We start from the raw sequence: 55,270 nt of genomic DNA, 5'->3' as shown, positions 1-55,270 counted from the left end.
GATGGTGAGCGCGGCCATCGCCAGCAGCACCCCGCCGGCGAGCAGCACGCACAGCAGGACGGCGACGCCGCCCTCGTCGCCCCCGCGCGGTGGGCGGGCCGACGGACTCGGGCGCGTACGGACGGCTCCGGGCACCCGTCCCGGCCGCCGCGCTGAGCGCCTGGTTCCCACTCCCGCCTCCGACCCCTTTGCGTGATTGAGTGATCACGTTAAGTCGCGGCCGGGTGCCGGACGGTTGCGGAACGGTTGCCGGCCGGGTGCGGCCGCAGGCGGTATCCGGTGGCTCGCCGGGAAAACCCCACGCCGAGCAGGGCATCCGCTCTCGCCGGAACGGCGTCCTGTCCACCGGGCGGCGTTGCGAAGCGATCCGTTCAGCCGGTCAGCGGCCGACCGGAGAGATGGACGGCGAGGGGCCGGCCCACCGCGGTGATGTCACGGATCGGGCCGCCGTCAGCACCACAGTGATCCGGGGCCGGTGGAGCCCCCGCCGGCCGCGGGGTCAGATGGCCGTCCGGCCGCCGTCGACGGTGATGGTGGCACCGTGCACGAAGGCCGCACCCGGTCCGGCGAGGTAGACCGCGGCACCGGCGATCTCCTCCGGCACGGCCGGGCGCCCGGCGGGGAATCCGCTGGTGAACTCGTCGAGCCCGGCGCCCATGGGCGCGGTGCCGGGGGTGCGGGTCGGGCCGGGGGCGATCGCGTTGACGTTGACGCCGGACGGCCCGAACTCCGCCGCCCACGACTTGGTCAGCAGTTCGAGCGCGGCCTTGGATGCGCCGTACAGCCCCATGTTGTCGGTGCCGAGGTGGGCGGCGATCGAGCTGATGTTGATGATCCGGCCGCGGCCCTGTGCCGCCATGAGCGGGGCGAGCGCGGCGGTCAGGAAGTAGGGGGCCCGCACGTTGAGGTTCATGGTGGCCTCGAACGTCGCCTCGTCGGTCTGCGCGGTGCCGCGCACCGGATAGACGCCGGCGTTGTTGACGAGCACGTCGACCGGGCCGTGCGCCTTCGCCGCCTCGACGAGCGCGGCGACCCCGCCGGGCGCACCGAGGTCCGCGATGACCGGTGAGGCGGTGCCGCCGGACGCGGCGATGCCGGCGACGACCTCGGCGGCCCGTGCCGCGTCGCGCCCGGCGACGAGCACGTGTGCGCCTTCGCGTCCGAACGCCTCGGCGATGGCGCGGCCGATGCCGGAGGTCGCTCCGGTGACGAGCGCGCGGGAACCGGTGAGTTGCATGAGGGGCCTCATTCTGAGCAATAACTGGACTGTTTAGTCCACTCTAATCACAACTGGACTGCACGGTCCAATCAGTTGGTAGGATCGGAACGTGCCGGAGGAACCCAGGACCGAGCGCGGACGGCGCACCAGGGAGCGCATCGTGGCCGCCGCCGCGGGCCTCGTCGAGCGCCAGGGGGTCGAGGCCACCAGCCTCGACCAGGTCCTGGCCGAGGCCGGGGCCAGCAAGAGCCAGCTGTACCACTACTTCGCCGACAAGCAGGCGCTGGTCCGCGCGATCATCGCCTGGCAGACCACGGCGATCGTGGACGCCATGGCCGAGCACCTGGTCGCGATCGACTCCTGGGCGGGCCTGGACGCCTGGTTCGACGCGCTCGTCGCCCACCAGCGGGCCCTGGACTGCCGCATCGGATGCCCGATCGGATCACTCGCCGCCGAACTCGCCGACACGGACGAGCCCGCCCGCCAGGACCTCGCCCGCTCGTTCGACGCCTGGGCCGCACAGCTGCGCACGGTGCTCGACCGGCTGCGCGACCGCGGCCTGATCCGGCCGGACGCCGACACGGCGACGCTGGCCCAGTCCACCCTCGCCGCGATCCAGGGAGGTCTCCTGCTGGCCAAGACGACCCGCGACCCGCAACGGCTGCGCGCCGCCCTCACCGCCGCCGGAGGCTATCTGCGCTCGCTCGCGCCGTCTCCCTGACGTCCCGGCGCTCCGGGACCACGGGCCGCGGCGGACCGGCCCACCGGCCTTCCTCCGCAGAACCCGGAGCCCTGCCCCGGGCATGACACGCCGACGCCCTGCCCCGGCCCGGCCCGCGTGGACGAAGGCATCCGTGCAGAGTCTCAATAATTGAACGATTCGTTCAAAACAAAGAGTTGACAATCATTCGTACGCTGATCATCCTGGTCGCATGTCGTCGATTCCCGAGCAGTCCGCAGATCCCTTCACGCCCCTGCACGCGGGGCAGGCGCGAGCACACCGCGAATACGCGTCGCTCCTGCGCATCGCCGAACGGCACGCGGCCACCGACGCACAACGCCGCCGCCAGGTCCATCCCTCGCTCCTCGGGCCGCACGAGGCCGTCAAGATCGTGTCGTTCCTGCTCAGCGGGGCGGCGCTGCCCGACAACGGCGAGCCGGAGGTGGACCGGGCCGACATCGTCGCCGCCCTGACCCTCGTCCCCCAGGCCCGTGCGGAGGCGGACGATCTGGAGGCCGGGCTCATCCGGATGGCGCGGGGCCGCGGCATGACGTGGCAGGAGATCGCCTTCGGGCTCGGACTCGGCACCCCGCAGGCAGCCAGGCAGCGCTACGAACGGCTGACCGGGCGGACCACCGCCTCCGGATCGCAGGACGATCGATCCTGAAGAGCGCCGGACCGGTTACCGGCGGCCGTCCGGACCGGCGACGAGCCCGCCCTCGTAGGCGGCGATGACCAGCTGGGCCCGGTCCCGGGCCTGCAGCTTGGCCAGGAGGCGGCCGATGTGGGTCTTGACCGTGCCGACGGTGAGGTGCAGGTGCTCGGCGATCTCGGAGTTGGACATGCCTCTGCCGATGAGGGCGAGCACCTCGCGCTCGCGCTGGGTGACCTCGCCGAGGTCCCGCACGACCGGAGCGGGGCGGGGGCCGTGCAGGAACTCGGTGATGAGCCGACGGGTCACGGTGGGCGCGAGCAGCGCCTCACCGGAGGCGACGATGCGGATGGCGGCCAGCAGTTCGGTCGCGGCGGCGCTCTTGAGCAGGAAGCCGCTCGCGCCGGCCTGCAGCGACGCGTAGACGTACTCGTCCAGGTCGAACGTGGTCAGGATCAGCACGCGCGCGCCAGCGCTGTCGGGGTCGGCGCAGATGCGCCGGGTCGCCTCGATGCCGTCCATGTCCGGCATGCGCACGTCCATGAGGACGACGTCGGGCCGGTGCCGGCGGGCCAGGAACACGGCCTCGGCACCGGTGCCGGCCTCGCCCACGACGGCCAGCCCCGGTGTGGCGTCGATGAGGACCTTGAAGCTGTCGCGGATCAGCACCTGGTCCTCGGCGAGCAGGACCCGGACGGGCGGGGGCGGGTCGTGCGGGGCGGCGCCGGTGCTCATGCCGTGGGTGCTCGTCTCGTCCGTGCTCGTCTCGTCGGTGCTCATGCCTTGGATGCTCATCTCGTCCGTGCTCGTCTCGTCGGTGCTCATGCCGTGGTTGCTCATGCCTGGGTGCCGTCCGGGCCGTAGGGCAGCCGGGCCGCCACGCGGAAGCCTCCTTCGGGCCGGGGCCCCGCCTCGAACGTGCCTCCGTACATCCTGGTGCGTTCACGCATGCCGATCAGACCGTGGCCACCGTGGTCCGCCCGCGGCGGGCGGCCGTGGCGGGGTCCGTCGTCGACGACCTCGATCGCGGCTTCCTGCCCGTCGACGTCGACGGTGACCGCGCAGCGGGTGGGGCCCACGTGGGTGACGACGTTGGTCAGGGCCTGCTGCACGATCCGGTACACCGACATCGCGACCGCGGCGGGCAACGCGCTCTCCCCCCGGACGGCCAGGTCCACCTCGACCCCGGCCGAGCGGGCGTGGGCGGCCAGTTCGGGCAGGTCCGCCATGCCGGGGACGGGCACGGGGTCCTGGTGGGGGTCGCCGTCGGCGCGCAGCAGGTCGAGCACCCGGTGGATCTCGGCCAGTGTGCTGCGGCTGGTCTGCTCGATGACGGCCAGCGCGGCGCGGACCTCCTGCGGGCGGGCGTCGGCGACGTGGTTGGCGACGGTGGCCTTGACGGTGATCAGGCTCATGCTGTGACCGATGATGTCGTGCAGTTCCCGGGCGATGCGTCTGCGCTCGTCGGTCACCGCGGTGTCGGCGAGGTGGCGGACGAGGCGGGCGGTCGTGTTCCGCTTCCAGCGGACGACCGCCCCGACGGCCCACGCGGCGGTCAGGAGCACACCGGTCACACCGATCTCGATCGGCCAGGCCGGCCGTATCTCGCTGGGGGTCGCCGCGGGCTCGAGGCCGGGGAACACCTGCGCGTAGAAGACCAGGATCGAGGTCACCGCGGCTGACAGGCAGGCCGCCAGAGCCGCCGCCGACCATGCGATCGAGGCGGTGGCGGCCACCAGGTACAGCACGAGCACGGTCGGTGTGAAAGTCAGCCAGATCGCGCCCACCGCGACGGCGCCGGCCATGGTCGCCATCGCGGCCGTGGCGCACGCGAGGGCGAGCACGACCCGCGGCCGGCGTCGCCGGACGGCGATCGGGAGGCTCACCAGTACCGCCGCCGGCCAGGCCGACCAGGCGGGCCACGGCGACGACGGTCCCGGCGGATCGACGAAGGCGTATCTGATGATCAGTGCCACGGCGACCGCCACCACCGTGTCGGTGACGCTCCGTCCGTCGAGCCGCCGCTCGCTCCATTGCATGGATGGGACGGTATCGCCTTACCGATCATGTGGCATCTGCCCACGGTAGGACAGCAGTGTCCGTCCGTGTTGAGCGCCCAGTTGATACCAGTGGATACGCCCGGTTGATGGGTTCTGGCCCAGTTTCTCCGCGCGCAACACGGACACCTCCGGCGTACGTCCGGGACGCAACCGGAGCGGGAAATCTCCTCGCCGGCGACGCGCGGACGGCTCGGCTCCTGCGCCGGGTGGCCTCGTTTCGGAGGTAGTCCAGGCCGCCCGGGTTAGGCATCGCCGAGGTCCGCCACGGCCTCCACGAGAGCGTTGTAGCGGCGGGCGTGGTGCCAGTGCCGGCGGCCGGGCTCGCCGTCACGCAGCTGCTCGCCGAGCGCTTCGAGATGAGCGATCCACGCGCGCGCCGCCGTCGGCACGCCCGGCATGGGGCTCGGTTCAGCGGGCCAGGTGCTCGCACGCTTCGGTGATGCGGTCGGCCGGGTCGGCCCCGGTGTCGTCGCGCAGGATGACCCGGTTCGGCAGCTCGGCGAGTTCGGCGTCCAGGTGGCGGGCCAGGGCGGCGACGCGGCAGGCGGCTTCGCCCAGCAGCCATCCGGTCTCGGTTACCGTCTGTGGTTGCGACAAACTGAGGACATGAACGAGGTGCGACCCGCTCCGAATGCCGACGCGGCTCGATGGCTGCTCCGGGCTGATGTCGAGTGGTGGGATCTTGTTCGCTACGGCCCACCGGGCTTCGACGTGTACGTGCGTATCGCCTTTGCCCATGGGGCGGAGGGGGTCTACCCGCAGGGAGAAGATCGCGCCGTTCACGTGGCACTCGCGACTCTCGCGACATGCACGACCACGCCTTTCAGCGGATACGCGGCGATCTGGGAGGGGTGGGGCGGACACCCGCCGAATCCCGAAGCGCCACGGGTGGCCATTCCGAATCGAGAGATGCTGCTCTTCACCGGCTCTGTCGAAGTACTGAGCGACGCGCCCGCCCTCGCCTGGTACGGCTCTGCGCTGGGCTATCAAGACCCGCACCTCGTGTGGCCCGAAGATCAAGCCTGGTGCCTGGCCTGCGAGGTCGACGAGGAGATCGAGTTCACCGTCGGATGTTCCGTCGACGCGTCCCAGGCTCTGGCCGAAGCCCTGCCCGGTGCCGTTCGACGGGTGCACTACGGAGAGCCGGCACCGATGTACCACGACCAGGCCTAGCACCAGCAGCACCCGCACATCGGCACGAGAGCGCGTCGATCGCGTCGATCGCGTTGATCGCGTCAGGGACGTCTGACGGACATCACGGAATGTCACCAGGCATCGTCGCCATATACGACGTGGAACTGGGCTCTGGCCCGCTCTCGATGACGCGGCAGCGGAGAGTGAGGAGAGCGGTTGGTCGGAGGGCCGAAGGCAGGCCGGCAGGACGTCGGAGTCGGCTTGGCGGTGTTCCACAGGCCGGTCGCCTCACTCGACGGGATCGTTCCGCTGGCTTTCGCCGGTCCGGTCGAGATCGCCCTATCCTGATCGCCCCTCAGCGCCGGGTGGAGGCCTGGTTCGCGTCACGCCGGTAGGCGTAGTGGATGAGCCCTTCGTGGAACTTGCCCACCTTGTCGTACAGCGCGCGAGCCGGGGCGTCTTCCAGCGTGTTCCAGTAGAGGCCTGGGAATCCGTGCTCCCTGGCGTCCCGCGCCACCCACTCGATCATTGCCGTCGCGATACCCCGCCGCCGGACTTCCGCGTTCACGAACAAGTCCGCCAGATAGCATTTCCCGGCGTACCAGACACTGGCATGGAACAGGTAGTGCGCGATGCCGACCATTTCGCCGTCCAGTCGGGCGGCGATCCCGCGTATCCGCTCGTCGTCGAGCAGGCGTCGCCAGGTCCGTTCGTAGGCGTCGTCCCCGCGTTCGACCTTGAAGTACGTGTCTTTACCACGGGCCAGAACTTCCCAGCAGGCGCGGTCGGATTCGGCCAGGAAGTTGATCTCCATCATGGCGCCCATCCTGCCGTACGGTCAGGTCTACGTTGGGCGCCCACCAGGAAGCCGGTCAGCGTCGCGTCGAACGTGGCGGCCGGCTCGGAGGTCACCTCGTCATCGAAAGTGGATCAGAGCCCAACAACCGGGCGCTCAACACACAACAAGTCCGGGATGGTGTCGGTGGCGGATGACATGATCCGTCGATGTCCGAAACCGCTGCTTCAATCGCCTCCTTCTGGGATGCCTTCGCCGCCTCCTTCGACGAGGAGGCCGACCACGGCCTTCGTGACCCCGGCGTCAGGGCCGCATGGGCGCAGCGCCTGCGCTCTTGGATGCCGGCCTCACCCGCCGACGTCCTGGACCTGGGGTGCGGCACCGGCTCGTTGTCCCTGGTGCTCGCCGAGCAGGGCCATCGGCCGGTCGGCGTGGATCTGGCCCCGCTGATGGTCGGGCAGGCCCGGCGCAAGCTCACCGCGGCCGGCTTCGATGCCCTGATGCTGGTGGGTGACGCGAGCAACCCTCCTGCCGAGGCGGGATCGTCCTTCGATGTGATCCTCTCCCGTCACCTGCTGTGGACCCTGCCCGACCCCGAGGAGGCGTTGCGCCGGTGGATCGGCCTGCTGCGCCCCGGTGGGCGCCTGGTCCTCATCGAGGGGCGCTGGGCGAGTGCCGAACCGGGAGAGGACCAGTCCTACGCGGTGGGCTCGGAGTCGCTGCCGTGGATGGGCGGGGTCGAAGCGGAGCGGCTCCTGGCGGCGCTGCGGCCGCTGGTGGAGACCGCCCGCGTCGAGCCGCTGCCCGATCCCGCGCTGTGGGGGCGAACCGTTCACGATGAGAGATACGCCGTCGTCGCCTTTGCGTAGCGGTGCGGGTGGCGATCTCGAAGGCCGGCATCCTGAAGTCGACAGTGCTGGTCCAGCGTCCTGGACACGGTGGAACGGGGTGAACCGAGGCGACGGGACTTCGCCGACATCAACCGGGCGCTCAACGCGCATCCGGGACATACCCCTAAGATCATCCGCATCGTTACACGAATCTGGGCCACCACCGGCCGATACCGCTTCGGGCGCACAGCCGCCGTCATCGTCGCGCTCTACCTGGCCGCCGCGGCCGTCACCGCCGTGCTCGCCTCCGTGTCCGGCGACCTGTCGGCGCTGTCGTCGGCCGCGATGACCACCCCCTGGGTCTTCCGCCACGCGCAGGGCGGCTGGCTCGGGCCTCTGCTCCTCGGGATCTGCGGGCTCAACGCGTGGATGCTGTGGCAGGTGCTGCGCGGTCCCGCGTTACCGCGCGCCGAGGGGCTGGCGCGCAGCGTGGTCTGGCTGCGGCGCCTGCTGTACGCGGGCGTCGCCGGCGACCTGGTGGTCTGGGAGCTCGTCGAAGAGCTGTCCGACACCGTGGAGGACGTCGGGAGCCTGCTGCTGTGGGCCGTCACGGTGGTCCTGCTGACGCGGGTCGTCGGCGGGGTCTCGGCCCGGTTCCGGGTCGTCGCTCTTGTGCTCGGTCTGACCGGCGTGCTGGCCCCGGTGCTGCTGTTTCTCCTCAGCGATCCCGACCTTTCGACGCTCAGCCTGCTGGGGCTGGCGAGTTGCGGCTGGACGGTGATGATCCTCATCGGGCAGCGCCGCGACGGGCGGTGGAGCAACGCCACGATCACCATCGGCAGGATCGCCCTCGTCGTCCTGCTGGCCTCCCCCGTGCGCAGTCTCGCCCTCCAGAGTGAGTCATTGCTGTTCAACAGCCTGGGGGTCGTGATCGGCACGCTCGGTATGTTGACCACGGTGTGGCTGGCGCGTACCGCGCACGAGCTCGCCGGACCCGGCGGCATGCCCCCCGCGGAAACCGTCGCGCCGCCCGCCGACGGCCGCGGGCGGCTGCGGTTCGTCGCGGTCGCGCTCGTGCTGCCGCTCGTCGCGGTCGGCGCCGAGGAAGGCGCCCACCTGAGCTTCACCGGCGCCGACGAGGACTGTATCGAGCAGATCGGCTCCTACGCCGACACCCGGCTGCGGGACCGGCAGCAGGCGTTCCTGTGCCTGGCCCGGGGCGGCACCCCCACCGGGACGCCGATGTTCCCCGAGGACCTGCCGGACCAGCGCATCCTGGCCCACGGCGGAAAACTGTGCGCGCTGCCCGGCGCCGAGGAGCGCCAGGCTCTGCTGCGGCAGGAGGGCGGGTCGGCCGACGCGGCCGAACTCGGCGATGCCCTGGAGTTCCTGTGCCCCGACGTCATCGCCCGGCAGCGCGCGGAAGAGGCACGCGAACACGCTCGCCGGGAACGCGAGCAGCAGCGGGAATGGGCCGCGTGGAAGGCCGAGACGAACGCCCGGTGCACCGATCCCTGGCCGGGACTGCGGGCCGCGCGGCAGGGCACCGCCGCTTACCTGCTCTTCGAGGGGGGCGGCTACGCCGTCTTCGACGACCGCGATCACGCCGAAGGCCCGGGCGGTGACATCTTCGAGGCCATCGACGACGGGTTCATCGACGCCGCCGGTAGCAGCGCCGCCATCACGACCGACGGCGAGAACGCGCCGATGTGCCTGACGGTCAAGGCCTTCGGCGCCGCCCCGCCGCTGCGGCTCAACGGCTGGGACCGGGTGGTCGAGGTGGGCCTCGTCAGCCGCACCGGCCGTCTGGTCGCCCCGCCCTACTCCGAGGGCGGCGACAGCGGAGCGCTCCGGCCGCTGCCCAGCCTGGCCGTCGACGGCCCCGGCCGCTACCGGATGCGCGTCTACGCCCGCTCGTTCGAGTGGGACGAGGACGACCCCGACGCGCCCGTCGAAGAGCACCTGATCGTCGTCTACCCCGGCCGCTCCACGAAGAAGATCGTCCACCGCCCGTGACGGGGACCGATTCGGGGCCGGGGTGTGTTCGGGAGACACCGCTGTGGCGGGCGGCGATCGGATCACGGTACGCAGCGCCCCCACCCCGCCGGACCTATCGGAAGGTCGATGAGGATCCTGAAGACCGGGTTTCACTGACAACAACCGGGCGTGCAACAGTCCGGGGTCATACCGCCGGGCGGAGGTTCCGGCCCCGGTCGGATGCGTCGGCGGAGACGGCTCCGTCACCGTGTGCGGGAGGCGGGCCAGGTCTCACCGGCATGGTCTCGGCGGACTGCGGGCCGGGACGGGCGAAGGGAGGGGGCGTCGCGCCCCCCGCCCCGCGCCGTCACCGGATCACCCGCTCGGCGCACTAATGTCCGTCGCGTCCATCGCGTCCGTCGCGCCCGTCATGTCCGTCATGTCCGTCGCGCCCGTCGTGTCCGTCGCGCCCGCCGGGGCGCCCGGACAGCCAGGTCCGCAGGTCGGCGACCTGCGCCTGCTGGGCGACGATCCCCGTGGCCGACGCCACCCGCAGCTCGGGGTGGACGGCGCGGGCCTCCGGCTCCAGGAACTCCATGATGCCCCAGAGGTGGTGCGGGATCATCATCCGCGCGAACTCGATGTCGAACCGCCTGCCCGCGGGGACCGATCGCAGTTCCGCGACCATCATCGCCAGTTCCTCGTCCAGGTCCTCGATCTCCCGGCGGGCCTCGCGGGGGAGCCGCTGCACGGCCTGCCTCGGGGTGAGCCCGTACCAGTCGCGCAGCCAGCGGGTGAACTGCCCGATCTGGAAGCCCTGGAAGGCGATGATGTTCTCGGAGTGGGTGCGGATCTGCGGGTCGACGCCGCGCCGGAGATGCAGCCGGGACATCTCCACCCCGGCCTGGTGGTGCGGGATCATCTGCGCGAAGAACGCGATCTCCAGCAGATCACCCTCCAGCTTGGCCAGGGTCTCCCCGAAGTCGTAGGCCCTCGGCGGGGTGGGATACGGCTGGATGTCGGAGTCGCGGTCGTGGTGGTCCCGGGGCGCGGCGGCGCGGGACGCGGTCGGCGCGGCGGCGACACGTGGCGTGTCCGGCGCGGCGGCGACGTTCGGAGCGTTCCATGTGACCGCGACGGAGCTGCCGGGCGAGGTGCTCCAGGCGATCGTGACGGGAACGACGACCGCCCCGACGGCGACGGCCGTGGCGACGGCGATGTTTCTGCGGAGAACGGTCAGGCGCATGCTGCGGGCACCTCTTCTGGGTCGGTTGAACGGGTCGGCTGAACGGGCGGTCGGATCGCCGGGGCCCCGGGTCACCGGAACGGCGGCCGGCCGGCCGCCGCCGTTGATCGGGCACCGTCACCGGTCGGCGTCCCCGCGGGCGTCCCTCCCGTCCGCCCGCCGGGCGGACGGGTGCCGCACCGTCAGGCGTGATCGTCGTGTAACCGCGCCGCGCGCTCAAGCGCGACACGGGGCCGCGCGGGCAGGTGGCGGAACCCTGACGTGATCACGACCGAGGGCGGTCGGGACGGACCAGGAGGACGTAAAACGCAGGGCCGCGGATGGCCCGGGCGGCCTGGAACTGGACGGCGTCGACTTCGCCTACGACGGCGAACCCGTGCTCAGGGGCGTCACCCTGCGCCTGGCCGCCGCCCGGGTGCCGCGGCGGGCCCACGGCCCCGGGAGCACCGGTCAGGCCGTGTCCGCGGGCTCGCCGAGCCCGTCCATGAGCTCGCCCGGCCGGTTTCCCGCGGGGAGGACCGCGACGGGGAGCAGGTGCGGGCGCTTGGCCGTACGGCCGTCACCGGAGGAGCGGCCCCGCAGGCGCCTGCCGAGCCAGGGGCCGAGGAAGGTCGCGGCCCAGCGCGCTTCGGCGGCCGCGGCCCGCCAGCCGGAGGGGACGGCCGCCGGGGAGGGCAGCGGGTGGGTCCAGTCGTCGCCGCTGCCGGGCAGCCCGAGCGCGTGGGCGACGGCCGCCGCGATCCGCTCGTGCCCGAGCGGGCTGGCGTGCAGCCGGTCCCGGCTCCACAGCCGCGGATCGGTGACGACCGCGTGGTGGGAGGTCTCGGCGACGACGACCCCGTGGCGCGACGCCGCGGCGCGGATGCGCTGGTTGAGCGCGGCGGCGCGCGGGGCGGCCGGCCGGGCGAGCGGGGCGATCCGCGCGATGTCGGGGAAGGTGAGGGTCGCCACGAGGGCGCCCTGGGCGGTGAGCGCGGCGAACATCGCCTCCAGGTGGCCGGCCACCTCGTCGGCGTCGAACCGGGGCCGGAGCAGGTCGTTGACCCCGGCGACGACGGTGGCCAGGTCGGGGCGGAGGGCGAGGGCGGGGCCGAGCTGCTCGGCGTGGACCTGGGAGGCGAGGCGTCCGCGCACGGCGAGGTTGGCGTACCGGAGGCCGGGGCTGGTCGCCGCGAGCCGGTCCGCCAGCCGGTCGGCCCAACCGCGCAGGCCGGCGGTCTCGTCGCCGTCGCCGAGCCCCTCGGTCTGGCTGTCGCCCAGGGCGACGTAGCGCAGGTACTCACTCCCGGGCATGGGCCGCCCGCCTCTCTTCCAGGATCGCCGCGCTCCGGCGGCACCAGTCGCGGTTGCCCTGTTCGAAGGCGAGACCGCGCAGACATGTCAGGTAGGGGCCGATCCGCTCGCCGTGGCGCAGGAACTCCTCCTCGCTCCGGCCGCCGCGCAGCTTGCGCAGCAGCCCGCCGAGCAGCCGGATCTTGGCGTCGGCGAAGGCGGCCCGCTCCGTGAGCTGCGCGATCACCTCGCCGGCGTCGACGTGGTCGGCGGCCTGGACCTTGACCAGGAGGTCGTCGCGGATGAAGGAGGGTCTGCCGTCGGCCGCCGCGAACCGCTCCAGCTCGGCCAGCCCGGCGTCGGTGACGGTGAACACCCGCTTGTTGGGCCGGGTGTCCTGCACGATCTCGCGACCGCTGACGAGGCCGTCCCGCTCCAGCCTGGCGAGTTCGGCGTAGAGCTGCTGGGGAAGGGCGTGCCAGAAGTTGGCCACCCCCAGGTCGAACGCCTTGGCCAGCTGGTAGCCGCTGAGCTCCTCGTCCAGCAGGGCCGCCAGCACGGCGTGCCGCAGGGCCATCGGCACCGCCTCTCATCCCGTCCGGACAGACCCGTACATCCTAGTCAAATATAAGACTAATCATATTTCTGACCAGCCCTTCGGCGGATCCCTTCGGCGGCGATCCCGATCCGGCACCCCATGTAACCATCTGATTACAAGAAGTCCTCTTGGTGGGCAACGTTCCGGCGACGCGGCAAAAGTGAAGACCTCCCAGTCCCCATCGGGTCTCGAGGTGCTCATGTCAGATTCTTCAGGTGAGGGAACCGCCGCTGCCGCCCCGGCCTTCCTGCGGCCGCGGACGGGAACAGGACGAGGGGCCCACCGGCGTCCCGCCCGGGTGAGCGCCGGCACCGCGGCCGTCACCGCGCTGGCCGGGGCCGCCGTCGTCTACACGGGCCTGATCGCCCCCACCGGCGCCGAACCACCGCCACCCGCGATCTTCGCTCCCACCTCCACTCCCGCGCCCGTCCCCGCGACCGCGGCGGTGCCCTCCGCCCCGGTGTCCGCCGCCTCGACACCCCCGGCTCCCGAACCGGCGCCTCGCGAACACCGCCCCATGGTCCTGGCGAGCGCCCCGGCTCCCGCCCCCCGGGCCTTCCGCGTGCCCGAGGCCGTACCCCCGCCGAAGAGCGCCGACAGGTCCCGGCCCGCACCGCGCCCGTCACGGGCGGCCGCGGCGCCCTCGCGCCCGGCCAAGCCGTCCACCGACGCGCCGCAGCCCGCCCCCCGGCCGGTGCCGGGGCCCGGCCGCGAGCACGACCGGGAGCGGGAGTCCGGCCGCGAGCACGACCGGGAGCGGGAGTCCGGCCGCGAGCGCACACCGGAACGCGAACGCGACACGCCCGCGCGCCCGGCGACCCCGCCGTCGTCTCCCCCGTCTTCCGCACCTCCCCCGCCGGCCGCACACCCGGAGGCTCCGGCTCCGGACGATCCGATGCCCGAGCCGATGCCCGAGCGGACCTGCCGGCTCGGCGTCCAGGCGGATGCGGCACTGCTCAAGATCGGTGTGTGCCTCTGACGGAGCGGACGCGGAGTCCCGCCCCCTCCCGGCCCGCCACGCCCGGGACATCGCCGAGCCCCGGCACCGCCGGTCAGACGGCGCCGAGCGGGCGGAGCCATCGGACGGGGACCCGGACCGTCACCGCCAGCGGCATCTCCACCGCCCGGCCGGCGTCGTCGCACAGTTCGCCGCGCACCCGGTAGGAGACACCCGGCTGCAGGCCGAACGCGCCGACCTGCTCCGGTGTGAGTTCGAGGTCGACGCCGCCGGACTCCACCACGCGCACCCCCTCGGCCAGGTGCGGGCCGCAGGCGGTGACCGTCATCGTGAAGGTGCCGCCGCGCAGCGGGCCGTACTCCCGGTGGAGCGCCGCGCCCAGGTCGCCGTGCGGGTCGTCGGCGGGCGACAGCTCGTCGGGCACGCGCACCAGGTAGGCGGCCCCGGCCACGATGCCACCGGTGAGCCCGACCGCGCCGCCGCCCTCCTCCCCCGCGCCGTCCTTCCCGGTGAGGACCGGCCCCGCCGCGGCGGGCGGCCGGAGCGCGGTGTCCGCCGCGGCGGCGCGGCCGGGCGGCCAGACGTGCCGGGCCCGTACGGCGGGCTCGCCGGGGGCCGGGGCCCAGGCGGTGGCCTCCAGCCGGTCCAGCCGCCTGCGCACGGCGGCCAGTTCCCGCCCGTGACGCGCGGTCCCCCACGACTCGAAGGCCCGCCGCCCCTCCCCGCGGAACCGGAGGGAGCTGCGGCGCAGCATGGGCAGCGTGAGCACCACCCAGTAGGCCGCGGTGACGCCGGTCGCCGCCCAGCGGGTCTGCGGCGCGCTTCCGGCGGCCACCATCGTCAGGCCCGCGATCCCGTACAGCGTCCAGCCCACCCGGGCGCCCCACGACCGCCACAGCACCGCCGGCAGCCACATCGCGCAGCCGGCCACCGTCCAGGCCCATCCGATCTGCTCCACGGTGACGGCCAGCCCGCCCGCGTGCTCGGTCAGGTAGGAGTGGACGGGCCGGGTGAAGACCTGCGTCCAGGCGGCGTCGCGCAGGAGCCGCAGGCCGTCCGCGAGCAGCGGCGGGAGCACCGCCGCCGACCAGACCAGAGCCGGCACGGCCAGCAGCGCGGCCGCCGCCCCGGCGGCGGTGACGCCCCGGGTGCGGGGCGCGCCGCCCCGGGAACGGCCGTGCGCCCGGCTCCGCAGCCGTTCACAACGGCTGCGGACACGGTCGAGCGGGCGTGGCGGCATCAGCGGCCTCCCTCCGGGATCACGGTCTGCCGTCTGCGCCTGCGCGGCGATCCCGGGACGCTCTCCGGCGCCCCGGGATCGCCTCAGCCGGCGCGGACGGCGGTGCCGCCGGTACGGCGGTGCACGGCCCACCGCGACGACAGACCATTGAAGTCGTTTTAGTTAATATACGTCCCCTTTAGGAATTATCTACCGGTTTGGGGCCGTCGCTGATTCGTCCTTCTTCCAGGCGGGGGCGGGCTCCGTGGTCGGAGGTGCGGCGCAGGGGTGGGCGGCGGGCCCGGGTGGCCCACCGCCAGAGCCGTTCCAGTGGGCCCTGGCGGTGGCGGCGGAGCCAGAGCGTGGACACCGGCCACTGGGGGACGAGGACGGCTCCTGCGACCAGGAGCACCATCGCCGACGGCCGGCCGTCCGGTGAGCCGCCGATGACGTGCGCGGCCGCCAGGACGAGGAGTGTTCCCGATCGGGTCTCGGTGTGGCGCGCCCGGTCGTCGGTGGAGCCGTGGGTGCGGGGCTCGTTCGCCGGTGTCGGCGGAGGCTCACCGCTGCCCGGAGCGGCGCACCCCCTCCCCGCCACTTTCAAGCTATAGCGGACAGGGGGGCTTGCGGCAAGACCCCGGTGCCGGGCCAGAATCCAAGGCCTTGGGCCGGACCGGTGCACGCCGTACGGAGGCGGACGCGCGTGCGGGCTGCACATCGAGCCCCGCACCGGCCGGCCGTGACCTTGACGCGAAGGGGGAGTTTTCCATGCGTGTTCTGCTGTCGGCGATAGGGTCGCGCGGCGACGTCCAGCCGGTGGTGGCGCTGGCGGTGCGGCTGAGGGCCCTCGGCGAGGAGGCCCGCGTGTGCGCGCCGCCCGACTTCGGCGAGTGGATCGGGGGCCTGGGCGTCCCGTTCACGCCGCTGGGCCCCGAGCTGCGCCCGACCGGGAAGGCCGACCCCGCGGCGCCCCCGCCCTCGCCCGAGCAGCGGCGCCGGATGGCGGAGGGCACGATCGCCGCCCAGTTCGCGACGCTGCCGGCGGCCGCCGAGGGCTGCGACGTCATCGTGGCGGGCGGCTACCTGGTGCCGGCCGCCCGCTCGGTGGCCGAGCGGATGGAGATCGGCTACGTCTTCGCCGGCTACTGCCCGATCGCCCTGCCCTCCCCGCACCACGCGCCGCCCCCGCTGCCGATGCAGGGGGACGCGCCGGCGGACGGCGCGGCCGACAACCGCACCCTCTGGGAGGAGGACGCCCGACGCTGGAACGACCTCTTCGGCGCCGCGCTCAACACGGTGCGGGCGTCGGCCGGCCTGGCGCCGGTCGGTGACGTGCGGAGCCACATGCTCACCGACCGGCCCTGGCTGGCCGCCGACCCGGCCCTGGCGCCCTGGCCCGGCTCCGGGGATCCGGACGTCGTCCAGACCGGCGCCTGGATCCTGCCGGACGAACGCCCGCTCCCCGCGGAGCTGGAGGCGTTCCTCGACGCCGGGGAACCCCCCGTCTACTTCGGTTTCGGCAGCGTCCGCGCTCCGCGGGACCTCGGCCGGAACATGGTCCGGGCGGCCCGCGCGGTCGGCCGCCGCGCGGTCGTGCTCCGCGGGTGGGCCGACCTGGAGCCGCCGGACGACGGGCCCGACTGCCTGTCCATCGGTGAGGTCAACCAGCAGGCGCTCTTCCGGCGGGTCGCCGCCGCCGTGCACCACGGCGGCGCGGGCACCACCACCGCGGCCGCACGGGCCGGAACGCCCCAGGTCGTCGTCCCCCAGCAGTTCGACCAGCACTACTGGGCGCAGCGGATCGTCGGCCTCGGCGCAGGGACCGCGCACGCGCCCGGCGCGCCGACCGCCGGCTCGCTGGCCGAGGCCCTGGACCGCGTCCTCCGGCCGGAGGTGGCCGCCCGCGCCCGATCCGTCGCCGCCGCGGTGCGCACCGACGGCGCGGAGACCGCCGCACGGCTGCTGGCGGACGCCGGCGCCCGAAGCCCGTCCTGAAACGGCCGCCGGGACCTCGCCCGAAGCTCCGGCGCGGGTTCCGGCGTCCCGGCGGACCTCCCGGGCGGCCCCCGTGCGGGTCTGGCGGAGCCCGCCGCGACGGGGCACCATGGCGGAATGGCCGAATCTTCACGAGTCGCGGCGGCGCTCCTGCTCACCACCGCGCTGCTCGCCGGTTGCGCGACCGGAACGGCCGCGCAACCGGCGGAGAGACGCTCCACGCAGGACCCGCGCGCGTCCGCGAGCGGCCCGGCGGCCCCGTCCGCCGACCACGCCGCCACGCTGGCGAGCCTGCGCAAGGTCGACGACCACCCCCTGTGGACCATGCGCTACCGGGGCGGCTACGACCGCTTCGCGGAGATCGCCCCCGAACTGACGCCGACCGGTTTCGGATGTTCGCTGTTCTCCGCGCACGGAGATCCCGCCGCCCCGGTGTTCGGCCGCAACTTCGACTACGACCACCAGCCCGCGCTGCTGCTGTTCACCACGCCGCCGGACGGCCACGCGTCGGTGTCGATGGTGGACGTCTCCTACCTCGGCCTGAAGTCCGAGGCCGACTTCACCACCGCCGCCGGCCGCAAGGCGCTGCTGCAGGCCCCGCTGCTGCCGTTCGACGGCATGAACTCCAAGGGCCTGGTCGTGGGCATGGCCACCGTCCCGGCGTGGCAGCCGGGCTCCGACCCCGCACGGCGCACGGTGGGCAGCGTCCGCATCATGCGGCTGGTGCTGGACGGGGCCGCGACGGTGGACGAGGCCCTCGCGGTGTTCGGGCGCCACAACATCGACCCCTCCGACAGCCCGCCGCTGCACTACATGGTCGCCGACGCCGCGGGCCGGTCGGCGATCGTCGAGTTCGTCGACGGCGAGATGGTGGTGCACCGAGGGCGGGGACCGTGGCAGGCCATGGTGAACTTCGCCGTCACGGGCTCCACCGAGCAGAGCCGGCAGGCCGACCACCGCCACCGCACGGCCACCGCGGAGCTGGAGGCCGCCGGGGGCCGGCTGTCGGCGGCCCGGGCCATGGACCTGCTCGCCCGCCTCAGGCAGGGCCACACCCAGTGGTCGATCGTCTACGGCGGGAAGAGCGGCGAGGTACGGCTGGCCACCGGCCGCAGGTACGGCACCGTGCACGAGTTCCGGCTGCCGATGGACTGAGGACGGCACCGTGCACGAGTTCCGGCTGCCGATGGACTGAGGACGGCACCGCCCGCCGCGGGCCGGTCCGCAGGGTCACGTGGAAGACCCGGCCCAGGACGGCACCGCCCGCGGGACGGCGGGCCGGTCGGGCAGACTGGCCCGATGGCATACGGCGAAGACGCGGCGACCGTCCACGCGTGGGCCGCTCTCGGCGGCCGGGACGGGCTGGCCGAGGCGGTCTCCTACGAGGAGGCGGGCGGCGTGCTGCCGGCCCGCCTCCCGGTCCGCGAACTGGCGCGGGCGAGCGTGGGCGTGTGCTCGCTGGCCGCCGCGGAGCTGCTGGCGCGGCGCAACGCCGTACCGGTCCCCGCGGTGCGGGTGCGGGAGGCGGCGGTGGCCACGGCCTTCACCAGCGAGCGGCACCTGCGGATCGACGGGCGGGCTACGACGCCCTTCGCCCCGCTCTCCGGCTTCTGGCGCGCGTCCGACGGCTGGGTGCGCACCCACGCCAACTACCCGCACCACCGCTCCCGGCTGCTGGACGCCGTGGGCGTCGGCGACACCGGGGACGACCGGGCGCTGGCCGAGGCCTTCGCCGCGGGGGTCGCGGCGCGGCCGGCCCGGTGGATCCAGGAGACCGTCTACGCGGCCGGCGGCCTGGCCGTGGCCGTGGCCGACCCCTCCCCGGCCGCGCACCCGCTCGTCGAGACCCGGCTCGCCGCCGGGAGCGGGCCGCGGGTTCTCCCGCCCGCGTCGCTGCCGGCCGGCGGGACGCGGGTGCTGGACCTGACCAGGGTCATCGCCGGTCCCGTCGCGACGCGTACGCTCGCCCTGCTGGGAGCCGACGTGCTGCGCCTCGATCCGCCCGGCATCCGGGAGGACGCCGACTCCCACGCCGACACCGGCATGGGCAAACGCTCGGCGCTGCTGGACCTGTCCGCCCCCGAGGGCCGGCGCACCCTCGAAGGCCTCCTCGGCTCGGCCGACGTCGTGGTCACCGGCTACCGGCCCGGCAGCCTCGACCGGTACGGCCTGGCTCCCGACGCGCTGCTCGCGCGGCGCCCCGACCTGGTCGTCGCCCAGCTCTGCGCCTGGGGGTGGTCGGGCCCCTGGGCCGGACGGCGCGGCTTCGACAGCCTCGTCCAGGCGGCGAGCGGCATCGCCGTCGTCGAGTCCGACGGCGACGGCCGTCCCGGTGCGCTGCCCGCGCAGGCCCTGGACCACGCGACCGGCTACCTGCTCGCGGCCGCGGTCCTGCGGGCGCTGAGCGACCGGCAGCTCACCGGCGGCGGGCGGCTGCTGCGGCTCTCCCTGGCGGGCACCGCCTCCTGGCTCCTGCACGGCATCCGCCCCGCGCCCGCCGGGGGCGGGACCTACGACCCGCGGCCCTGGCTGGCCGAGACCGCCTCGCCGTACGGAGCACTCCGCCACGCCCTTCCCCCGGTCGCCTACGACGGCGCGCCCGGAACGTGGAGCCGCCCGCCGACCCGGTGGGGAGGCGACCCTCCCGCCTGGGCCGGCTGACCGGCCGGGCCCTACCGGTCCGCGAAGCCGTCCAGAGCGGCCAGGACCTCCTCGCGCATCGTGCCGCTGCCGGTGTGGCCGGAGTCCTCCACGACGACGAGCCGCGCGTCGGGCCAGGCCCGGGCCAGCTGCCAGGCGGTGTCCAGCGGCGAGCCCAGGTCGAAGCGGCCGTGGATGAGCACGCCGGGGATGCCGGCCAGCCGGTGCGCCTCGCGCAGCAGCACCCCCTCCTCCAGCCAGGCGGCGTTGGAGAAGTAGTGGCTGCAGATGCGGACCATGGCCAGCAGGTCGGCGGGCGGCCGGTCGCTGTAGGCGTTGGGCTTGCCGTTGACCTCCAGGGAGATGACCGTGTCCTCCCACGCCGTCCAGTCGTGGGCGGCCTTGGTCCGCACCGCGGGGTCGGGGTCGGACGCCAGGCGTGCGTAGGCGGCCAGCAGGCCGGGCAGGTCGTCCGGACCGCCGCCGCGGACGGCCTCGGGGACCCCGTCGCGGAAGCGCTCCCACTGCTCGGGGAAGAACCGCCCGACACCGCGGTAGAGCCAGTCGATCTCGGAGCGGCGGGTCATGGTGACGCCGCAGACGACCATCTCCGACACCCGCTCGGGATGGGCTTCGGCGTAGGCGAGCATCAGCGTGGAACCCCAGGACCCGCCGTACAGCAGCCACCGGTCGACGCCCAGGTGCTCGCGCAGCCGCTCCATGTCGGCGACCAGGTGGCCGGTGGTGTTGGTCGTCAGGTCGGTGGCCGGGTCGGCGGCGTGCGGCAGGCTCCGGCCGCAGTTGCGCTGGTCGAACTGGATGATGCGGTAGCGCTCGGGATCGAAGCCGCGGCGCTGGCCCGGCGTGCAGCCCGAGCCGGGGCCGCCGTGGACGACGAGTGCGGGTTTGCCCGCGGGGTTGCCGCAGACCTCCCAATGGACGAGGTGGCCGTCGCCGGTGTCGAGGTGGCCGTGGTCGTGGGGCTCGATCGTTGGGTACACCACCCCAAAATACAACAGCGCTGTTACATTTATGAAGCCCGGCCGGCCACCCGGTCCGGGCGGCGTCCGGCGCACCCTGGCGGGGTTGTACGGCGTCGCCGGTGGCGTTGCGGCCCTCCGGCGGTGCCGAGCGCGCCCGGAGCGGGTGGCCGGCCGGGCCGGCGTCGACGGCATCGCCCCGCATTGTCGGTGACGGTCAGTAACATCAGCCTCCTGACGACGAGGAGGCCGCCATGACCCATCTTCTGAGCGTTCCCGTGCTGGTCACCACGGACCTGCCGCCGCAGACGGACCTGGCCGCCTTCGGGCGCGTGCTGGCCGGCGCGGTCGCCGCCCTGCCCTCGCGCGACGGCGCACCCTATCCCGGTCACCTGCACGGCCGCGTGTTCTGGCTGGACCGGCCGGCGCCCCCGGCCGAGCCCGGGGCACCGGGCCCGGTCCCCGCCGACCTGCGTTTCGCCGCGCTGCTCGGGTTCCTGTCGGCCGCGCCCGAAACATCGCGCCTGTCGGCCAGGGACGTGCTCGCCGACGCCCGCGCGGCGATCATCGCGGCCGTCACCGCCGCCTACGGCGATCTGGGCAGCGCGCCCGCGGTGCTGGCCATCCGCGCCCAGGACGTGCGCGAGCGCACCCCCGAGGCGGCCCTCACCGTGGCGACCCCCGACGCCGACTCGTCCCTGATCCGGGCCGCCCGCACGCAACTGGCGGGCTGAGCCGCCCGCCCCCGCGTGCGGCGGGACGGACGGCGGGCCGAACAGCAGGACGGACGGCGAAGCGGGCGGCGGGGCCGGGAGCGGACCGGCGGGTGCGCACCGGGCGCGACCGGGTCAGTCGTCGTCCTGCTCGCCGTTCTCCTGCTCGTCGCTCTCCTGGCCGTCGTCCTCGGTGTCGGCCGCCACCGGGACGATCTTTCCGGTGGCGGCGTCGACGGCGATCGTCCGCTCGGCGCCCTTGCCGTCGGCGACCTCGACCTCCCAGGTCGCGGCGGCGCCCTCGCTCTCCAGCTCCGAGGAGACGATCCAGCCCCCGCTCACCTGGGACAGCGCGGTCTTCTGGGCCTGCTCCGCCAGGACGGCTGGCTTGACCGCAGGGGCCGCGTCGTCGTCGCCCTGCGGTGCGGGAGAGGCCGTGGCGGCCGGTGCCGGGGAGGCCGGAGCGGCCTCGTGCTGCTCGGCGAAGGCGACGCCGCCGCCGACCGCGAGGACGGCGAGGGCGAGTCCGGAAAAGACGATCACTGGCTTGCGCATCGGGGTTTCTCCGTATCCGTGAGAAGAGTCCGTGGGGAGGGCCCGCCGGAGCGGGCCGGATGAAGAACCCGCCGCGGGACCGCGACCGCCCGGTGGGCCCCGCCGCGGCCCGCGGCGACTCTCCGAGACTGCCCCAGCGGGCGATAGCGGGATGCTGCGGAGTTCCTAAGGAATCGTTAAGCCGTCCCCGGACCGAGTTCGAGGGTGACCTCCGCTCCCCCCGAAGGCGAGGAGCCGGCCCGCAGCCACCCGCCCGAGTCCTCCGCCGTCCGGCGCGCGATGTCCAGCCCCAGGCCGGTGGACGAGCCCCCGCTCACCCCGCGGCCGAGCGGGGCCGGGTGGGGGAAACCCGGCCCCCGGTCGGCGATCACCAGCCGGGCCCCGCCCTCCGGCCGGGCCGTCAGCGTGACGGTGAACGGCGTGCCGTCGGGGGTGTGGGCGAACACGTTCTCCAGCAGCAGATCGACGCAGGCCGCCAGCTCCGGGCCGCTGACCCCCACGGTGACCGGCCCGTCGGCGAGGTCGAGGCCGAGCGGCCGCTCCTGGTCCTCCGCCAGCGCCGACCAGAAGGCGACCCGCTCGGCGACCACCCGGGCCGCGTCACAGCCGCGCACCCCGTCCCGGTCGAACCGGCGGGCCTCCCGGATGACCTGGTCGACCATGCGCTCGACGCCCGCCACCGCCTGCCCCACCCGGGCGGCCTCCTCCGCGTCGCACATCGTGTCGACCTCCAGCCGCAGCGCCGCGACCGGCGTGCGCAACCGGTGGGACAGGTCGGCCACCGCCTCACGCTCGTGGGCGAGCAGCTCCCGGATCCGGGCGGCCAGGTGGTTGAGGGCGGCGCCGACCTCACGGACCTCCGGCGGGCCCGCCGGGTCCACCCGCGCGGCCAGGTCACCGCGGGCCAGCCGCCTGGAGACCTCCGCGACCTGCCCGACCGGCCCGGTCAGCGAGCGCGCGAGCCGGTCGGCGACGGCGATGCCGACGGCCAGCAGCGCCAGCCCGATCAGGCCGAGTACCAGCCACGCCCACCCGACGCCCTGCCGCAGCCGGTCGGCGCCGACGAACGCGCGCACCACCGTGGGACCGCTCGCCCCGCCCTGCACCGCCACCAGGATCTCCCGGCCCTGCGGGGTGTCCACGGTGATGCTGCGCCCGCGCGCGGCCAGCTCCACCCCGGGCCCGCGGGGCGCGGCGGCGCCGAGGAAGCCGTGCCCGGGCAGGAAGACCGTGATCGGCACGCCGCCGGAGCCCTGCGCCTGCCGTACGGTGGCCTCCAGCGTGTCGCGGTCGCCCAGGGCCGCCGCGGTGGCCACCGACTGCGCCCAGGTGGTCGCGGCGGCCGTGGCCCGCTCGGCCGCCAGCGTCCGCACCAGCACGGCCAGCGGGACCAGGAAGGCGATCAGGACCAGCGAGGTGGTCGCCACCGCGAGCAGGGCCAGGCGTCGTCTCATCGCGGGGCCCTCACGCCCCCGGGTCGACGAGTTTGACGCCGACCCCGTGCACGGTCTGCAGGTAGCGGGGCCGGTGGGCGCTCTCCCCGAGTTTGCGGCGCAGCCACGACAGGTGGACGTCGACGGTCTTGTCCCCGCCGCCGTAGGCCATCCGCCACACCTCGGCCAGCAGTTCCCGTTTGGAGACGACCTGCCCGGGCCGGGCCGCCAGGTAGTGCAGCAGGTCGAACTCCTTGGGCGTCAGCTCCAGGCGCACCCCGTCGAGGAACGCCTCCCTGCCCGCCTCCTCGATGAGCAGCCCGCCCACCCGCACCGGCGCCGTCTCGGCCCCGTCGGTGCGGCCGCGGCGCAGCACCGCCCGGATCCGCGCGTCCAGCTGGGCCGCGCTGAACGGCTTGACGACGTAGTCGTCGGCGCCGGCGTCCAGCGCCCGGACGATCTCCGGCTCGGCGTCGCGCGCGGTCGCCACGATGACCGGGACGGCGCTGACGGCCCGGAGCATGCGCAGGACCTCGCAGCCGTCGAGGTCGGGAAGGCCCAGGTCGAGCACGACCAGGTCGGGCCGGTCCTCCAGCGCCCGGGTCAGCCCCGGCATGCCCGCGCCCGCCGAGGTCACGGCATGGCCGTGACCGGTCAGCGCGCGGGTCAGCGCCGAACGGACCCGGGCGTCGTCCTCGACGAGCAGCAGGTGGGCCACGGCAACACGCCTGCCTCTCCTGGGAAGCGATGATTCCGACGAGGAGGGGAAGTTCCCCGTGGGACGCGGAAGACACCGGAGGGCGGCCGATCCATGCGAACGGGCAGGCGGGACACGGCACCGGGCGGGACCGCCGGAGCGGCGCGCCGCCGCACGGGGCGCGGCGGCGCACCGCTGGGCCGGCGCGCGCTGCTGGCCGCCGGCGGCTGGCTCGCGGCGGCCGGCGCCACCACCGTCGCCGGACTGTGGGCGCTGTCCCTGGCCGGCGACGACCTCACCGGCCAGGCCGTCCGCTCGATGACCCTGGAGGAGGTCGAGCAGGCCCTGTCCACCGCCTCCGCGGCCCCGGCCGTCCCGCCTGCCGCTCCGACCGGGCCGTCCGCGGCCACCGGCGGCTTCTCCTACGCCGAGGGATCGGTGACCGCCGCGTGCGACGCGGGCCGGGCCCTGCTGCTGTCGTGGACGCCCGCCCCCGGCCACGGCGTCGACGAGGTCGAGCGCGGCCCGGCCCCGGCCGTGTCGGTGGTCTTCGAGTCCGACGACCGCACGACCACGGTGACCGTGACGTGCCCCTCCGGGGCGCCCGCCGCCGAGGTCCGCTCCGCCGCCGAGCACGACGACTGACTCCGCCGGAGCGGACCGGGGGCAGGGCCGGAGCGGACCGGGGCAGGCCCAGGACGGGCCGGGCCGCGCTTCAGGCGCTTCACGCTCGGGGCGTGCGGGCTCACGGAGCGGGGGTCGCCGTCGGAGTTCCGCCGGGGGCCGGCGGCGGGGTGGTGGGCGTGACGGTCGCCGTGGAGGTCGCCGTGGGCGTCGCCTCCGGAGGAACCGTCGGGGTCGCGGTCGGCATCGCCGTGGGCGTCGCGCTCGCGGTGGGAGCCGGCGTCTGCGGCGGCGTGGGGCACGGAGCGGGGGTCCGCCACTTGACCGCGCCGGGCGGCCACTGCCGCTGGTACCACCAGCCGCGCCGGTTCTTCTTGGCCGGCCGGGACAGGTCGTAGACGTAGGCGGCCGTGGCCGACTCCCCCTCGCGCGTCGCGGTCAGGACCACCCAGTCGTCCTGGCGGACCGGGCGGTCGCCGCGCCTGCCCGCGACGACGCGGGTGTCGTCGGTGAGCGCGTACACCTGCTCGAAGCCGTCCGCGCTGCGCACCGCGAGCGAATCATCGGCCACGGCGGTCACCTGCCCCGTCTGGGCGAAGACCGTCGTGAACACGCACGGGTCCTCCGTGCCCACCAGGAACTCGCCGTGCACCGCGCCGGCGAACTCCAGCGGGTGCACGGTGGGCAGTGCGGGCACGGGCGCCGGCGCGGGCGGCAGGGGGGTCCCGGGGGCGGTCGGGCTCCCGGTCGGGCCCCCGGTCGGGGACGGAGTGCCGGTCGGCACCTCGGTGGCCGTCCCCGTCGGCGCCGGGCTCTGCGGCGGCGGGGGCGCGGGCGTGGCCGCCGAGGCCGCGGCCGCGCCGAGACCGCCCGAGGCCAGCAGCGCCGCGGCGGTGGTGAGGATCAGCGGCCGCGGAAGACCGCGGCGGGCTCCGCTCGCGCCGGCCCGCTTCCGCCCGTTCCGTCTGTCGTGGTCGGTCGGTGTCACCAGGTTCTCCCGTCTGCGGTATCCGGTTGAACACCCGCCGGCCGGGACGGCGTGGGACCACCGCCCGTTCGCTCCGCCGCGGATGACGACCGCGACGGATCCGCCGTAACGGTGATCTTTCGGCGGGCACCCCGAGGCACTTCCCCCTCCCGTGCGGCCCATGCGACCGCTCCGGCGACCGACCCCGCCCGCCCGCCGCCTTCCGCCAGCTCACCCCCGAGATCCATCCGGTAGAAAAACACCGAAAAATACGGCAGGGGCGGCACGGCGCCGCCGGAACGCCCCGCCCCGCTCTCCGCCGCGGTCGCACCCGCAGCCACCGCATCAGCGTCAACTCCGGCCCCGGCCGGTTTCTCCAACCTTGACGCGCCGCGCGCCGTGCGCCCGCCCCGCCCGGGTATCCCTCCATCCGCCCGGCACGCCGCCCCGCGGCACGGCATGCCGGGACACCATCGGCGACCAGGAGAGACACCCGACATGACGCCTTCCGCGACGACCACCCGGCGGCACGCCCCCGGACGGCCGCGATGACGAGCACCCTCGCGCGCACACCCTCCTCCCCCACCCCGCCGCCGCGCCCTCCGCGCATCCCGCAGCACCCGCTGACCCGCCCCGCCGCCCTGCTCGGGCTGGTCTCCGCGCTGTACGGCACGGCCCAGCTGGCGATCGTCTCGCCCCGCATGGGCATCGGCTGGGACGAGGCGATCTACGCCAGCCAGTTCGCCGCGCACGCGCCCCCGGCCGAGTTCAGCGCGCCCCGCGCCCAGGGCGTGCCCCTGTTGGTCGCACCGGTGACCGCGCTGACCGACTCGGTGACCGCGCTGCGCCTCTACCTCACCGCCGTGTCCTCCCTCGCCCTGTACGGCGCCTTCCTGATCTGGACGCGCGTGCGCCCCGGCTACACCGCCCCGCTGGCCGCGCTGCTGTTCGCCGGCTGCTGGCTGTCGCTGTTCTACGGCAACGAGGCCATGCCCAACCTGTACGTGGCGCTGACCGCCGTCGCCGCTACCGGCCTGCTCTGCCTGCCCCGCCGCTCCCGCGCCTCGCTCGCGGGCCTGGCCGCCGCGATGGCCGCCATGGCGCTGCTGCGCCCCTCGGACGCGCTCGTCGTCGCCGCACCCCTGGCCGCCGCGGCGCTCCTGACCCGCCCGCGCCGCCCGGCGGCCCTGGCGGCCGTCGCCACCGGGCTGGCCGTGGGCTGGGGCGAATGGCTGCTGGAGGCCGAGCTGAGGTACGGCGGTGCCGCCGCGCGGATGCACGCCGCCGGGCGGGCCAACCTGACGGGCCTGACCGTCTCCGTCGCCGAGCACGCCAGTGCGCTGGACGGCCCGTCCCTGTGCCGCTGGGGCACCGACTGCGGCGACGTCTCCCCCCTGGCCCTGACCTGGTGGCTGGCGATCCCGCTGATGGCCGCGGTAGGCCTGTGGACCGCCTGGCGCGACCGCCGCCGCCCCGGCCCCCTGCTGCTGGCCGCGGCCGTCGCGGCGGTGAGCGCCGCGCCGTACCTGTTCTACGTGGGCTACGCCGCCCCCCGCTTCCTCATGCCCGTCTACGCGCTGCTGGCCCTGCCCGTCGCCGCCGGCGCCCTCGCGCTGGTCCGGCGCAGCCGCCCCCCGCTGCGCCTCCTCGCCGCCGCGTTCACCGCGGCCGGGCTGCTGGCCCACCTCGTGCTCCAGGGCGCCTACGCGCACCGCATGTCGGCCATCGCCTACGAGGGCCGCGAACGGGTCCGGCTGGCCACCGAGGAACTTCGCCGCATGGGCGTGCGGGCCCCGTGCACGGTCTACGGCCAGTCCGGCGTCCAGATCGGCTACCTGCTGGGCTGCCGCTCGCGGGGACTCGTCCGCGGCTTCCCGCGCACCCCGCCCGCCCCCGTCCGGCGGGCCCTCGACGCGGGCGACCGGCTGCTGCTGGTCCACCGCGGCACCGCTCCGCCCCGCTACGCCGCCGGCTGGCGCGCGGTGAGGCTGCCCGGCGGCTGGCGGGCTCGCTTCTCCCCCGCCTGGGACGACTGAGGACCGCCCGGCCGCCGGCTGCTGACGGCTGCTGACGGCTGCTGACGGCGACAGACGGGACCGATCGCGACCGGCGGTGACCGGCAGGGCCGATCGCGACCGGCGGTGACCGGTGCGCGCCGTACGGGCATGCGCCGGGATTCCGGTCCGCGCTCCGGTCCCGGGAGGCGTCAGGTCGCCCGCACGGCACGCAGGCAGCGCTCGGCGTGGGCCCGCAGCTCCTCGGCGAGCTCGGCGGGACCGTCGGCGAGGGTGAAGCCGACGCCGACCGAAGTGATCATCCACACCAGGTCCGCGGGGCTCTCGGCGCCGACGCGCAGCAGGCAGCTGCGCCCGTCGACCGCCTCGAGCACGCCCATGCCCGGCCAGACCCGCTCGGCTGCGGCCTCCGCCGGGACGTGCAGCAGCACGCTCGCCTGCCACGGCCAGGCCCGCCACGACAGCCGCCGCGCCAGGTAGGCCGCCACGTCGCCGTCCGGCGGGTCCCGGGGCGCGAAGCGCGGGCCGGCGGGCGTGCGGGGCACCAGCCGGTCCACCCGGAAGGTGCGCCAGTCGTCGCGGCCGGTGTCCCAGGCCACGAGATACCAGTGCCGGTCGAAACTGACCAGGCGGTACGGCTCGACGCACCGGAGCGTCTCATCGCCGTGCGGGCCGGTGTAGTCGAAGCGCAGCCGCTCGCGGCGGCGGCAGGCCTCGGCGATCGCCATCAGCGCCTCCGGACTCACCTCGGGCCCGGTGCCGCCGACCCGCACGGTCGCCGCGTTCAGCGTGTCGACCCGGTGCCGCAGCCGGGACGGCAGCACCTGCTCGAGCTTGGCCAGCGCCCGCAGCGACGTCTCCTCGATCCCGGCGACCGAACCGCCCGCCGCCGTGCGCAGCCCCACCGCCACCGCGACCGCCTCGTCGTCGTCCAGCAGCAGCGGCGGCAGCACCCCGCCCGCCCCCAGCCGGTAACCGGCGCTGCCCTGCGTGGCGTGCACCGGGTAGCCGAGCCCGCGCAGCCGTTCCACGTCCCTGCGGACCGTGCGCACGGTGACCTCCAGCCGCTCGGCGAGCTCGGCGCCCGACCACTCGCGGCGGGTCTGCAGGAGCGACAGCAGCCGGAGCAGCCGCGCGGAGGTGTCCGTCACGTCTCCGAGACTGCCAGACGCTTAGGACCGGATCCGTCCTAAGGGCCGCGTAGCTTCACCGGCATGACGAACCCGCACCACACCGTCGCCCCCGAGAGCCACGCCGGCACCCGCACCGGCACCGGCACCGGCACCGAGCCCCACACCGGGACCGGCGCCGGGACCCGGCCCGGGATCCGGCCCTTCCGCATCGACGTCCCGCAGGCGCGGCTCGACGACCTGAACGCCCGCCTGGCCGCCACCCGGTGGCCCGACGAGCTGCCCGGTGTCGGCTGGAGCCGCGGGGTACCCCTGGCGTACCTGCGGGAACTGGCCGAACACTGGCGCACCGGTTACGACTGGCGCAAGCACGAGGCCGCCCTCAACGCCCACCCGCAGTACCTGACCACCGTCGACGGGCAGAACCTCCACTTCCTGCACGTGCGCTCCCCCGAACCCGGCGCCACCCCGCTGCTGCTGCTGCACGGCTGGCCCGGCGGCTTCGTGGACTTCCTCGACGTCATCGGCCCGCTGTCGGACCCCCGCGCGCACGGCGGCGACCCCGCCGACGCCTTCCACCTGGTCGTCCCGTCCCTGCCCGGCTTCGGCTTCTCCACCCCGCTGACCGGACCCGGCATGAACGCCGCCAGGATGGCCGCGGTGCTGGTGCGGCTGATGGAACTGCTCGGCTACGACCGCTACGGTGTGCAGGGCTACGACACCGGCTCGTGGGTCGCCCCGCACCTCGGCGGGCAGGCCCCCGACCGCGTCATCGGCGTCCACCTCAACGCCCTGCTCGCCTTCCCGACCGGCGCCGAGGGCGAGACGGACGGCCTGTCGGAGACCGAGCAGCGCCGCTGGCAGGCCATGCAGGACTTCAACGACGGCTACCTGCAGTGCAACTCCAAACGCCCGCAGACCGTGGCCTACGGGCTGCACGACTCCCCCGTGGGCCAGCTCGCCTGGATCGTGGAGAAGTTCAAGGAGCTCACCCATCCCGAGGAGGGACTGCCCGAGGACAGCGTCGACCGCGACCGCATCCTGACCGACGTCTCGCTGTACTGGCTGACCGGCACCGCCGGATCGGCGGCGCAGATCTACTACGAGGAGATCTCCGCCGCCGCCTGGGACGACACCGCCTGGAACGGCGCCACCGGCACCGACGGCACCGGGGCCGCGGACGGCACGGGCCGCGGCGAGCCCTCCGCCGCCTGGGACGGGGCCTCCCGCGGGACCGTGCCCACCGGCGTGCTCGTCTCCGCCCACGACGTGACCGTCCGCCGCTGGGCCGAGCGCGACCACAACGTCGTGCGCTGGACCGAACTCGACCGCGGCGGTCACTTCCTGGCGATGGAGGAGCCGGGACTGCTCGTCGACGACGTGCGCGCCTTCTTCCGCGCGTTGCGCTGAACGGGCCCGCCGCGACCGGCCCTCACCCGTCCAGCAGGCCGAGCACCGCCCGCTCCAGCCAGGCCTCGCCCTCCGCCGCGTGGTGGCCGGCCAGCCACGACTCCCACTGCGCGGCGTCCGCGAAACGCATCATCGGCCCAGAACCTCCAGGTAGTGCTGGTTGTACATGACGCCGAGCACGTTGCCGAACGGGTCGACCACCGAGGCGGTGACGAACCCGGGGCCGTGCTCGGTGAGCGGCATGTACGGCGCGGCCCCCATGGACAGCAGCCGGTCCAGGGCCGCCTGCACGTCGTCGACGTGCCAGTGCAGCACCACGCCCCCGGGACCCGCGCCGTCCGCGCCCGCCGGGGCGTAGCGCCGGTCGATGAGCCCGACCTCGGTCAGCCGGTCGCCGATCCTGAACTCGTAGTAGGCGGCCGGCTGCCCGCCGCCGGGCCTCTCGAAGTACGGCTCGACGCCCAGAGGAAGCCGTGGCCGTGGCCGTCAGCCTGCACGCCGCGGCCGCCGGCACGGTGACCGGCCTGGAGGAGACCTCGCTGCGCGCCCTGACCAAACTCCAGCAGATGCTCCCCTCCCGGCTGCGGCACCGCATCGACGCCGTGGGCGCGGCCACCGTCTCGGTCGCCGGCCGCGGCCCCACCGTCGACGCCGCGACGCTCACCGCCGTCGCCGCCGCCATCCGCGACCACGAGCGGCTGCGCTTCGACTACCGCGACCACGGCGGCGCCACCGGCCCGCGCACCGCCGAACCCCACCGCCTCGTCTACACCGGCCGCCGCTGGTACCTGCTGGCCTGGGACACCGGCCGCGCCGACTGGCGCACCTTCCGCGCCGACCGCATGACCCTGCGCACTCCCAACGGCCCCCGCTTCACCCCCCGCACTCCCCCCGACGACGCCGCCCGGCCCTTCGACCGGCCCGCCGGCGGTGCCCGCCCCGCCCCTCAACGCGTACGGCGGGCACCGCCGGAGCCTCACCCCTCGAGACCCGCCAGCGGATAGGTCACCTCGGCCAGCAACCGCTGCCCGGCGGTGTTCGGGTGGAAGTAGTCCCAGCGGCTCATGTGCGACAACTCGAACGGGTAGCCGAACACCGCCCCGCCGTCGTACCGGCAGCCGGCCTGCTCGGCGCAGACCCTCGCCAGCACCGCGTTGAAGTCGGCCACCCGCTGGCGCACCCGCTCCCGCCGCTCCACGTCCGCCTGGTCCGTCGAGCGCGGCCGCGCCAGCATCGACTGGCAGATGTTCAGCGCCGCCCACGTCGCCCGGGCCGAGGAACTGCCCTTCCCGACCTCCCACAACCGCCTGATGTCGGGGATGCTCGCCACGAACACCGTCGCCTCCGGCAGGCCCTCCGCGAGCGTCCGCATCGCCGTACGGAACCTCGCCTCGAAGTCGGCCACCGACGTCATCCCCGCCTCCGAGGAGGTGCAGGCGTCGTTGGCCCCGATCAGGACCGTCACGTACCCGGCCCCCGCGGCGACGGCCCGCTCGGCCTGTCCCTGCAGATCGGCGACCTTGGCCCCCGAGCGGCTGACGTTGCGGGCGACGGGGTCGGCGCCCGCCTCCTGCAGCCGCCGGTAGTGGCTGTGCACCGACGAGCTCGAGCCGGTGGACCAGGACCTGGACGGGCAGTCGACGTAGAAGCCGCAGGCGTTGAACCCCTGCGTGATGGAGTCGCCCATCGAGGCCATCGAGGTGACGGCCTGCGACGCCTGCGCGGTCTCCGCGGCGACCGCCCCCGGGGCGAGCGCGGCGGCCAGCGCGGTGAGAAGGACGAGTGCCCGGCGCGGAATCTTCAATCTGGCCTCCTGGGGTCCTCCCCCGATCAGCTGGATGCTCAGAATGTCCGCCCGGACGACCGGATTTACAAGCTCACATTACAAGTTACTGACCTGTTAGTAATATCCGTTCCCGACGCCGGGCCGCCTCCGCGGGCGACCGGAGGACCCCTCACCCGGCCGCCGGGGAGCGGTCCAGCGCCAGGTGCACCGCCAGCCCGCCCAGCACGGTCCCCATCAGCCGGCGCTGCACCCGCGCCCACAGCGGCCGGGCGGCCAGGAACGCCGCCAGCGAGCCCGCCGTCAGCACGAACACCCCGTTGCCCGTCACCGCCACCGCGATCTGCGTGAGCCCCAGGACCAGGCTCTGCCCCGCCACGTCGCCCAGCGCCGGATCCACGAACTGCGGCAGCAGCGACACGTACATGACCGCGATCTTCGGGTTGAGCAGGCTGGTGACCAGTCCCATGGCGAACAGCCGCGCCGGCCGGTCCGGCGCGAGCTCCCGCGGCGCGAAGACCGACCCCCCGCCCGGCCGCACCGCGCACCAGGCCAGCCAGAGGAGGTACGCCGCCCCGGCCAGCTTGATCACCGTGTAGGCGGCCGGCACCGCGGCGAACACCGCGGTGATCCCCGCCACCGCCGCCACCAGGTAGAACACCAAACCCCCCGCCACCCCCAGCAGTGAGAGCAGCCCCGCCCGGCGCCCCTGCGCCACCGACCGCGACACCAGATAGATCATGTTGGGGCCCGGGGTCAGCACCATCCCCAGCGCCACCGCCGCCATGCCCGCCACACCGCCCGCAGAGACCATGGGCCCATCATCGACGGGCGGCACGACCCGGAGAACGGCCAATCCGTGTCAATGGCCTTGAACCCGAGGGCCGCTCCGGAGACCCGCCGCCGGGCCGGCCCCCGGCGGTCAGACGAACCGCACCCCCCGCACCTGGGCCGACGGGGCGAACAGCTCCAGCATCCGCATGCCCTCCGCCTCCAGCTCCGTCCGCTGCGCGGCCGGCACCGGCGCGAACAGCTCCACCTCCAGCACCGCCTCACCCCGGCCGGAGGCCACCCGCCACAGCCCCCGCACGAACCCGTCCACCAGCACCGTCGCCTTGATGATCCCGTTCACCGTGAACACCCGCCCCCGGTGCTCGTCCGCCATGATCCGCGTCCGCGTCCGCGCCGAGAAGGACAGCAGCATGTTGTCGAACTCCGCCAGGTAGCGCACCGGCGCGGGCACCTCCGGATCCGGCAGCACCGCCTCCGGCAGGTCGACCACCTCGGCCCCGTCCTCGGTCGCGAAGACCCGCAGGCCCATCCCCCGCACGACCTCCCCCAGCCTCGTCATCCCCGACCACTGCTGCACGTCCATCACCGACGCCGGGCCGTAGGCCGCCAGGTAGCGCCGCACCATCTCCGCCGGTCCCGCCGCCCCGTCCAGCGGGCGGCCCAGCCACGCCTCCGCGCTCGTGTGCGCCGGCTGCCCGCCCACCCCCCACACGCCCCGCGGCGGCACCTGCACCAGCGGCACCGTCTCCCGCACCGCCGCCACCAGATCGGCGGGATCACGGTCCGGCCACCGCCCGGCCAGCGCCGCCCCCAGCTCCCGGAAGGTCAGCGGACGCTCCTCCACCAGCTCCCGCCCCGCCCGCCCGACCTCCGACGGCTCCAGCCCGGCCAGGCCCTTGCGCCCGCGCAGCCCCCGCTCCAGCATCGGCTCCAGCAGGGCGCGCAGCGCCAGGCAGTCCTCCGCCGCCACCAGGTGGATGGTGGAACGCATCAGCGCCAGCCGCACCGCCCTCCGGTCGTACAGCAACCGGGACAGGTCATCGGGCGCGAACCCCTCCAGGCGGCTCCACAACCCGACGTACGGCGGGGCGGGGGCCTGCGCCTGCATGCCGTACAGGTGCCGGACGGCGTCCAGAGCGGGCAGGTCCGCCCGGGAGAGCAGCAGCTGCCGCTCCAGCGTCGCACGGTTGAGCGCCCGCCTGCTCAGCGTCTCCGGCATGGGGTTCCTCTCGATCGACTACCGGAGATCCTATCGGACCGGAATAATCTATTCCAATGCGGGCTAGACCCGGTCCAGCGGCCGGTGCGGCTGCGGCGGCAGCTCCACTCCGACCGCGTCGCCGGAGCGCACCACGCCGCCGGCCACCACCACACCCATGACCCCCGCCTTGCGCACCACCCGGCCCCGCGCGTCCCGGCCCACCACCTGCCGGAGCAGGCCCGGCCGGAACCCGTCGATCTGCGCGCAGGGATTGCGCAGGCCGGTCACCTCCACCACCGCCGCGTCCCCCAGCCTCAGCAGCGCGCCCACCGGCAGGGCGAGCAGGTCCACCCCGCGCGTCGTGACGTTCTCCCCCAGCTGCCCCGCCGCCACCGTGAACCCCGCCGCCGCCAGCTCCTCGTGGAGCTCGGCGTGGATCAGGTGCACCTGGCGCAGGTTCGGCTGCGCCGGGTCCTGCGCCACCCGGGAACGGTGCTTCACCGTCACGCCGCAGTGCGCGTCGCCCTCGACTCCGAGACCCGCCAGCAAGCGGATCGCCGCCTCGTTCGGCTTGCTGAAGAGGTGCTCGCCGCTGCGGCTCACCGCCACGACCGTTCCGTTACCCATGGGGCCGATCCTGCCCTGTCCCGTCGCTGCTGTGAAGTTCTGAAAAATCGTTTTTGCGTCTACCGAAGATCTTTACAATGTAGATCAATAGGTGGCGATAGGATCCCCCCGATGAGCCTGCCAGCCGTACCCCCCGCAGCGACCGGGCCCGCCGTCGAGCCCGCGCGCGACCCCTACCGGGTCTACCTCGACTCCCTCGCCAGCCCCGAGTCCCGCCGCGCGATGCGCGGCTGCCTGGACCGCCTGGCCGTCCTCATCTCCGGCGACGAGGCCGCCTCCGGGGCCGGCCAGCCCTGGCACCTGCTGCGCTACGAGCACACCGTGCGCCTGCGCGCCCTGATGACCGAACGCGGCTGGTCCCCCTCCTACGTCAACAAACACCTCGTCGCGCTGCGCAGGGTGCTGCGGGAGGCCTGGCGGCTCGGGCAGATGAGCGCGGAGGAGTACCAGCGCGCCGCGGACCTGCCGACCGTCGAGCACACCCGGCTGCCCACGGGTCAGCACGTCCCCGCCGAGGTCGTCGGCGCGGCCCTGGCCGCCTGCGAGGCCGACGACTCCCCCGCGGGCGTCCGCGACGCCGCCCTGCTCGCCGCGCTGTACTCCACCGGCTGCCGCCGCGCCGAGATCGCCGGGCTGACGCTGGACGACTACGACCCGGCCTCCCGCTCGCTGCGGGTGCGCGGCAAGCGCGACAAGGAACGCCTGGTCTACCTCACCCGCCAGGCCGTCGGCCGGCTGGAGCGGTGGCTGGCCGTACGGGGCCGCGCCTCCGGGGCGCTGTTCTGCCCCATCGGCAGGGCGGGTTTCCTGCGGTTCCGCGACGGCGGGCCCGCGGCCATGACGGGCCAGGCCGTCGCCGACATCCTGGCCCGGCGGCTGACCCAGGCCGGAGCCGCACCGCGCACCCCCCACGACTTCCGCCGCACCTTCATCGGCGAGCTGCTCGACGCGGGCGTGGACCTCGCCACCACCCAGGCGCTGGTCGGCCACTCCTCCCCCGCCACCACCGCCCGCTACGACCGCCGCCCCGAACGGCGCCGCCGCGAGGCGGTAGACCGGATCACCCTGCCGGCCGCCGAGCCCCTGTAGCCGCGGCCGTCCCCGCCCGACACCCGCCCGTTGCACCGCGAGACGGTTCCTGCGCATACCGTTACAACAGACAAGGGGAACATATAGGCCGCGTACGGGCGAAACCAGGGAGGGCGGAAGCCATGGGGACGGTCGGAGACCTGGGTGACGCGGAGGCGCTGCAGGCGATCCTGGAACGGGCCCGTGACGCCTTCATCTCGTTCGACGCCGCCGGGACCGTACGCGCGTGGAACGCCGCGGCCGAGCGGCTGTTCGGCTGGCCGGCCGCCGAGGCCCTGGGCCGGAGCGTGACCGCCCTGATCGCGCCGCCCTCGCTGCGCCACCGGTACGACGAGGGACTGGCCCACCTCCACGAGCACGGCGCCTCCGACCTGCCCGACCACCGCCTGGAGCTGACCGTCGTCGACCGCGCGGGCCGGGAGTTCCCCATCGAGATGGCCCTGCAGGTCGACGACCGGCGCGGCGGGCCGCTGCTGCACGCGTTCGTGCACGACATCAGCGACCGCCGCGAGGCCCGGCGCCAGCTGGAGGAGGAACGGACGTTCCTGCGGGCGCTGCTGGACAGCCTCCAGGTCGGCGTGATGGCCTGCGACGGGGACGGCCGGCTCACCTTGTTCAACCGGGCGGCGCGCGAGCTGCACCGCGTGACGGGCGACCCGCCGGGCGGAGGCGACGGCGACTGGCCGCAGGACCGGAACCTGTTCGCCCCCGACGGGCGCACCCCGCTCCGGCCCGAGCAGGCGCCGCTGGCCCGGGCCCGGGGCGGCGAGAACGTCGACGGCCAGCACCTGGTGATCCGCCCGCCGGAGGGCGAACCGCGCCGCTGCATGGTCAACGGCCGCCCCATCACCACTCCCGACGGGCGCCGCCTGGGCGCGGTCTCCGCCCTGCACGACATCACCGACCAGCACCGCGCCCAGGTGCTGCGCGACGCCCAGCACGCCGTGGCGCAGGCGCTGGCCGGAGCGGTCTGCAGCGAGCAGGCGGCCGCGCGCGTGCTCACCGCGGTCACCCGGGCGCTGGACTGGTCCTACGGGGAGTACTGGCAGATCGACGCCGACCGGAGCGTCCTGGTCCGCGTCGGTGCCTGGCACAGGCCCGGGCTGGCCTTCACCGGCGACCTCGCGGAGACGGTCCGGCGGGGGCAGGGCCTGCCCGGGCGGGTGTGGGCCACCGGCCGGACGGTCTGGATGAGCGACCTGCGGACCGAGACCCGCCCCTTCCCGCGCAGGCCGGACGCGCTGGAGGCGGGCCTGCGCTCGGCCGTCGCCCTGCCGGTCCGCAGCGGTGACCAGGTGCTCGGGGTGCTGGTCTTCTGCAGCGAAGCCGTCCAGGGACCCGACGACGACCTGGTCGCCCTGCTCGACGGCGTCTGCGCGCACGTCGGCCGCTTCATGGAGCGCCGCCGGGCCGAGGAGCTGGCCCTGGCCCTGGCCGCCAGCCGCCGCCACTTCGACCAGGTCGTCTCCCAGATCGACGACAACGTCTGGACCATCGAGATCACCCCCGACGGCCGGGCCCGCTCGGTCTACCAGAGCCAGAACGCCGCCGGGGTGTTCGGCGGCCGGGTCCCGGAAGGCGCCGACATCTCCGGTCTCCTGCTCCGCCACGTCCACCCCGAGGACCTGCCCGCCTACACCGCCTTCGACGAGAAGGTCAACGCCGGGATCCCGGCGCAGGTCGAGTGCCGCGTCATCGGCCTGGACGGCGCCGTCCGGTGGATCTGGATCCGCAGCACGCCGCGCCGGGAGGACGGCCGGCTGTTCGCCGACGGCATCTCCACCGACGTGACCGAGCGCCACCGCCTGGCCGAGGAGCACGACCGGATGAAGGACGAGCTGGTCGCCCTGGTCAGCCACGAGCTGCGCAACCCGGTCGGCGCGATCCGCGGCTACGTCGAGATGCTCGTCGACACTCCGGGGCTGACCGGCACCCAGCGCATGTTCGCCGACGTCATCGACCGGACCAGCGCCCATCTGCTGAACCTGGTCGACGACCTGCTGGATCTGGCCCGCCTGGACGCCGGCCACATCGCCATCGACCCGCGCCCGGTCTCCCTGACCCGGCTGGTGCGCCAGGCCGTCGACGACCACCGCGCCGCCGCCGCGGCCAGGCACCTGACCGTCACCACCGACCTGGCCCCGCACCCGCCCGTGCACGCCGACCCGGTACGGCTCCGCCAGGTCCTCGACAACCTGCTGTCCAACGCCGTCAAGTACACCCCCGACGGCGGCGCCGTCACCGTCGGCCTCGGCGGCGACGACGCGGACCGGGCCGCCGTCGTCACCGTGGCCGACACCGGCATCGGCGTCCCGGCGGAGGAGTATCCGCAGCTGTTCGGCCGGTTCTTCCGCGCCTCCACCGCGCAGGAGGCCGGGATCAAGGGCACCGGCCTGGGCCTCGCCGTCACCAGGGCGATCGTCGAGGCGCACGGCGGGACCGCCGCCGCGGCGCCCCGGGAGGGCGGCGGCACCGTCTTCACCGTCCGCCTGCCCGCCGCGTCCTCCCCGCCCGGACCGCGCGGGCGGCCGCATCCGGCGCACCGGTGACCGGGAAGCCGCCACATCCGGCGCACCGGTAACCGGGAAGTGGAATAACCACCCCCCTGCGTCCGTTAGAGTCATCGTGCCGATGTGGTTTGTGTCCCCCGGGCCGCAAATTACCGCCTTCACGGAATACCGTTCGGCTGGAGCCGTGTTGTGCCTCTCGCCGAGGAGGCGACCGCCACATCGGCACTAAACGTTCCGCCCCGCGGGCGCCCCGGCGCCCGCGGGGCGTTCTCCTTTGTCCCGGGCGTCCTCTCCGCGCCTTTCGGACCCTCGGCTTTGGACCAGGGCTACAAACATCAAAGCTTGGCTTGTGAGGATGTCCACACCCGCCGGTCACCAGGCCACCGCCTACTGTGGTGTTCTTCCGTACCGTGAGGAGAGTCCGTGCTCTACCGCCTGGCCAAGACCGTCAGCTCTCCCTTCCTGCACCTGCTCTGGCCGACCACGGCCACCGGGGTGGAGCACGTGCCCGCCGCCGGCCCGGCCATCCTGGCCTCCAACCACCTCTCGGTCCTCGACTCGACCTTCCTGCCGCTGGTGGTCCCCCGCCAGGTGCGTTTCGTCGCCAAGCAGGAGTACTTCACCGGCAACCCCGTCACCGCCGCGTGGATGCGGGCCACCGGTCAGATCGCCATCGACCGGCAGAGCCCCACCGCCGCGCAGGACATGCTCGACGCCGCGGCCCGGGTGCTCAAGGACGGCGGCCTGTTCGGCATCTACCCCGAGGGCACCCGCTCCCCCGACGGCCGCCTCTACCGCGGCAAGGTCGGCGTCGCCTGGCTGGCCCTGGCCACCGGGGCGCCGGTGCTCCCGGTGGCCATGTCCGGCACCGACCGGGTGCTGCCGATCGGCGCGTCGGTCCCGCGGCTGGGCCGGGTCGGGGTGCGGATCGGCGAGCCGATGACGTTCACCGGCTCGGAGAGCAGCGCCCGCGACCGCCGCAGGGTGACCGACGAGATCATGGCGGAGATCCAGCGCCTCTCCGGGCAGGAGTACGTGACCGCCTACGCCCCTCGCCGCACCCAGGACAGCTGATCATATTTCGGCATATGTCGGATTGGTCAGGCTAAGGTGGTGCGCTGAGCTTCGGCGAACGGGGGTGGCCAGATGCCGCGCGGCAGGACGATAGCGATCACGACGGTGACCACCGTCCTGGTGGCGGGCGCCGCCGGCGGCGGCGCCTGGTGGTACCTCCACACGCGCGGCACCCCGCAGGAGACCGCCCAGCGCTTCACCCAGGCCTGGCAGCGGGGCGACCAGGCCGCCATGCGGGCCGAGCTGGGCGCCCCCGATCCCGCCTTCGCCCGCGCCTACGACGACATGCGCAAGGGCTGGGCGGTGGAGAGCACCGCGATCCGGCTCGACTCGGTCCGCGAGACCGGAGACGACACCGCCCAGGCCGCCTACACCGCCACCCTCCGGCTGAAGAACGTCGGCGAGTGGAGCTACTCCGGGACCATCGACCTGGCGGTCGTCGACCGGCACTGGAGGGTCGACTGGTCCCCCAGGGCGGTCCACCCCGACCTCACGGCCGGATCCTCCTTCGCGCTGAAGACCGACTGGCCCGAACGGGCGGCCGTCACCGCCGCCGGCGGCGAGCGCATCGACGGCGGCGGCGTGGGCGGCTCGGTCCAGCAGCTCGTCGGCTTCCTCGACAAGGCCACCGACAAGGACGTCAAGAAGCTCGGCTCCTCCTACAGGACCGGCCAGGCCGTCGGACGGGGCGGCCTGCAGGAGAGGTTCCAGCAGCGCCTGGCCGGCACCCCGGGCACCCAGATCCAGATCGTCGGCACCGGCGGCGCGGCCGAGACCGCCAAGACCGTCGGCACCATCGAGGGCGAGCAGGGCGAGCCCCTGGAGACCAGTCTGGACCTGCGGGTCCAGGACGCCGCGGCCGGAGCCGTACGCGACCTCGACAAGACCGCCTCGATGGTCGCGATCAAGCCCTCGACCGGCGAGGTCCTGGCCGTCGTCAACAACAAGGGCGGCTTCAACCGCGCCCTGAACGGCGCCTACCCGCCCGGCTCCACCTTCAAGGCGGTCACCGCCGTCGGGCTCCTCCAAGCCGGCGTGGGCCCCGGCGAGAAGGTCACCTGCCCCAAGGACGTCAACGTCGGCGGACTGCCGATCCGCAACTCCCACCACGCCGCCTACGGCTCGGTGACCTTCTCCGACTCCTTCGCCCATTCCTGCAACACCACCTTCGCCCCGCTGGCCAAGGAGCGGCTGGGCGCCGACGAGCTGGTGCGGACCGCCGAGCTGTTCGGCTTCAACGAGCAACTCGACGTCGGCGTCCCCGAGGTGCACGGCGGCAAGATCCCCCGGGCCGAGAGCGACGCCGAACTGGCCGCCGAGTCCTTCGGCCAGGGCCGCATCACCGCCAGCCCGCTGATGATGGCCTCGGTCGCCGCCGCACTGGCCGACGGCACCTGGCGGCCGCCCACCCTCGTGCCGTCGGCCGGGCAGAAGCTCGAGCCCCGGGCCCTGCCCGAGGGCGTCGTCGGCCCGATGCACCGGATGATGTCCGCCGTGGTCACCAAGGGCACCGCCGAGGGCGCGGGTCTTCCCGCGGGCACCCGCGGCAAGACCGGCACCGCGGAGTACGGCCCGCAGGACGACCTGAAGACCCATGCCTGGTTCATCGGCTTCAGGGGCGACCTGGCCTTCGCCGTGATCGTCGAGGAGGGCGCGGGCGGCGGCACGGACGCGGCCCCCGTGGCCGCGGCGTTCCTGCGCGCCCTGAGCTGACCCGCCCCTGCTCCGGCCGCCCCGCGCGTCCGCCCCGCGCGTCCGCCCCGCGCGTCCGCCCCGCGCGTCCGCTCAGAGCGGGAGCGCGGCGGCGTCGTGGCGCAGGACCATGATCAGCAGCGTCGCGATCAGAGTCGCGATCAGCAGCCAGCTGACCATGATGACGACCGTCGAACGGCGCGGGCGCCTGCGCGACCGCCCCGCCCCGCCTCCGGGATCCCCCCGGCGGCGGCCGCCCTCCCTGCGCTGGACGCGCTCGTTGAACGACTCCAGCCGCGCGGCCAGCCGCGGGTCCTCGTCGACGAGGTGACGCTCGATCTGCAGCAGCATTCGCTCCTCGTCTTTCGACCAGGCCATGCCGCACCTCCCCGGAATGCAAGGCGTGTGCCGACGTTCTGCCCAATCATGAAGATCGTTATCCGTTCCGAGGGCTGCGATTTACCTCTTCTTTGCCTGCCCGCCGCACGGAGCGGGGGACGGTTTCCCGAACCGCTCCCGCCCCCACGCCGGAGCCTTCCGGGGACATCGCGGGACAGACTCGGAGACACCACCCACCCCTCCCCTCCCGATGGATGGCCAATCCCGGGAAAGGGTACGAACAGGCTTGATGCACGCGATCAGCCGCATCGCCGTACAAAAATCAGGGGGAGAGAATGGTCGAGAAGAAGAAGCCCGCCAAGGCCTCGGGCAAGCAGAAGAAGGCCGCGATCAAGGCCACACGCGAGGCGAAGCAGGCCAAGCGGCAGGCCAAACGCCCCGAGGGCGCCGAATAACGCCGCGCCGCCAGGGGACGGTTCCGGGACGCCCCGGCGTCACACCGCGTGACATCCCGGACCGCCCGGAACGTCCCCTCCCGCCACGGACATGGGATCCGACCGGACGGCCCGGACACGTCCGGGCCGCACCGGGAGACGTTTCCGAGCCACCTGACCACGGAGTGAGCCGCCATGCCCGCCTACCTGCGATTCCCGACGGTCTTCGGCGACGTCGTCGTGTTCTCCGCAGAGGACGACTTGTGGATGGTGCCCGCCACCGGCGGCCGCGCCTTCCGCCTCACCGCGGGGGTCGCCGAAGCCGGCTACCCCCGCTTCTCCCCCGGCGGTGACCAGATCGCCTTCGCCGGCCGCGAGGAGGGCCCGGAAGAGGTCTACGTGATGCCCGCCGACGGCGGCTCCGCCCGGCGCGTCACCTACCACGGCACCCGCTCCACCGTCACCGGCTGGGACCCCGACGGGGCGATCCTGTACGCCAGCGACGCCGGCCAGCCCTTCCACGGCCAGAAGTGGCTGCACCGCGTCCTGCCGCACCGCGTCCCCGAACGCCTGCCGTACGGCCCGGCCAACTCCATCTCCTACGGCCCGCACATCGTGATCGGCCGCAACACCGCCGACCCCGCCCGGTGGAAGCGCTACCGCGGCGGCACCGTCGGCGACCTGTGGATCGGCGACGGCGCCTTCCGGCGGCTCATCGCCCTGCCCGGCAACCTCGCCTCCCCCTGCTGGGCCTCGGGACGCGTCTACTTCATCTCCGACCACGAGGGCGTGGGCAACGTCTACTCCTGCACCGCCGACGGCACCGGCCTGCGCCGGCACACCGACCACACCGACTACTACGCCCGCAACCTGTCCGGCGACGGCCGCCGGCTCGTCTACCACGCCGGCGGCGACCTCTACCTGCTGGACGACGGGGAGTCCCACCGCGTCGAGGTCAGCCTGCGCAGCTCCCGCACCCAGCGCAACCGCCGCTTCGTCGCCGCCGAGAGCTTCCTCGACAGCGCCACCCTCGACCCCGGCGGCAGCGGCCTGGCGATCACCACCCGCGGCAAGGCGTTCTCCTTCGCCGCCTGGGAAGGCCCCGTCCGCCAGCACGGCGCCCCCTACGGCGTCCGCTACCGGCTGCTGACCTGGCTCAACGACGGGCTGCGGCTGATCGCCGCGGCCAGCGACGACCGCGACCGCGAGACCCTGACCGTCCTGACCGCCGACGGCACCGCCGGGCCCCTGCGGCTCGACCACCTCGACACCGGCCGGATCACCGCGCTGCAGGTCTCCCCCAAGGCCGACACCGTCGCCGTCACCAACCACCGCAACGAACTGCTCCTCGTCGACCTCGCCGCCGACCCCGCCGACCCCGCCGAGGCCACCGTGGTCGACTGCAGCCGGTTCGGCGCCGTCGAGGACCCCGCCTGGTCACCGGACGGCCGCTGGCTCGCCTACGCCTTCCGCGACACCGCCCAGACCATGGCGATCAGGCTGTGCCGGGCCGCCACCGGCGAGACCTTCCCGGCCACCCGGCCCGTGCTCTGGGACTCCTCCCCCTCCTTCGACCCCGCCGGGCGCTACCTCTACTTCATCGGCCAGCGCGTCTTCAACCCCGTCTACGACGAGCTCGGCTTCGACCTGGGATTCCCCCTCGGCTCCCGCCTCTACGCCCTGGCCCTGCGCGCCGGCACCGGCTCCCCCTTCGTCCCCGAACCCCGGCCCCTGTCCGGCGCCGACGAGGACGACGAGGAGGAGGAGATCGAGTTCACCGTCGACACCGACGGCCTGGAGGAGCGCATCGTCGCCTTCCCCGTCCCCGAATGCCGCTACGAGGCCGTCGCCGCGGTCAAGGGCAAGGCCGTCTACCTCACCTACCCCGTCGAGGGCGCCCTCGGCGACGAGCACGCCGCCTTCTCCGACGGCACGCTGTGCGCCTACGACTTCGCCAAGCAGAAGCACGAGACCCTGGTCACGGACGTGTCGGAGTTCCAGCTCGGCCGCGACGGCGCCACCCTGCTCTACCGCTCCGGATCACGGCTGCGCGTCGTCAAGGCCGGCGAGACCCCCGAGGACGACGAGAGCCCGGGCCGCGAGAGCGGCTGGATCGACCTGTCCCGCGTCAAGGTCTCCGTCTGCCCCGAAGCCGAATGGCGGCAGATGTTCCGCGAGGCCTGGCGCCTGCAGCGCGAGCACTTCTGGGCCGAGGACATGGCCGGCATCGACTGGGAGGGCGTCTACCGCCGCTACCTGCCGCTGGTGGACCGGGTCACCACCCGCGGGGAGTTCTCCGACCTGCTGTGGGAACTGCTCGGCGAGCTCGGCACCTCCCACGCCTACGAGAGCGGCGGCGCCTACCGCGCCCGCCCGCACTACCGCCAGGGCAAGCTCGGCGTCGACCTGTCCTTCGCCGACGGCCTGCACCGCATCACCCGCATCGTCGACGGCGACCGCTGGGACCCCGAGGCCACCTCCCCGCTCAACCGCCTCGGCGTCGACGTGCGGCCCGGCGACGCGATCCTCGCCGTCAACGGCCAGAGCGTCAACGCCGCCACCGGCCCCGCCGAGCACCTGGTCAACCAGGCCGACGAGGAGGTCCAGCTCACCGTCGCCCGCGGCGAGGAGAGGCGGACCGTCACCGTGCGGGCCATCGCCGACGAGCAACCGGGCCGCTACCGCGACTGGGTCCGCGACAACCGCGCCCGCTGCCACGAGCGCACCGGCGGCCGGATCGGCTACCTGCACATCCCCGACATGGGCCCGGACGGCTACGCCGAGTTCCACCGCGGCTTCCTCGCCGAGTACGACCGGGAGGGCCTGATCGTCGACGTCCGCTTCAACGGCGGCGGCCACGTCTCCTCCCTGCTGCTGGAGAAGCTGTCCCGGCGCCGCCTGGGCTACAACCACCCCCGCTGGGGCGTGCCCGAGCCCTACCCCGAGGAGTCGCCCCGCGGCCCCATGGTCGCGATCACCAACGAGTGGGCGGGCTCCGACGGCGACATCTTCAGCCACACCTTCAAACTGCTGGGCCTGGGCCCGCTGATCGGCAAGCGCACCTGGGGCGGGGTGATCGGCATCTGGCCCCGCCACCAGCTGGCCGACGGGACCGTCACCACCCAGCCGGAGTTCTCCTTCGCCTTCGACGATGTGGGCTGGCGGGTGGAGAACTACGGCACCGACCCCGACCTGGAGGTGGACATCACCCCGCAGGACTACGCCGCGGGGATCGACACCCAGCTGGACACCGCGATCCGGGTGGCGCTGGAGCGGCTGGCCGCCCACCCGCCGCACACGCCCAACCCCGCCGACCGGCCCCGGCTCTCCATCCCCCCGCTCCCCCCGCGCTGACGCCCCCGGGGCCGCACGGACCCGGGGAGGCCGCCGGCCACGGGCGACGGCGACCGTACGGAGGTCAGGGCGCGGCCCACTCCGCCAGCCGCGCGGCCAGCGCCCGCACCTCCCCGCGCAGCGCCTCCGGTTCGAGCACCGTGAACGGCCAGCCGAGCCCGGCCAGCATCTGCGCCATCCCGTCCAGCCGCTCGGCCCGCGCCGTCAGCAGCACCCCCTCGGGCGTCTCCTCCAGCGCCGCGGCCGACGCCGGCACCCGCCGGCGCGCCTCCTCCAGCGTCGTGGCCAGCAGCACCCGCACCTCGTGCCGGTACGGCACCGCCGCCAGCGATCCCGTCACGTGCCCGGCCGCGTCGAAGCCCTCCGGAACCTCGAAGCCCCGCCCGGTGCGCTCGGCGCCCGCCACCCGGTCCACCCGGAAGGTGCGGACCTCGCCGCTGCGGTGGTCGAGCCCCGCGACGTACCAGCGCCCCGAGTGGAAGACGATGCCGTACGGGTCCAGCTCCCGCTCCGACGGCTCCCCCTTCCACGACCGGTAGGCCAGCCGTACCGTGCGCCCGTGCCGGACCGCGTCGGCCAGCACCAGCAGCGGCCCGGCCTTCGGGACCGCCGTGGCCGCCGGGGCGCGGGTGTGGTCCAGGGTCTGCGCGACCGCGTCGACGCGCTCGCGCAGCGCCCGCGGCAGCACCCGCTGGATCTTGGCCAGCGCGCTCTCGGTCGCCGTCTCCCCCACCGCCAGGCCGGTCCGCCGCCCGGCCACCAGCCCCAGCACCACCGCCGTCGCCTCGTCGTCGGTGAGCATCAGCGGCGGCAGCTTGTAGCCCGGCAGCAGCCGGTAGCCGCCGTAGCGCCCCCGCTCGGCCTCCACCGGCACGCCGAGCTCGCCCAGCCGGACCGCGTAGCGGCGGACGGTGCGCTCGTCGACCTCCAGCCGGGCCGCCAGCTCAGGCCCGGTCAGACCGGGAGCGGCCTGCAGCAGTTCGAGCAGTGCCAGCACCCGCGCGGCCGTCATGGGAAACACCTCGTAAATCAGGACCGGAACTGCCCGGATTCCATTCTAGGCTGGGAACACACGACGACGGAAGGATGAAGAACCCATGAGCCAGCCGACCACCGGCACCCCCGCCCCCACCACCGCCGAGACGCCGGCCCGGCGGACCTACGTCCTGGTCCCCGGCTTCTGGCTCGGCGGCTGGGCCTGGGAGAAGGTCGCCGACCGGCTCCGCGCCGAGGGCCACGACGTCCACCCCGTCACCCTCACCGGCCTCGGCGACCGGGTCCACCTGGCCACCGCGGAGACCGATCTGGAGACCCACGTCCAGGACATCGTCAACACGATCGTCTACGCCGACCTGCACGACGTGGTCCTCGTCGCGCACAGCGGCGGCGGCGGGCCCGTCACCGGGGCGGCCGACCGGATCCCCGAGCGCATCGCCCGCGTGGTCTACCTCGACAGCGGCCCCATGGCCGACGGCATGGCCTGGGCTGACATGAACGAGCCCGCAGAGCGGGCCTCCGTCGAGCGGCGGGTCGCCGAGCAGGGCGGCACCGCCTACCCGCTGCCGTCCTGGGAGGAGCTGGAGAAGACCGGGGCGAGCCTGGAGGGCCTGGGCGAGGCCGAGCGCGCCTGGTTCGCCTCCCGCGCGACGCCGCAGCCGTACGGCGCCATGACCGCCCCGCTGGCGCTCACCGGCGCGGCGGCCCGGTTGCCCAAGACGCTCGTCGCGTGCTCGTTCCCGATGGAGCAGGTCCACGCGATGATCGCCTCCGGCCACCCGTTCTTCGCGGCGCTGGCCGGGCCGGAGTGGAGCTTCGCCGAGCTCCCCACCGGCCACTGGCCGATGTTCTCCGAGCCCGGGCGGACCGCCTCGCTCCTCGCGGCGCTGGAGGGGTGAGCACCGGCCGCACCGGCCGCGGCCGGGCCCCGGCCACTCCGTGCCGGAGCCCGGCCGCTCCGTGCAGGAGCCCGGTCAGCGCTGCCCGGCGGGCTCCCGGACGGACTCGTCGAGCCAGCCGCGGGCCGCGGCGAAGGTCGTCTTGGCGATCAGCCGCTGCCCCGCGGCGTTGGGATGGAAGAAGTCCCATCCGCTGACGTGGTCCAGCGTGAAGGGATGGCGGAACACCGCCCCGCCGTCGAACCGGCACGCCCGGCCGTACTCCGCGCAGACGTCCGCCAGCGCGCTGTTGTAGGCCGTCACCCGTGCCCGCACCCGGTCGCGGCGCGCCCGGTCGGCCGGGGCGGTGGAGACCGGGCGGGCCAGCATCGTGGGGCAGATGCGGCCCACCGTCCAGAAACCGCGGGCCGCCGCGTTGCCCCTGCCCACCCGCCACAACCTCTTCAGGTCGGGGATGCTGGCCAGGAACACCCGCGCCCCCGGCCGCCGCTCCTTCAGCAGCCGCAGAGCGGCGGCCACCCTGGCCCGGTAGACCGGGACCGGCGTCATCCCCCGCTCCTCCGGCACGCAGGCGTCCTGGGCCCCGATCAGGACCGTCACGTAGTCGGCCCGCCGCGCGACCGCCCGTGTCATCTGCCCGGACAGATCGGCGCTGGTCGCACCGGGGACGGCGAGGTTGACGTTGTGCCCCTCGACGGCCTCGTCCCGGGCGAGCAGCCGCAGGTAGTGACTGAGCACCTCGGCGTGGTCCCCCGCCGCCCACGAGCGCGAGGTGCACGAGACGTACCAGCCGCAGACGTTGAACCCGGCGCTGATGGAGTCGCCCAGCGCCGCCATGACCACCGGCCGCCACGGCACGGCCGCCCCCGCCCCGGCGGCCCCCGCCGGACCCGCCCAGCCGGCCGCCAGGACCGCCGTCGCCGTCAGTGTCGCTGTGGACACGGTCACACTCCTGCGCGCCATGGCACCTCCGGGTGAGAGCTCACATCTGCTCCCGGATGTATCACCGCAGGCCAGAACGGCGCTCCCGGTTGACCGACTCCCTTGTTTCCCTTGACAGACCCCTGAGGCCGTGCCTGCCCCGGGGGCCGCCGTCGAACACGTTCAGTTTCCGCATAGAGTGTCAGGGGTGAGAGCCGCGCTCGGATCGACCCGTCCTCTCGTGGTGAGAACCGCCCTCGTCGCCGACCCCGGCGACCTGCTCACGCGACTTCCCGCCGCCGCCCCGCATGCCTGGATCCGGCACGGCGAGGGCCTCGTCGCCTGGGGGGAGGCCGCGCGGGTGAGCGTGCCACCCGGCCCCGGACGCTTCGACTGGGCCCGCGACTGGCTCTCGTCCGTCTTCGCCGGGGCCCACGTCGACGACGAGGCGCACGCCCCCGGCTCCGGTCCCGTCGCCTTCGGCTCCTTCACCTTCGACCCCGCCTCCCCGGGGTCCGTCCTCGTCGTCCCCCGGACGATCCTCGCCCGCCGCGACGGCCGGGCCTGGCTCACCACCATCGGCGAGGGACGCCTCGACGAGATCACCGCCCCCCGCGACCCCGGCCGGATCAGCTACGGCGACGGCAGCCTCACCGCCCCCGAATGGGAGCACGCCGTCGCGCAGGCCGCCCGGCGGATCCGGTCCGGCCGCCTGGAGAAGGCCGTGCTCGCCCGCGACCTGACCGCCGTCGCCGAACACCCCATCGACGTGCGGCTGCTCCTGTCCCGCCTGGCTGAGCGCTTCCCCGAGTGCTACACCTTCTCCTGCTCCGGACTGGTCGGCGCCACCCCCGAGCTCCTGGTCCGCCGCACCGGCGAGACCGTCGAGTCCCTCGTGCTGGCCGGCACCACCCCCCGCGGCACCGGCCCGGCCGACGACGCGGCCCGCGGGGCCGCCCTGTTCGCCTCCGCCAAGGACCGCCGCGAGCACGCCTGCGCGATCGACTCCGTCCGCCGGACCCTCACCCCGCTCTGCGCCGAGCTGAAGATCCCCGAGGAGCCCGAGCTGCTCGTGCTCCCCAACGTCCAGCACCTGGCCAGCCCGGTGACCGGGCACCTGTCCGCCGGGCTCTCGGTCCTGGACGTGGTCGCCGCCCTGCACCCGACGGCGGCCGTCGGAGGCACCCCCACCCGGACCGCCCTGCAGGTCATCCGCGAGCTCGAGGGCATGGACCGCGCAGGATACGCCGGCCCGGTCGGCTGGATCGACTCCCGCGGCGACGGCGAGTGGGGCATCGCCCTGCGCTGCGCCCAGATCGACGGCGCCCGCGCCCGCCTCTTCGCCGGCTGCGGCATCATGGGCGACTCCGACCCGGCCGCCGAGCTCGCCGAGGCCCAGGCCAAGTTCCGCGTCATGCAGTACGCCCTGGAGGGCTGAACGGAGGCTCGGCGGCCCGGGAAACCCGACGGCGGTCGCCCGGGAGGCCTGAACGGACACTCGACGGCCGCTCACGCGGCGGCCGGCGCCCCGGCCGCCCCGCCGTCATCCGGCGTGGTGCTTGCCCTTGCCGCGGTCCTTCAGCCGGACCGTGATGAAGATCACGACGGCCAGCAGGACGACGCCCAGCACCGCCTTGGAGACGATCCCCATGTACTGCTCGACCAGGTGGTAGTTCTCCCCCAGAGCGAACCCGGCCATCACGAACGCCGTGTTCCAGATGAGGCTGCCCATCAGGGTGAGCAGGGTGAAGATCGAGAGCGGCATGCGCTCGACGCCGGCCGGGATCGAGATGAGGCTGCGGAAGATGGGGATCATCCGCCCGAAGAAGACCGTCTTCTTACCGTGCCTGGCGAACCAGGCCTCGGTCTTCTCGATGTCGGAGATGCTGACCAGCGGCAGCTTGGAGGCGATCGAGATCACCCGCTCGCGGCCGAGCAGCGCGCCCACCGCGTACAGCGCCAGCGCACCGATCACCGATCCCAGGGTGGTCCAGAGCACGGCGTCGAACAGGCCCATGTTCCCCTGGCTGGCGGTGAAGCCCGCCAGCGGCAGGATCACTTCGCTCGGCAGCGGCGGGAACAGGTTCTCGAGCGCGATCGCGATCCCGGCCCCGGGCGCTCCCAGGGCCTCCATGAGGTTGATCGCCCACCCGGCGACTCCGTCGACAGTCGTTGAACTCATGGGACAAGGCTAGGGAACCCTGGATATGCCATGCATGAGGCAGAGCGCCGTTGTGGAGTGACGACCTCCTCAGCCGGAGGGTGTGGAAAACCCCAAGATCCGGCCGCCGGGCGGCGGCGGCCCGGCGGTTCACCGCAGGCGGCCACCTCATCTTGACGTCTTCCCACGTCAGGGCGTTGCAGTGACCGTGCGAGCCGGGAGGACCGCGAGATCCGGAGCCGCTCCACGAGAGGAGAAGCGGGCCGGCGGAGCCGGAGGCGGTCGCGTCACACCCGGAGTCGATGTGACCCATTTCACAGTTCCTCCGGCCACGGGAAGGGGGAAAGCCGGTCAGGCTTTCCGGAGATACACCCTTTCACCTGGTTCGATGATGGCCTGGCCCGCCGTCAGCGTGGCGACCCAGCCGGGGAAGACCCCCAGCTCCGACTCCCGCACCGCCACCTCGAGGCCGACCCGCGCGCCATAGACCGCCCGGCGCACCTCGTACGGCGAGATCCGCAGGTCGTTCTCCAGCCGCCCGGCGCGGAGGTGGTCCACGGTCACGGTCATGATCCTGGCCGGCACCATCTCCACCGGCACGGCCAGGTCCAGTGTCCTGCCGACCGCCCCGCCGTACGCGCGGACCAGCCCGCCCGCGCCCAGCTTGACCCCGCCGAAGTAGCGGGTGACCACCGTGGCCACGTCGCCGAGCCCCCGGCGCAGCAGGGTCTCCAGCATCGGCGTGCCCGCCGTCCCGCCGGGCTCGCCGTCGTCGTCGGCCTTCTGCAACCGCCGATCGCCGATCACGTAGGCCGAGCAGTTGTGCGTGGCGTCGGGGTACAGCTCCCTGCGCCCGGCGACGAAGTCGCGCGCCTCCTCCTCCGAGGAGGCCGGGACGATCGCGCAGATGAACCGCGACCGCCTGATCTCGATCTCGTGCTCGACGGGTTCGTCCAGGGTCAGGTACGGCTCGGCCACCGCATCAGGGTATCCAGCCCGCCTACTTTACAATGTAGATTCACAGCTTGCCGAGCTTCGTTCCGCGCCGGAGGCAGGAACCCCGGCCCGGCCTCCACCCCCGCAGCAGCGCCCCGGCACGCCGGGCGGCCCGCCTGGAAGCGGCGCGGGGGCAGTGCCTCGCTTCCGCGCTCCTGAGCGGCCCGCCGCCTTTGCGATGTAGATTCACTGCGGGAGGCTCCGATGACCGAGCAGTTCGAAACGATGCCCAGCGACTGGACCCGGGCGCTGGCGATCGTCGCCCACCCCGACGACCTGGAGTACGGCTCCGCGGCGGCGATCTCCCGCTGGACCGCCGAGGGACGTGAGGTCTTCTATCTGCTGGTCACCAGGGGCGAGGCCGGCATCGACACGGTGTCCCCCGGTCAGGCCGCTCCTCTGCGGGAGAGCGAGCAGCGGGCCGGGGCCGCCGTGGTCGGCGTCACCTCGGTCGACTTCCTCGACCACCGCGACGGAGTGATCGAGTACGGCCCCGCCCTGCGGCGGGAGCTGACCCGGGAGATCCGGCGGCGGCGGCCGGAGCTGCTGATCACCGTCAACCACCACGACACCTGGGACGGCCGCACCGCCTGGAACACCCCCGACCACCGCGCCGTGGGCCGGGCGGTCCTGGACGCCGCCGCCGACGCGGGAAACCGGTGGATCTTCCCGGAGCTGGCCGCCGAGGGCTTCACTCCCTGGAACGGCGTGCGCTGGGTCGCCGTGAACGGCTCCCCCCACCCGACCCACGCCGTCGACGTGAGCGACCACCTGGAACGCGCCGTCCGCTCCCTACTGGCGCACCGCACCTACATCGAGGCGCTCACCGACCAGAAGCCGGAGGACTACTGCCGCGCGCTCGTCTCCCAGGCCACCTCGGAGGCCTCGGCCCGCTTCGGCGGCCGGCCGGCCGTCAGCTTCGAGCTGTTCCCCCGGTGATCCCGGATCGGACGGGGCTCACCGGGCCGGACCCGCTCCCCGCCGCACGGTCGGCGCTCAGGGCCTGACCGTACCCGGCCTCTGACCCAGCCGGGTGCTGTTGCGGTCGATGACCTCCAGGAAACGGGCCTGCGTCACGGCGTCCAGATCGCCCTCGCGGATCAGTTGCAGGTAGCTGTGTATCGAGGTCAGCGGGGTGCGCAGTTCGTGGTTGACGGTGCGCAGGAACTGGTTCTTCACCTCGTCGACCTGGCGCAGGCGGCGAACCTGCTGCTGCTGCTGGACGAGTAGGCGCTCGCGCTCCTCGGTGATCTGACGGCGTTCGGTGACGTCGGTGGAGATGCCGTCGACCAGCAGCCGCTCCCCTTCCCGGCGGGGCACGCCCCGGCTCCAGATCCAGCGGGTGACGCCGTCCAGGCCGATGAGCCGGTACTCCAGCTGGGCCCGCCGGCCGGCGATGAGCTCGGCGCAGAAGGCGCCGAAGACCTCCCGGTCGCCGGGGTGGACGAAACGCAGCATGACGGCGATGAAGTCGTCGTCGGGGGCCAGGCGCAGCCGCCCGCCGAACACGGTGGTGTGCTCGGTGTTGACGTAGACGGGGCGGGCGGTGCCGTCGGGCCGGACCTCGACGGTCCAGATCTTGTCGGTGAGCTGGTCGATGATCCGGTCGAACCGGCGGCGGCTCTCGGCCAGCTCCAGGGCGAGCTCCTCGGCGCGGCGGCGCTCCATGTAGCGACCCACATGGGCGCACACCCCGTCCAGCAGCTCGGCCAGATCGTCGTCGGGCGACCGGGGGTGGTCCCCGGCGAAGGTCAGCACGCCCAGCACCTGATCGCCGCTGCGCACCGGCAGGGCCACGGCCGAGCGCAGACCGGCCCGCAGACCGGCCCGCACCCGGGGGGTGCCGGCCGGGTCGGCCGCCGTGTCCGCGATCCAGACCGGCTCGCCGCGCTCCCAGGCCAGCCCCGGCAGCTCCTCCCCCCGGCCGAACACCTCCGGATGGCCGGTGGTGAAGGCCGACAGGTCCCGGCCGGGCCTGCTCCAGCAGCCGATCCGGGTGATGACCCCCCGGCCCTCGTCCACCTGCCGGTACTCGCCGTAGGCCCACCCCAGCGCGTCGGTGACCGCGGCGGCCACGCCGGCGGCGGCCTCCTGGCTGGAGGCGGCGTCGGCCAGCACCCGGGTGACGGCCTGCTGGGCCTCGCGCAGCAGGCCGATGCGGTACGAGTCGGTGATGTCGTGGCCGGCGACCAGAGCGCCCAGGCGGTGTCCCTCCGGTGTGTCGATGGGCCGGCCGTTGACCAGGAAGCGGCGCGGCCCCGCATCGGTCTCGGCCACCACCTGCCTGCCGTGGAAGCGCTCGCCGGCCCACGCCCGGGCCAGCGGCATCTCCTCGACCGCCAGCGGAGTCCGCCCGTCGGGGGCGTACAACGGGTAGGAGCGCAGCCAGGAGTGCACGTCGGAGGGCGGAGCGTCGGTGTGCAGGCTCTCGCGCATCGGCCTGTTGATCACCAGCCTGCCGTTCTCGTCGCAGGCCATCACCGACACCTCCAGGCTGTCGAGCAGGGCGCGCAGGAAGACGCGCTCCTGCTGCCTGCCCGCGGCCCCCTGCGCGGCGCCGGCGCGGGCCAGCCGCAACGCGATCTCAGGCTCGATCAGGGCGGCCAGGTCCTCCAGGAGCCGCACCTGCTCGCGGCCCCAGGTGCGAGCCGTGGTGTCGATCACGCACAGCACGCCGATCACCTGCGCGGCCGGCGTGTTCAACGGCACCCCGGCATAGGCCGCCAGCCGTCCGCCGGCGCTCTCCACTAAATCGTGCCAGCGCCCGTCACCGCAGGCATCGTCGATCACCAGAGGCGCGTCGCCGGCCACGACGTGCCGGCAGAGCGACCGCGCCAGAGGGTTCTCCCGCACCGCCTGCGGATCGGCCACCCCCGCCGTGCTGACCACGACCTGCCGGTCCTCGGTGATCAGCGACACCATCGCGACCGGCACATCCAGCAGCCGGGTCGTCATCCGGGTCACCCGGTCCAGCACCGGTACCGCCGACGCGTCCAGCAGACCGGTGGCGCGCAGCGCCCGCAGCCGCTCCGGGTCGCCGATGCGATCTCGATCACTCGCCCCCATGGCACACCACCCCTTGTACCTTTTCTACCCGTATGAGGGATTTCACCAGGCAGGCCGAGGGAGGAGGCGACGCCGGGCTCCGGGCCGGTCGGCGCGCAGGCGAACGCGGCGAGCACTCCGTCACGGGGCCGCGGCGCGGTGCTCCCGATGGGTGAAGATGCTGAGCAGGCTGTCGATGCGCACATCCGCCTCCGCCGGATGCCGGAAGCGCCGGGTGGCGTCGATGCTGTAGTGGTTGCGCCGGCCCACCCGGGTGCGAGTGAGGTAGCCGGCCTCCTCCAGGTCGGCGACGATCGCCTGCGCGGCCCGTTCGGTGATCCCGATCTCGGCGGCCACATCGCGCAGGCGGATCTGCGGGTCCTGCGCGATCATCAGCAGCACCCGGGCGTGGTTGGTGAGGAACGTCCATCGGGCGGAAGGCCGGTTGGTGTCAGAGCTGCCCATGATCTCACCCTAGAAGTCCGCTGCCCGCAGGTTCGCCTCGTGAACCGGATCACGTGTGATCTCGTTCTGCTCACGATCTCATACGAAGGATATTTCATGTAACCCAGTTCGGGGTTATCCTTCGGGAGTGGTGAATAAGCCCTACCGCACGGACAAGCGAGGGACCGCAGGAGCGTCATGACGAACCGCTCTGTCGTCGAGGTGGATGCCATGCCGGCCGGCACCGGTTCCGCCGCCGGGGTTCCGTCGGGAATGGCGCCGGTGGACGGCGACCTGACGCTCCACGGCGGCCGGCGGCCCGGGGGCGGCGCGCCGGTGGAGCAGCTGCTCTACAGTGATCAGCGCCTCCGGGTCGCCAGGTACGCCGGGCGATCCGGTCACGTGCTGCGGCTCAGCGGGCAGATCGACGCCGGCAACAGCGCCGTGCTGGCGCGTGTCCTGAGCGGCCACGGCGCGTGCGACGCGGGCACCGTCATCGACGTCGGCCAGGTGAGCTTCATCGACGTCTCCGGGCTGCGCGCCCTGTTGACCTGCGCGCGTCCGGCATCGCACCGGGTGCGCCTGGGCGACGTGCCGCCTCATGTGCAGCGGCTGCTGACCCTGCTGGGCTGGGACGACCTGTGCGAACGCGGGGCGTGGCCCGAAGACCTGCTCGCCGAGCCGGCCGCATAGCCGCCCACCGCCTCGGCTCTTCCAGGGCGCGGCCGGCGTCATCGCCGCGACGCCCGTCGCTGCCTGCGGCGCCGGGAAGCGGGGAGCCGCGCGCGGCTCCTGACCTCTCCCCCGCTCACCCCGCCATGGCCGCGCGGACCGCCGCGCTCGCCGCCTCCCGCATGGTGACGTGCAGCGCCGCGTTGGCCCCGCGCTCCGTGCGCACCTCCACGATCCGCACGCCCTGCCCCCGCAGCGCCTTGTCCAGTTGCCCGGGCTCGCTCACCGCGGTGTACGGCGTGCCGGTGGCCGCGGCCGTGTAGGCCAGGTCCACCCCGTGCCGGGTGCCGAAGACCCGCTCGAACGGATCGCGGAACGCGGCCTGGGGCAGCAGCGAGAA

The 55,270-nt window shown here is 74.2% G+C and carries 53 protein-coding genes and 1 pseudogene (2 of these 54 only partly in view); 23 read left to right on the top strand and 31 right to left on the bottom strand.

The features are described 5' to 3' along the window. Nucleotides 1-135: the beginning of a pilus assembly protein TadG-related protein gene (locus IEZ06_RS16995; protein WP_189237675.1), read on the bottom strand. It extends 996 nt beyond the left edge of the window; the window shows 135 of its 1,131 coding nt (coding positions 1-135); its start codon is at nt 133-135; its stop codon lies off the left edge, out of view. Nucleotides 136-499: 364 nt separating this feature from the next. Then, nucleotides 500-1,237, bottom strand: a complete 738-nt coding sequence (locus IEZ06_RS16990) for an SDR family NAD(P)-dependent oxidoreductase (RefSeq protein WP_189237674.1) — start codon at nt 1,235-1,237, stop codon at nt 500-502. A gap of 91 nt (nt 1,238-1,328) precedes the next feature. Here IEZ06_RS16990 and IEZ06_RS16985 point away from each other — a divergent pair, with 91 nt between their 5' ends. Then, complete coding sequence (locus tag IEZ06_RS16985) at nt 1,329-1,940, top strand: TetR/AcrR family transcriptional regulator (RefSeq protein ID WP_189237673.1); 612 nt, start codon at nt 1,329-1,331, stop codon at nt 1,938-1,940. A gap of 211 nt (nt 1,941-2,151) precedes the next feature. Beyond that, nucleotides 2,152-2,607 carry a DNA-binding protein gene (locus IEZ06_RS16980; RefSeq protein WP_189237672.1) on the top strand — a complete coding sequence of 152 codons (456 nt, stop codon included), beginning with the start codon at nt 2,152-2,154 and terminating at the stop codon, nt 2,605-2,607. Nucleotides 2,608-2,622: 15 nt separating this feature from the next. On the opposite strand, the gene IEZ06_RS16975 is transcribed toward IEZ06_RS16980, so the two are convergent. From IEZ06_RS16975 to IEZ06_RS16960, 4 genes are all read right to left on the bottom strand, one after another. Further along, nucleotides 2,623-3,327 carry a response regulator gene (locus IEZ06_RS16975; protein WP_203872080.1) on the bottom strand — a complete coding sequence of 235 codons (705 nt, stop codon included), beginning with the start codon at nt 3,325-3,327 and terminating at the stop codon, nt 2,623-2,625. Between the two features lie 101 nt (nt 3,328-3,428). Beyond that, nucleotides 3,429-4,631 (bottom strand): sensor histidine kinase, encoded by a 1,203-nt coding sequence (locus tag IEZ06_RS16970; protein ID WP_189237670.1) that lies wholly within the window; start codon nt 4,629-4,631, stop codon nt 3,429-3,431. A gap of 263 nt (nt 4,632-4,894) precedes the next feature. Further along, nucleotides 4,895-5,050 carry a hypothetical protein gene (locus IEZ06_RS16965; protein WP_189237669.1) on the bottom strand — a complete coding sequence of 52 codons (156 nt, stop codon included), beginning with the start codon at nt 5,048-5,050 and terminating at the stop codon, nt 4,895-4,897. A gap of 10 nt (nt 5,051-5,060) precedes the next feature. Then, nucleotides 5,061-5,249, bottom strand: a complete 189-nt coding sequence (locus IEZ06_RS16960) for a hypothetical protein (protein WP_189237668.1) — start codon at nt 5,247-5,249, stop codon at nt 5,061-5,063. Nucleotides 5,250-5,258: 9 nt separating this feature from the next. Between IEZ06_RS16960 and IEZ06_RS16955 the strand changes: the two genes are divergently transcribed. After that, a complete protein-coding gene (locus IEZ06_RS16955) occupies nt 5,259-5,825 on the top strand; it encodes a hypothetical protein (RefSeq protein WP_189237667.1) in 567 nt (188 codons plus the stop codon). 316 nt (nt 5,826-6,141) lie between these two features. Here the strand turns inward: IEZ06_RS16955 and IEZ06_RS16950 are convergent, their stop codons facing one another. Continuing rightward, nucleotides 6,142-6,603 carry a GNAT family N-acetyltransferase gene (locus tag IEZ06_RS16950; RefSeq protein ID WP_229798273.1) on the bottom strand — a complete coding sequence of 154 codons (462 nt, stop codon included), beginning with the start codon at nt 6,601-6,603 and terminating at the stop codon, nt 6,142-6,144. A gap of 188 nt (nt 6,604-6,791) precedes the next feature. Here IEZ06_RS16950 and IEZ06_RS16945 point away from each other — a divergent pair, with 188 nt between their 5' ends. Further along, nucleotides 6,792-7,451, top strand: coding sequence for a class I SAM-dependent methyltransferase (locus tag IEZ06_RS16945; RefSeq protein ID WP_189237665.1), 660 nt, complete (start codon nt 6,792-6,794; stop codon nt 7,449-7,451). A 69-nt stretch (nt 7,452-7,520) separates the two neighbouring features. Further along, nucleotides 7,521-9,428: a hypothetical protein gene (locus IEZ06_RS16940; protein WP_189237664.1), complete on the top strand. Its 1,908-nt coding sequence runs from the start codon at nt 7,521-7,523 to the stop codon at nt 9,426-9,428. Between the two features lie 352 nt (nt 9,429-9,780). On the opposite strand, the gene IEZ06_RS16935 is transcribed toward IEZ06_RS16940, so the two are convergent. The 3 genes from IEZ06_RS16935 to IEZ06_RS16925 all read right to left on the bottom strand — a co-directional run bounded on the left by IEZ06_RS16935 (nt 9,781) and on the right by IEZ06_RS16925 (nt 12,484). Beyond that, nucleotides 9,781-10,635, bottom strand: coding sequence for a DUF305 domain-containing protein (locus tag IEZ06_RS16935; RefSeq protein ID WP_189237663.1), 855 nt, complete (start codon nt 10,633-10,635; stop codon nt 9,781-9,783). 450 nt (nt 10,636-11,085) lie between these two features. After that, complete coding sequence (locus IEZ06_RS16930) at nt 11,086-11,928, bottom strand: SGNH/GDSL hydrolase family protein (RefSeq protein ID WP_189237662.1); 843 nt, start codon at nt 11,926-11,928, stop codon at nt 11,086-11,088. Beyond that, nucleotides 11,915-12,484: a PadR family transcriptional regulator gene (locus IEZ06_RS16925; protein ID WP_189237717.1), complete on the bottom strand. Its 570-nt coding sequence runs from the start codon at nt 12,482-12,484 to the stop codon at nt 11,915-11,917. Before IEZ06_RS16925 ends, IEZ06_RS16930 begins: the two co-directional genes overlap by 14 nt. 319 nt (nt 12,485-12,803) lie before the next feature. Here IEZ06_RS16925 and IEZ06_RS16920 point away from each other — a divergent pair, with 319 nt between their 5' ends. Further along, nucleotides 12,804-13,484, top strand: a complete 681-nt coding sequence (locus IEZ06_RS16920; RefSeq protein ID WP_189237661.1) for a hypothetical protein — start codon at nt 12,804-12,806, stop codon at nt 13,482-13,484. A 73-nt stretch (nt 13,485-13,557) separates the two neighbouring features. On the opposite strand, the gene IEZ06_RS16915 is transcribed toward IEZ06_RS16920, so the two are convergent. Together IEZ06_RS16915 and IEZ06_RS16910 are read right to left on the bottom strand one after the other, a co-directional pair. Further along, nucleotides 13,558-14,703 carry a hypothetical protein gene (locus IEZ06_RS16915; protein ID WP_189237660.1) on the bottom strand — a complete coding sequence of 382 codons (1,146 nt, stop codon included), beginning with the start codon at nt 14,701-14,703 and terminating at the stop codon, nt 13,558-13,560. Between the two features lie 178 nt (nt 14,704-14,881). After that, on the bottom strand, nt 14,882-15,280 hold the full coding sequence (locus tag IEZ06_RS16910; protein ID WP_229798272.1) for a DUF418 domain-containing protein: 399 nt from the start codon (nt 15,278-15,280) through the stop codon (nt 14,882-14,884). A 170-nt stretch (nt 15,281-15,450) separates the two neighbouring features. Between IEZ06_RS16910 and IEZ06_RS16905 the strand changes: the two genes are divergently transcribed. The 3 genes from IEZ06_RS16905 to IEZ06_RS16895 all read left to right on the top strand — a co-directional run bounded on the left by IEZ06_RS16905 (nt 15,451) and on the right by IEZ06_RS16895 (nt 19,338). Then, nucleotides 15,451-16,677, top strand: coding sequence for a glycosyltransferase (locus IEZ06_RS16905; protein ID WP_189237659.1), 1,227 nt, complete (start codon nt 15,451-15,453; stop codon nt 16,675-16,677). Nucleotides 16,678-16,794: 117 nt separating this feature from the next. Next, a complete protein-coding gene (locus tag IEZ06_RS16900; RefSeq protein ID WP_189237658.1) occupies nt 16,795-17,832 on the top strand; it encodes a linear amide C-N hydrolase in 1,038 nt (345 codons plus the stop codon). A 144-nt stretch (nt 17,833-17,976) separates the two neighbouring features. Next, nucleotides 17,977-19,338 carry a CoA transferase gene (locus tag IEZ06_RS16895; protein WP_189237657.1) on the top strand — a complete coding sequence of 454 codons (1,362 nt, stop codon included), beginning with the start codon at nt 17,977-17,979 and terminating at the stop codon, nt 19,336-19,338. A gap of 11 nt (nt 19,339-19,349) precedes the next feature. Here IEZ06_RS16895 and pip read toward each other — a convergent pair whose 3' ends face one another. Then, the gene (gene pip / locus IEZ06_RS16890; protein WP_203872082.1) at nt 19,350-20,318 is read right to left on the bottom strand and encodes a prolyl aminopeptidase; all 969 of its coding nucleotides are present in this window, start codon (nt 20,316-20,318) and stop codon (nt 19,350-19,352) included. Between the two features lie 233 nt (nt 20,319-20,551). Between pip and IEZ06_RS16885 the strand changes: the two genes are divergently transcribed. Further along, a complete protein-coding gene (locus tag IEZ06_RS16885) occupies nt 20,552-21,031 on the top strand; it encodes a hypothetical protein (RefSeq protein ID WP_189237655.1) in 480 nt (159 codons plus the stop codon). Between the two features lie 114 nt (nt 21,032-21,145). Here IEZ06_RS16885 and IEZ06_RS16880 read toward each other — a convergent pair whose 3' ends face one another. The 3 genes from IEZ06_RS16880 to IEZ06_RS16870 all read right to left on the bottom strand — a co-directional run bounded on the left by IEZ06_RS16880 (nt 21,146) and on the right by IEZ06_RS16870 (nt 23,716). Then, nucleotides 21,146-21,565: a PepSY domain-containing protein gene (locus IEZ06_RS16880; protein ID WP_189237654.1), complete on the bottom strand. Its 420-nt coding sequence runs from the start codon at nt 21,563-21,565 to the stop codon at nt 21,146-21,148. Between the two features lie 176 nt (nt 21,566-21,741). Then, entirely contained in the window at nt 21,742-23,019 is a 1,278-nt protein-coding gene (locus IEZ06_RS16875; protein WP_189237653.1) for a HAMP domain-containing sensor histidine kinase, read from the bottom strand. A gap of 10 nt (nt 23,020-23,029) precedes the next feature. Next, nucleotides 23,030-23,716, bottom strand: a complete 687-nt coding sequence (locus IEZ06_RS16870; protein ID WP_189237652.1) for a response regulator transcription factor — start codon at nt 23,714-23,716, stop codon at nt 23,030-23,032. Between the two features lie 93 nt (nt 23,717-23,809). Here IEZ06_RS16870 and IEZ06_RS16865 point away from each other — a divergent pair, with 93 nt between their 5' ends. Next, a complete protein-coding gene (locus IEZ06_RS16865) occupies nt 23,810-24,340 on the top strand; it encodes a hypothetical protein (RefSeq protein ID WP_229798269.1) in 531 nt (176 codons plus the stop codon). A 100-nt stretch (nt 24,341-24,440) separates the two neighbouring features. Here the strand turns inward: IEZ06_RS16865 and IEZ06_RS16860 are convergent, their stop codons facing one another. Next, nucleotides 24,441-25,307, bottom strand: coding sequence for a hypothetical protein (locus tag IEZ06_RS16860; protein WP_189237651.1), 867 nt, complete (start codon nt 25,305-25,307; stop codon nt 24,441-24,443). A 527-nt stretch (nt 25,308-25,834) separates the two neighbouring features. Between IEZ06_RS16860 and IEZ06_RS16855 the strand changes: the two genes are divergently transcribed. Further along, nucleotides 25,835-27,322 carry a hypothetical protein gene (locus tag IEZ06_RS16855; protein ID WP_189237650.1) on the top strand — a complete coding sequence of 496 codons (1,488 nt, stop codon included), beginning with the start codon at nt 25,835-25,837 and terminating at the stop codon, nt 27,320-27,322. A 170-nt stretch (nt 27,323-27,492) separates the two neighbouring features. Here the strand turns inward: IEZ06_RS16855 and IEZ06_RS16850 are convergent, their stop codons facing one another. Continuing rightward, nucleotides 27,493-28,452 carry a helix-turn-helix transcriptional regulator gene (locus tag IEZ06_RS16850; protein WP_189237649.1) on the bottom strand — a complete coding sequence of 320 codons (960 nt, stop codon included), beginning with the start codon at nt 28,450-28,452 and terminating at the stop codon, nt 27,493-27,495. Nucleotides 28,453-28,515: 63 nt separating this feature from the next. On the opposite strand from IEZ06_RS16850, the gene IEZ06_RS16845 reads away from it, so the two are divergent. Next, complete coding sequence (locus IEZ06_RS16845) at nt 28,516-29,841, top strand: epoxide hydrolase family protein (protein WP_189237648.1); 1,326 nt, start codon at nt 28,516-28,518, stop codon at nt 29,839-29,841. Between the two features lie 129 nt (nt 29,842-29,970). Here the strand turns inward: IEZ06_RS16845 and IEZ06_RS37650 are convergent, their stop codons facing one another. Then, the gene (locus IEZ06_RS37650) at nt 29,971-30,306 is read right to left on the bottom strand and encodes a VOC family protein (RefSeq protein ID WP_203872085.1); all 336 of its coding nucleotides are present in this window, start codon (nt 30,304-30,306) and stop codon (nt 29,971-29,973) included. Here IEZ06_RS37650 and IEZ06_RS16835 point away from each other — a divergent pair. After that, nucleotides 30,306-30,755: pseudogene (locus tag IEZ06_RS16835) on the top strand (helix-turn-helix transcriptional regulator); the annotation flags it as partial. The gene IEZ06_RS37650 and the pseudogene IEZ06_RS16835 overlap by 1 nt on opposite strands. 62 nt (nt 30,756-30,817) lie before the next feature. Here the strand turns inward: IEZ06_RS16835 and IEZ06_RS16830 are convergent. From IEZ06_RS16830 to IEZ06_RS16815, 4 genes are all read right to left on the bottom strand, one after another. Then, nucleotides 30,818-31,645 carry an SGNH/GDSL hydrolase family protein gene (locus IEZ06_RS16830; RefSeq protein WP_189237647.1) on the bottom strand — a complete coding sequence of 276 codons (828 nt, stop codon included), beginning with the start codon at nt 31,643-31,645 and terminating at the stop codon, nt 30,818-30,820. Between the two features lie 151 nt (nt 31,646-31,796). Then, nucleotides 31,797-32,438: a LysE family translocator gene (locus IEZ06_RS16825; protein WP_189237646.1), complete on the bottom strand. Its 642-nt coding sequence runs from the start codon at nt 32,436-32,438 to the stop codon at nt 31,797-31,799. Between the two features lie 108 nt (nt 32,439-32,546). Next, on the bottom strand, nt 32,547-33,635 hold the full coding sequence (locus IEZ06_RS16820; RefSeq protein ID WP_189237645.1) for a winged helix DNA-binding domain-containing protein: 1,089 nt from the start codon (nt 33,633-33,635) through the stop codon (nt 32,547-32,549). Nucleotides 33,636-33,698: 63 nt separating this feature from the next. After that, nucleotides 33,699-34,253, bottom strand: coding sequence for an MOSC domain-containing protein (locus IEZ06_RS16815; protein WP_373293874.1), 555 nt, complete (start codon nt 34,251-34,253; stop codon nt 33,699-33,701). Nucleotides 34,254-34,355: 102 nt separating this feature from the next. On the opposite strand from IEZ06_RS16815, the gene IEZ06_RS16810 reads away from it, so the two are divergent. The 4 genes from IEZ06_RS16810 to IEZ06_RS16795 all read left to right on the top strand — a co-directional run bounded on the left by IEZ06_RS16810 (nt 34,356) and on the right by IEZ06_RS16795 (nt 40,630). Continuing rightward, nucleotides 34,356-35,333 carry a tyrosine-type recombinase/integrase gene (locus IEZ06_RS16810; protein WP_189237643.1) on the top strand — a complete coding sequence of 326 codons (978 nt, stop codon included), beginning with the start codon at nt 34,356-34,358 and terminating at the stop codon, nt 35,331-35,333. A gap of 122 nt (nt 35,334-35,455) precedes the next feature. Then, nucleotides 35,456-37,882, top strand: coding sequence for a PAS domain-containing sensor histidine kinase (locus IEZ06_RS16805; RefSeq protein ID WP_189237642.1), 2,427 nt, complete (start codon nt 35,456-35,458; stop codon nt 37,880-37,882). 384 nt (nt 37,883-38,266) lie between these two features. Beyond that, nucleotides 38,267-38,917, top strand: coding sequence for a lysophospholipid acyltransferase family protein (locus IEZ06_RS16800; protein ID WP_068900723.1), 651 nt, complete (start codon nt 38,267-38,269; stop codon nt 38,915-38,917). A gap of 72 nt (nt 38,918-38,989) precedes the next feature. Beyond that, nucleotides 38,990-40,630: a penicillin-binding transpeptidase domain-containing protein gene (locus IEZ06_RS16795; protein WP_189237641.1), complete on the top strand. Its 1,641-nt coding sequence runs from the start codon at nt 38,990-38,992 to the stop codon at nt 40,628-40,630. Between the two features lie 72 nt (nt 40,631-40,702). On the opposite strand, the gene IEZ06_RS16790 is transcribed toward IEZ06_RS16795, so the two are convergent. Beyond that, entirely contained in the window at nt 40,703-40,987 is a 285-nt protein-coding gene (locus IEZ06_RS16790) for a DUF3040 domain-containing protein (RefSeq protein WP_189237640.1), read from the bottom strand. A gap of 590 nt (nt 40,988-41,577) precedes the next feature. On the opposite strand from IEZ06_RS16790, the gene IEZ06_RS16785 reads away from it, so the two are divergent. Further along, on the top strand, nt 41,578-44,736 hold the full coding sequence (locus IEZ06_RS16785) for a S41 family peptidase (RefSeq protein ID WP_189237639.1): 3,159 nt from the start codon (nt 41,578-41,580) through the stop codon (nt 44,734-44,736). Between the two features lie 64 nt (nt 44,737-44,800). Here IEZ06_RS16785 and IEZ06_RS16780 read toward each other — a convergent pair whose 3' ends face one another. Then, entirely contained in the window at nt 44,801-45,748 is a 948-nt protein-coding gene (locus IEZ06_RS16780) for a helix-turn-helix transcriptional regulator (RefSeq protein ID WP_189237638.1), read from the bottom strand. Nucleotides 45,749-45,833: 85 nt separating this feature from the next. Between IEZ06_RS16780 and IEZ06_RS16775 the strand changes: the two genes are divergently transcribed. After that, complete coding sequence (locus IEZ06_RS16775; protein ID WP_189237637.1) at nt 45,834-46,631, top strand: alpha/beta fold hydrolase; 798 nt, start codon at nt 45,834-45,836, stop codon at nt 46,629-46,631. A gap of 75 nt (nt 46,632-46,706) precedes the next feature. On the opposite strand, the gene IEZ06_RS16770 is transcribed toward IEZ06_RS16775, so the two are convergent. Beyond that, nucleotides 46,707-47,573 (bottom strand): SGNH/GDSL hydrolase family protein, encoded by an 867-nt coding sequence (locus IEZ06_RS16770; RefSeq protein ID WP_229798265.1) that lies wholly within the window; start codon nt 47,571-47,573, stop codon nt 46,707-46,709. 187 nt (nt 47,574-47,760) lie between these two features. On the opposite strand from IEZ06_RS16770, the gene IEZ06_RS16765 reads away from it, so the two are divergent. Further along, nucleotides 47,761-48,990, top strand: coding sequence for an isochorismate synthase (locus tag IEZ06_RS16765; RefSeq protein WP_189237635.1), 1,230 nt, complete (start codon nt 47,761-47,763; stop codon nt 48,988-48,990). 105 nt (nt 48,991-49,095) lie between these two features. On the opposite strand, the gene IEZ06_RS16760 is transcribed toward IEZ06_RS16765, so the two are convergent. Together IEZ06_RS16760 and IEZ06_RS16755 are read right to left on the bottom strand one after the other, a co-directional pair. After that, nucleotides 49,096-49,734, bottom strand: a complete 639-nt coding sequence (locus IEZ06_RS16760) for a DedA family protein (protein ID WP_189237634.1) — start codon at nt 49,732-49,734, stop codon at nt 49,096-49,098. 330 nt (nt 49,735-50,064) lie between these two features. Then, a complete protein-coding gene (locus tag IEZ06_RS16755) occupies nt 50,065-50,691 on the bottom strand; it encodes a YigZ family protein (RefSeq protein WP_189237633.1) in 627 nt (208 codons plus the stop codon). A 222-nt stretch (nt 50,692-50,913) separates the two neighbouring features. On the opposite strand from IEZ06_RS16755, the gene IEZ06_RS16750 reads away from it, so the two are divergent. Next, nucleotides 50,914-51,648, top strand: coding sequence for a PIG-L deacetylase family protein (locus IEZ06_RS16750; protein WP_189237632.1), 735 nt, complete (start codon nt 50,914-50,916; stop codon nt 51,646-51,648). 57 nt (nt 51,649-51,705) lie between these two features. Here the strand turns inward: IEZ06_RS16750 and IEZ06_RS16745 are convergent, their stop codons facing one another. Together IEZ06_RS16745 and IEZ06_RS16740 are read right to left on the bottom strand one after the other, a co-directional pair. Beyond that, nucleotides 51,706-53,775, bottom strand: coding sequence for a GAF domain-containing protein (locus IEZ06_RS16745; protein ID WP_189237631.1), 2,070 nt, complete (start codon nt 53,773-53,775; stop codon nt 51,706-51,708). Nucleotides 53,776-53,895: 120 nt separating this feature from the next. After that, nucleotides 53,896-54,219, bottom strand: a complete 324-nt coding sequence (locus IEZ06_RS16740; protein WP_189237630.1) for a helix-turn-helix transcriptional regulator — start codon at nt 54,217-54,219, stop codon at nt 53,896-53,898. Between the two features lie 177 nt (nt 54,220-54,396). On the opposite strand from IEZ06_RS16740, the gene IEZ06_RS16735 reads away from it, so the two are divergent. Then, entirely contained in the window at nt 54,397-54,891 is a 495-nt protein-coding gene (locus tag IEZ06_RS16735; RefSeq protein ID WP_189237629.1) for an STAS domain-containing protein, read from the top strand. 115 nt (nt 54,892-55,006) lie between these two features. Here IEZ06_RS16735 and menD read toward each other — a convergent pair whose 3' ends face one another. Further along, a protein-coding gene (gene menD / locus IEZ06_RS16730) for a 2-succinyl-5-enolpyruvyl-6-hydroxy-3-cyclohexene-1-carboxylic-acid synthase (protein ID WP_189237628.1) crosses the window boundary here: on the bottom strand, nt 55,007-55,270 show its 3' end. The gene runs 1,398 nt beyond the window's last position; only the last 264 of its 1,662 coding nucleotides appear in the window; the start codon falls outside the window, past its right edge; the stop codon is at nt 55,007-55,009.

The organism is Planomonospora antibiotica (assembly GCF_014647955.1).
Taxonomy (GTDB): Bacteria; Actinomycetota; Actinomycetes; order Streptosporangiales; family Streptosporangiaceae; genus Planomonospora; species Planomonospora parontospora.
Note: the sequence above shows the minus strand (reverse complement) of the source record. Positions and strands in the feature narration are given on the sequence as shown.

Excerpts from the sequence above, each read along its gene's own strand:
- IEZ06_RS16925 (WP_189237717.1), bottom strand. The coding sequence starts at position 12,484 with ATGGCCCTGCGGCACGCCGTGCTGGCGGCCCTGCTGGACGAGGAGCTC.
- IEZ06_RS16790 (WP_189237640.1), bottom strand. The coding sequence starts at position 40,987 with ATGGCCTGGTCGAAAGACGAGGAGCGAATGCTGCTGCAGATCGAGCGT.
- IEZ06_RS16980 (WP_189237672.1), top strand. The coding sequence starts at position 2,152 with ATGTCGTCGATTCCCGAGCAGTCCGCAGATCCCTTCACGCCCCTGCAC.
- IEZ06_RS16915 (WP_189237660.1), bottom strand. The coding sequence starts at position 14,703 with ATGCCGCCACGCCCGCTCGACCGTGTCCGCAGCCGTTGTGAACGGCTG.
- IEZ06_RS16955 (WP_189237667.1), top strand. The coding sequence starts at position 5,259 with ATGAACGAGGTGCGACCCGCTCCGAATGCCGACGCGGCTCGATGGCTG.
- IEZ06_RS16785 (WP_189237639.1), top strand. The coding sequence starts at position 41,578 with ATGCCCGCCTACCTGCGATTCCCGACGGTCTTCGGCGACGTCGTCGTG.
- IEZ06_RS16880 (WP_189237654.1), bottom strand. The coding sequence starts at position 21,565 with ATGCGCAAGCCAGTGATCGTCTTTTCCGGACTCGCCCTCGCCGTCCTC.
- IEZ06_RS16945 (WP_189237665.1), top strand. The coding sequence starts at position 6,792 with ATGTCCGAAACCGCTGCTTCAATCGCCTCCTTCTGGGATGCCTTCGCC.
- IEZ06_RS16975 (WP_203872080.1), bottom strand. The coding sequence starts at position 3,327 with ATGAGCACCGGCGCCGCCCCGCACGACCCGCCCCCGCCCGTCCGGGTC.
- IEZ06_RS16760 (WP_189237634.1), bottom strand. The coding sequence starts at position 49,734 with ATGAGTTCAACGACTGTCGACGGAGTCGCCGGGTGGGCGATCAACCTC.
- IEZ06_RS16845 (WP_189237648.1), top strand. The coding sequence starts at position 28,516 with ATGACGAACCCGCACCACACCGTCGCCCCCGAGAGCCACGCCGGCACC.
- IEZ06_RS16865 (WP_229798269.1), top strand. The coding sequence starts at position 23,810 with ATGCGAACGGGCAGGCGGGACACGGCACCGGGCGGGACCGCCGGAGCG.
- IEZ06_RS16795 (WP_189237641.1), top strand. The coding sequence starts at position 38,990 with ATGCCGCGCGGCAGGACGATAGCGATCACGACGGTGACCACCGTCCTG.
- IEZ06_RS16735 (WP_189237629.1), top strand. The coding sequence starts at position 54,397 with ATGACGAACCGCTCTGTCGTCGAGGTGGATGCCATGCCGGCCGGCACC.
- IEZ06_RS16950 (WP_229798273.1), bottom strand. The coding sequence starts at position 6,603 with ATGATGGAGATCAACTTCCTGGCCGAATCCGACCGCGCCTGCTGGGAA.
- IEZ06_RS16905 (WP_189237659.1), top strand. The coding sequence starts at position 15,451 with ATGCGTGTTCTGCTGTCGGCGATAGGGTCGCGCGGCGACGTCCAGCCG.
- IEZ06_RS16745 (WP_189237631.1), bottom strand. The coding sequence starts at position 53,775 with ATGGGGGCGAGTGATCGAGATCGCATCGGCGACCCGGAGCGGCTGCGG.
- IEZ06_RS16780 (WP_189237638.1), bottom strand. The coding sequence starts at position 45,748 with ATGACGGCCGCGCGGGTGCTGGCACTGCTCGAACTGCTGCAGGCCGCT.
- IEZ06_RS16875 (WP_189237653.1), bottom strand. The coding sequence starts at position 23,019 with ATGAGACGACGCCTGGCCCTGCTCGCGGTGGCGACCACCTCGCTGGTC.
- IEZ06_RS16805 (WP_189237642.1), top strand. The coding sequence starts at position 35,456 with ATGGGGACGGTCGGAGACCTGGGTGACGCGGAGGCGCTGCAGGCGATC.
- IEZ06_RS16810 (WP_189237643.1), top strand. The coding sequence starts at position 34,356 with ATGAGCCTGCCAGCCGTACCCCCCGCAGCGACCGGGCCCGCCGTCGAG.
- IEZ06_RS16820 (WP_189237645.1), bottom strand. The coding sequence starts at position 33,635 with ATGCCGGAGACGCTGAGCAGGCGGGCGCTCAACCGTGCGACGCTGGAG.
- IEZ06_RS16970 (WP_189237670.1), bottom strand. The coding sequence starts at position 4,631 with ATGCAATGGAGCGAGCGGCGGCTCGACGGACGGAGCGTCACCGACACG.
- IEZ06_RS16750 (WP_189237632.1), top strand. The coding sequence starts at position 50,914 with ATGACCGAGCAGTTCGAAACGATGCCCAGCGACTGGACCCGGGCGCTG.
- IEZ06_RS16885 (WP_189237655.1), top strand. The coding sequence starts at position 20,552 with ATGACCCATCTTCTGAGCGTTCCCGTGCTGGTCACCACGGACCTGCCG.
- IEZ06_RS16775 (WP_189237637.1), top strand. The coding sequence starts at position 45,834 with ATGAGCCAGCCGACCACCGGCACCCCCGCCCCCACCACCGCCGAGACG.
- IEZ06_RS16965 (WP_189237669.1), bottom strand. The coding sequence starts at position 5,050 with ATGCCGGGCGTGCCGACGGCGGCGCGCGCGTGGATCGCTCATCTCGAA.
- IEZ06_RS16825 (WP_189237646.1), bottom strand. The coding sequence starts at position 32,438 with ATGGTCTCTGCGGGCGGTGTGGCGGGCATGGCGGCGGTGGCGCTGGGG.
- IEZ06_RS16855 (WP_189237650.1), top strand. The coding sequence starts at position 25,835 with ATGACGAGCACCCTCGCGCGCACACCCTCCTCCCCCACCCCGCCGCCG.
- IEZ06_RS16935 (WP_189237663.1), bottom strand. The coding sequence starts at position 10,635 with ATGCGCCTGACCGTTCTCCGCAGAAACATCGCCGTCGCCACGGCCGTC.
- IEZ06_RS16930 (WP_189237662.1), bottom strand. The coding sequence starts at position 11,928 with ATGCCCGGGAGTGAGTACCTGCGCTACGTCGCCCTGGGCGACAGCCAG.
- IEZ06_RS16740 (WP_189237630.1), bottom strand. The coding sequence starts at position 54,219 with ATGGGCAGCTCTGACACCAACCGGCCTTCCGCCCGATGGACGTTCCTC.
- IEZ06_RS16990 (WP_189237674.1), bottom strand. The coding sequence starts at position 1,237 with ATGCAACTCACCGGTTCCCGCGCGCTCGTCACCGGAGCGACCTCCGGC.
- IEZ06_RS16895 (WP_189237657.1), top strand. The coding sequence starts at position 17,977 with ATGGCATACGGCGAAGACGCGGCGACCGTCCACGCGTGGGCCGCTCTC.
- IEZ06_RS16900 (WP_189237658.1), top strand. The coding sequence starts at position 16,795 with ATGGCCGAATCTTCACGAGTCGCGGCGGCGCTCCTGCTCACCACCGCG.